Origin of the sequence: Klebsiella sp. HMSC16A12, assembly GCF_001808265.1 — a bacterium.
Taxonomy (GTDB): domain Bacteria; phylum Pseudomonadota; class Gammaproteobacteria; order Enterobacterales; family Enterobacteriaceae; genus Klebsiella; species Klebsiella pneumoniae.
In genome coordinates this window covers 53815-108705 of sequence record NZ_KV792544.1, presented here as the reverse complement: position 1 = coordinate 108705, position 54891 = coordinate 53815, and the positions used below count along the sequence as shown (strand labels likewise).

The 54891-nt window shown below is 58.9% G+C and carries 58 protein-coding genes and 1 pseudogene (2 of these 59 cut by a window edge); 34 read left to right on the top strand and 25 right to left on the bottom strand.

What is annotated here, in order from left to right; translation table 11 throughout:
- Positions 1 to 143, top strand: partial view of a CdaR family transcriptional regulator gene (locus HMPREF3140_RS04620; RefSeq protein WP_002904834.1) — the 3' end only. The gene continues 1015 nt to the left of window position 1, outside the view; the window shows 143 of its 1158 coding nt (coding positions 1016–1158); its start codon lies off the left edge, out of view; the stop codon is at positions 141 to 143.
- An 82-nt stretch (positions 144 to 225) separates the two neighbouring features.
- Here the strand turns inward: HMPREF3140_RS04620 and HMPREF3140_RS04615 are convergent, their stop codons facing one another.
- The gene (locus HMPREF3140_RS04615; protein WP_002904832.1) at positions 226 to 1101 is read right to left on the bottom strand and encodes an NAD(P)-dependent oxidoreductase; all 876 of its coding nucleotides are present in this window, start codon (positions 1099 to 1101) and stop codon (positions 226 to 228) included.
- Positions 1102 to 1212: 111 nt separating this feature from the next.
- Positions 1213 to 2097: a LysR family transcriptional regulator gene (locus HMPREF3140_RS04610; protein ID WP_032411477.1), complete on the bottom strand. Its 885-nt coding sequence runs from the start codon at positions 2095 to 2097 to the stop codon at positions 1213 to 1215.
- 111 nt (positions 2098 to 2208) lie between these two features.
- Here HMPREF3140_RS04610 and HMPREF3140_RS04605 point away from each other — a divergent pair, with 111 nt between their 5' ends.
- Complete coding sequence (locus HMPREF3140_RS04605; protein WP_002904827.1) at positions 2209 to 2952, top strand: sulfite exporter TauE/SafE family protein; 744 nt, start codon at positions 2209 to 2211, stop codon at positions 2950 to 2952.
- 5 nt (positions 2953 to 2957) lie between these two features.
- Here the strand turns inward: HMPREF3140_RS04605 and HMPREF3140_RS04600 are convergent, their stop codons facing one another.
- Positions 2958 to 3656: a GntR family transcriptional regulator gene (locus HMPREF3140_RS04600; RefSeq protein WP_002904825.1), complete on the bottom strand. Its 699-nt coding sequence runs from the start codon at positions 3654 to 3656 to the stop codon at positions 2958 to 2960.
- Between the two features lie 267 nt (positions 3657 to 3923).
- Between HMPREF3140_RS04600 and HMPREF3140_RS04595 the strand changes: the two genes are divergently transcribed.
- The 7 genes from HMPREF3140_RS04595 to iroE all read left to right on the top strand — a co-directional run bounded on the left by HMPREF3140_RS04595 (position 3924) and on the right by iroE (position 11364).
- On the top strand, positions 3924 to 5456 hold the full coding sequence (locus HMPREF3140_RS04595) for a PTS transporter subunit EIIC (RefSeq protein WP_016528926.1): 1533 nt from the start codon (positions 3924 to 3926) through the stop codon (positions 5454 to 5456).
- Between the two features lie 11 nt (positions 5457 to 5467).
- Positions 5468 to 6796, top strand: coding sequence for a 6-phospho-alpha-glucosidase (locus HMPREF3140_RS04590; protein ID WP_070552861.1), 1329 nt, complete (start codon positions 5468 to 5470; stop codon positions 6794 to 6796).
- 746 nt (positions 6797 to 7542) lie between these two features.
- Complete coding sequence (locus HMPREF3140_RS04580; protein ID WP_004143440.1) at positions 7543 to 8988, top strand: sugar porter family MFS transporter; 1446 nt, start codon at positions 7543 to 7545, stop codon at positions 8986 to 8988.
- A complete protein-coding gene (locus HMPREF3140_RS04575) occupies positions 8978 to 9421 on the top strand; it encodes a PTS sugar transporter subunit IIA (protein ID WP_002904819.1) in 444 nt (147 codons plus the stop codon). The genes HMPREF3140_RS04580 and HMPREF3140_RS04575 overlap by 11 nt, the downstream gene beginning before the upstream one ends.
- Before the next feature lie 416 nt (positions 9422 to 9837).
- A complete protein-coding gene (locus tag HMPREF3140_RS04565; protein ID WP_002904816.1) occupies positions 9838 to 10077 on the top strand; it encodes a hypothetical protein in 240 nt (79 codons plus the stop codon).
- A 24-nt stretch (positions 10078 to 10101) separates the two neighbouring features.
- Positions 10102 to 10242, top strand: a complete 141-nt coding sequence (locus HMPREF3140_RS28610) for a hypothetical protein (RefSeq protein ID WP_002904814.1) — start codon at positions 10102 to 10104, stop codon at positions 10240 to 10242.
- A 186-nt stretch (positions 10243 to 10428) separates the two neighbouring features.
- Entirely contained in the window at positions 10429 to 11364 is a 936-nt protein-coding gene (iroE, locus tag HMPREF3140_RS04555; RefSeq protein ID WP_004148380.1) for a siderophore esterase IroE, read from the top strand.
- 33 nt (positions 11365 to 11397) lie between these two features.
- Here iroE and HMPREF3140_RS04550 read toward each other — a convergent pair whose 3' ends face one another.
- Positions 11398 to 13053 carry a putative bifunctional diguanylate cyclase/phosphodiesterase gene (locus HMPREF3140_RS04550; RefSeq protein ID WP_004143447.1) on the bottom strand — a complete coding sequence of 552 codons (1656 nt, stop codon included), beginning with the start codon at positions 13051 to 13053 and terminating at the stop codon, positions 11398 to 11400.
- Between the two features lie 296 nt (positions 13054 to 13349).
- Between HMPREF3140_RS04550 and HMPREF3140_RS04545 the strand changes: the two genes are divergently transcribed.
- The 3 genes from HMPREF3140_RS04545 to map all read left to right on the top strand — a co-directional run bounded on the left by HMPREF3140_RS04545 (position 13350) and on the right by map (position 14869).
- Complete coding sequence (locus tag HMPREF3140_RS04545; protein WP_070552860.1) at positions 13350 to 13598, top strand: hypothetical protein; 249 nt, start codon at positions 13350 to 13352, stop codon at positions 13596 to 13598.
- 289 nt (positions 13599 to 13887) lie between these two features.
- Positions 13888 to 14106: a ParD-like family protein gene (locus tag HMPREF3140_RS04540; protein WP_002904808.1), complete on the top strand. Its 219-nt coding sequence runs from the start codon at positions 13888 to 13890 to the stop codon at positions 14104 to 14106.
- On the top strand, positions 14087 to 14869 hold the full coding sequence (gene map / locus HMPREF3140_RS04535) for a type I methionyl aminopeptidase (protein ID WP_004179825.1): 783 nt from the start codon (positions 14087 to 14089) through the stop codon (positions 14867 to 14869). Before HMPREF3140_RS04540 ends, map begins: the two co-directional genes overlap by 20 nt.
- A 228-nt stretch (positions 14870 to 15097) precedes the next feature.
- Here map and HMPREF3140_RS04530 read toward each other — a convergent pair whose 3' ends face one another.
- On the bottom strand, positions 15098 to 15385 hold the full coding sequence (locus HMPREF3140_RS04530) for a hypothetical protein (protein ID WP_004176193.1): 288 nt from the start codon (positions 15383 to 15385) through the stop codon (positions 15098 to 15100).
- A gap of 443 nt (positions 15386 to 15828) precedes the next feature.
- Between HMPREF3140_RS04530 and HMPREF3140_RS04525 the strand changes: the two genes are divergently transcribed.
- The 5 genes and pseudogenes from HMPREF3140_RS04525 to HMPREF3140_RS04500 all read left to right on the top strand — a co-directional run bounded on the left by HMPREF3140_RS04525 (position 15829) and on the right by HMPREF3140_RS04500 (position 22108).
- The gene (locus HMPREF3140_RS04525) at positions 15829 to 16392 is read left to right on the top strand and encodes a fimbrial protein (protein ID WP_004143457.1); all 564 of its coding nucleotides are present in this window, start codon (positions 15829 to 15831) and stop codon (positions 16390 to 16392) included.
- A gap of 77 nt (positions 16393 to 16469) precedes the next feature.
- Positions 16470 to 17165: a fimbrial biogenesis chaperone gene (locus HMPREF3140_RS04520; RefSeq protein WP_021314351.1), complete on the top strand. Its 696-nt coding sequence runs from the start codon at positions 16470 to 16472 to the stop codon at positions 17163 to 17165.
- A gap of 15 nt (positions 17166 to 17180) precedes the next feature.
- Positions 17181 to 19682: pseudogene (locus HMPREF3140_RS04510) on the top strand (fimbria/pilus outer membrane usher protein).
- Complete coding sequence (locus HMPREF3140_RS04505; RefSeq protein WP_032411471.1) at positions 19670 to 20674, top strand: fimbrial protein; 1005 nt, start codon at positions 19670 to 19672, stop codon at positions 20672 to 20674. Before HMPREF3140_RS04510 ends, HMPREF3140_RS04505 begins: the two are co-directional and overlap by 13 nt.
- A gap of 141 nt (positions 20675 to 20815) precedes the next feature.
- A complete protein-coding gene (locus tag HMPREF3140_RS04500) occupies positions 20816 to 22108 on the top strand; it encodes a glycoside hydrolase family 10-like protein (protein ID WP_002904794.1) in 1293 nt (430 codons plus the stop codon).
- A gap of 16 nt (positions 22109 to 22124) precedes the next feature.
- Here HMPREF3140_RS04500 and HMPREF3140_RS04495 read toward each other — a convergent pair whose 3' ends face one another.
- From HMPREF3140_RS04495 to HMPREF3140_RS04475, 5 genes are all read right to left on the bottom strand, one after another.
- Entirely contained in the window at positions 22125 to 23447 is a 1323-nt protein-coding gene (locus HMPREF3140_RS04495) for a type II toxin-antitoxin system HipA family toxin (RefSeq protein ID WP_023316847.1), read from the bottom strand.
- The gene (gene hipB, locus HMPREF3140_RS04490) at positions 23447 to 23713 is read right to left on the bottom strand and encodes a type II toxin-antitoxin system antitoxin HipB (protein ID WP_002904790.1); all 267 of its coding nucleotides are present in this window, start codon (positions 23711 to 23713) and stop codon (positions 23447 to 23449) included. Before hipB ends, HMPREF3140_RS04495 begins: the two co-directional genes overlap by 1 nt.
- A gap of 265 nt (positions 23714 to 23978) precedes the next feature.
- Complete coding sequence (gene uraH, locus HMPREF3140_RS04485) at positions 23979 to 24305, bottom strand: hydroxyisourate hydrolase (RefSeq protein ID WP_002904788.1); 327 nt, start codon at positions 24303 to 24305, stop codon at positions 23979 to 23981.
- Positions 24302 to 24802: a 2-oxo-4-hydroxy-4-carboxy-5-ureidoimidazoline decarboxylase gene (uraD, locus tag HMPREF3140_RS04480; protein ID WP_032411470.1), complete on the bottom strand. Its 501-nt coding sequence runs from the start codon at positions 24800 to 24802 to the stop codon at positions 24302 to 24304. The genes uraH and uraD overlap by 4 nt, the downstream gene beginning before the upstream one ends.
- A complete protein-coding gene (locus tag HMPREF3140_RS04475; protein ID WP_032411468.1) occupies positions 24780 to 26159 on the bottom strand; it encodes a nucleobase:cation symporter-2 family protein in 1380 nt (459 codons plus the stop codon). Before HMPREF3140_RS04475 ends, uraD begins: the two co-directional genes overlap by 23 nt.
- 345 nt (positions 26160 to 26504) lie before the next feature.
- Between HMPREF3140_RS04475 and hpxO the strand changes: the two genes are divergently transcribed.
- Positions 26505 to 27659, top strand: a complete 1155-nt coding sequence (hpxO, locus tag HMPREF3140_RS04470; RefSeq protein ID WP_002904783.1) for an FAD-dependent urate hydroxylase HpxO — start codon at positions 26505 to 26507, stop codon at positions 27657 to 27659.
- On the opposite strand, the gene hpxR is transcribed toward hpxO, so the two are convergent.
- Positions 27640 to 28563: a LysR family hpxDE operon transcriptional regulator HpxR gene (gene hpxR / locus HMPREF3140_RS04465; protein ID WP_032411466.1), complete on the bottom strand. Its 924-nt coding sequence runs from the start codon at positions 28561 to 28563 to the stop codon at positions 27640 to 27642. The two genes, hpxO and hpxR, sit on opposite strands and share 20 nt — an antisense overlap.
- Positions 28564 to 28688: 125 nt before the next feature.
- Here hpxR and hpxD point away from each other — a divergent pair, with 125 nt between their 5' ends.
- The gene (gene hpxD / locus HMPREF3140_RS04460) at positions 28689 to 29726 is read left to right on the top strand and encodes a molybdenum cofactor-independent xanthine hydroxylase subunit HpxD (protein ID WP_002904779.1); all 1038 of its coding nucleotides are present in this window, start codon (positions 28689 to 28691) and stop codon (positions 29724 to 29726) included.
- An 11-nt stretch (positions 29727 to 29737) separates the two neighbouring features.
- Complete coding sequence (hpxE, locus tag HMPREF3140_RS04455; RefSeq protein WP_032413006.1) at positions 29738 to 30712, top strand: molybdenum cofactor-independent xanthine hydroxylase subunit HpxE; 975 nt, start codon at positions 29738 to 29740, stop codon at positions 30710 to 30712.
- Here hpxE and HMPREF3140_RS04450 read toward each other — a convergent pair.
- Positions 30689 to 31927 carry an MFS transporter gene (locus HMPREF3140_RS04450; RefSeq protein ID WP_070552858.1) on the bottom strand — a complete coding sequence of 413 codons (1239 nt, stop codon included), beginning with the start codon at positions 31925 to 31927 and terminating at the stop codon, positions 30689 to 30691. The two genes, hpxE and HMPREF3140_RS04450, sit on opposite strands and share 24 nt — an antisense overlap.
- 105 nt (positions 31928 to 32032) lie before the next feature.
- Here HMPREF3140_RS04450 and HMPREF3140_RS04445 point away from each other — a divergent pair, with 105 nt between their 5' ends.
- A complete protein-coding gene (locus HMPREF3140_RS04445; protein ID WP_004190181.1) occupies positions 32033 to 32977 on the top strand; it encodes an AraC family transcriptional regulator in 945 nt (314 codons plus the stop codon).
- A 9-nt stretch (positions 32978 to 32986) separates the two neighbouring features.
- Here HMPREF3140_RS04445 and HMPREF3140_RS04440 read toward each other — a convergent pair whose 3' ends face one another.
- The 3 genes from HMPREF3140_RS04440 to HMPREF3140_RS04430 form a co-directional block, all read right to left on the bottom strand.
- Positions 32987 to 33742: a VOC family protein gene (locus HMPREF3140_RS04440; protein WP_032411465.1), complete on the bottom strand. Its 756-nt coding sequence runs from the start codon at positions 33740 to 33742 to the stop codon at positions 32987 to 32989.
- Positions 33743 to 33918: 176 nt separating this feature from the next.
- Positions 33919 to 34230 carry a cupin domain-containing protein gene (locus tag HMPREF3140_RS04435; protein WP_004205936.1) on the bottom strand — a complete coding sequence of 104 codons (312 nt, stop codon included), beginning with the start codon at positions 34228 to 34230 and terminating at the stop codon, positions 33919 to 33921.
- Positions 34231 to 34251: 21 nt separating this feature from the next.
- Positions 34252 to 34515, bottom strand: coding sequence for a VF530 family protein (locus tag HMPREF3140_RS04430; protein ID WP_002904643.1), 264 nt, complete (start codon positions 34513 to 34515; stop codon positions 34252 to 34254).
- 282 nt (positions 34516 to 34797) lie between these two features.
- On the opposite strand from HMPREF3140_RS04430, the gene HMPREF3140_RS04425 reads away from it, so the two are divergent.
- Genes HMPREF3140_RS04425 through HMPREF3140_RS04410 form a run of 4 tightly spaced genes read left to right on the top strand, consistent with a single transcriptional unit; the run spans position 34798 to position 38100 of the window.
- Positions 34798 to 35826, top strand: coding sequence for an isopenicillin N synthase family dioxygenase (locus tag HMPREF3140_RS04425; protein WP_004143503.1), 1029 nt, complete (start codon positions 34798 to 34800; stop codon positions 35824 to 35826).
- A 23-nt stretch (positions 35827 to 35849) separates the two neighbouring features.
- Complete coding sequence (locus tag HMPREF3140_RS04420; protein WP_009308890.1) at positions 35850 to 36656, top strand: MetQ/NlpA family ABC transporter substrate-binding protein; 807 nt, start codon at positions 35850 to 35852, stop codon at positions 36654 to 36656.
- Entirely contained in the window at positions 36653 to 37444 is a 792-nt protein-coding gene (locus HMPREF3140_RS04415; RefSeq protein WP_004224747.1) for a methionine ABC transporter ATP-binding protein, read from the top strand. The genes HMPREF3140_RS04420 and HMPREF3140_RS04415 overlap by 4 nt, the downstream gene beginning before the upstream one ends.
- Positions 37441 to 38100 (top strand): methionine ABC transporter permease, encoded by a 660-nt coding sequence (locus tag HMPREF3140_RS04410; RefSeq protein WP_021440109.1) that lies wholly within the window; start codon positions 37441 to 37443, stop codon positions 38098 to 38100. The genes HMPREF3140_RS04415 and HMPREF3140_RS04410 overlap by 4 nt, the downstream gene beginning before the upstream one ends.
- 10 nt (positions 38101 to 38110) lie before the next feature.
- Here HMPREF3140_RS04410 and HMPREF3140_RS04405 read toward each other — a convergent pair whose 3' ends face one another.
- On the bottom strand, positions 38111 to 39169 hold the full coding sequence (locus HMPREF3140_RS04405) for an NAD(P)H-dependent flavin oxidoreductase (protein WP_032413003.1): 1059 nt from the start codon (positions 39167 to 39169) through the stop codon (positions 38111 to 38113).
- A gap of 89 nt (positions 39170 to 39258) precedes the next feature.
- On the opposite strand from HMPREF3140_RS04405, the gene HMPREF3140_RS04400 reads away from it, so the two are divergent.
- Positions 39259 to 40104, top strand: a complete 846-nt coding sequence (locus HMPREF3140_RS04400) for a LysR family transcriptional regulator (protein ID WP_023283692.1) — start codon at positions 39259 to 39261, stop codon at positions 40102 to 40104.
- Here HMPREF3140_RS04400 and HMPREF3140_RS04395 read toward each other — a convergent pair.
- Positions 40101 to 41258, bottom strand: a complete 1158-nt coding sequence (locus HMPREF3140_RS04395; protein WP_032411462.1) for a YbfB/YjiJ family MFS transporter — start codon at positions 41256 to 41258, stop codon at positions 40101 to 40103. The genes HMPREF3140_RS04400 and HMPREF3140_RS04395 overlap by 4 nt on opposite strands.
- A gap of 207 nt (positions 41259 to 41465) precedes the next feature.
- Here HMPREF3140_RS04395 and HMPREF3140_RS04390 point away from each other — a divergent pair, with 207 nt between their 5' ends.
- The 6 genes from HMPREF3140_RS04390 (at position 41466) to HMPREF3140_RS04365 (ending at position 45572) form a co-directional block, all read left to right on the top strand.
- Positions 41466 to 41888 carry a VOC family protein gene (locus HMPREF3140_RS04390; RefSeq protein ID WP_021314335.1) on the top strand — a complete coding sequence of 141 codons (423 nt, stop codon included), beginning with the start codon at positions 41466 to 41468 and terminating at the stop codon, positions 41886 to 41888.
- A 155-nt stretch (positions 41889 to 42043) separates the two neighbouring features.
- Positions 42044 to 43231 (top strand): MFS transporter, encoded by a 1188-nt coding sequence (locus HMPREF3140_RS04385; RefSeq protein ID WP_004176220.1) that lies wholly within the window; start codon positions 42044 to 42046, stop codon positions 43229 to 43231.
- 228 nt (positions 43232 to 43459) lie between these two features.
- A complete protein-coding gene (locus HMPREF3140_RS04380; protein WP_002904624.1) occupies positions 43460 to 43750 on the top strand; it encodes a hypothetical protein in 291 nt (96 codons plus the stop codon).
- A 208-nt stretch (positions 43751 to 43958) separates the two neighbouring features.
- Entirely contained in the window at positions 43959 to 44720 is a 762-nt protein-coding gene (gene tam / locus HMPREF3140_RS04375; protein WP_004176221.1) for a trans-aconitate 2-methyltransferase, read from the top strand.
- A 160-nt stretch (positions 44721 to 44880) separates the two neighbouring features.
- Complete coding sequence (locus HMPREF3140_RS04370) at positions 44881 to 45201, top strand: carboxymuconolactone decarboxylase family protein (protein ID WP_002904619.1); 321 nt, start codon at positions 44881 to 44883, stop codon at positions 45199 to 45201.
- Positions 45192 to 45572: a tautomerase family protein gene (locus HMPREF3140_RS04365; protein WP_002904617.1), complete on the top strand. Its 381-nt coding sequence runs from the start codon at positions 45192 to 45194 to the stop codon at positions 45570 to 45572. Before HMPREF3140_RS04370 ends, HMPREF3140_RS04365 begins: the two co-directional genes overlap by 10 nt.
- 210 nt (positions 45573 to 45782) lie before the next feature.
- On the opposite strand, the gene HMPREF3140_RS04360 is transcribed toward HMPREF3140_RS04365, so the two are convergent.
- The 7 genes from HMPREF3140_RS04360 to sad all read right to left on the bottom strand — a co-directional run bounded on the left by HMPREF3140_RS04360 (position 45783) and on the right by sad (position 52958).
- Entirely contained in the window at positions 45783 to 46229 is a 447-nt protein-coding gene (locus HMPREF3140_RS04360; RefSeq protein ID WP_002904604.1) for a GNAT family N-acetyltransferase, read from the bottom strand.
- Positions 46230 to 46482: 253 nt separating this feature from the next.
- On the bottom strand, positions 46483 to 47934 hold the full coding sequence (locus HMPREF3140_RS04355) for a tagaturonate reductase (protein WP_032411458.1): 1452 nt from the start codon (positions 47932 to 47934) through the stop codon (positions 46483 to 46485).
- Positions 47935 to 48047: 113 nt separating this feature from the next.
- Positions 48048 to 48578: a GNAT family N-acetyltransferase gene (locus tag HMPREF3140_RS04350; protein ID WP_002904601.1), complete on the bottom strand. Its 531-nt coding sequence runs from the start codon at positions 48576 to 48578 to the stop codon at positions 48048 to 48050.
- Between the two features lie 77 nt (positions 48579 to 48655).
- On the bottom strand, positions 48656 to 50080 hold the full coding sequence (locus HMPREF3140_RS04345; RefSeq protein ID WP_032411455.1) for a GGDEF domain-containing protein: 1425 nt from the start codon (positions 50078 to 50080) through the stop codon (positions 48656 to 48658).
- 114 nt (positions 50081 to 50194) lie between these two features.
- Entirely contained in the window at positions 50195 to 50563 is a 369-nt protein-coding gene (locus HMPREF3140_RS04340) for a DUF4186 domain-containing protein (protein ID WP_002904598.1), read from the bottom strand.
- On the bottom strand, positions 50563 to 51510 hold the full coding sequence (gene glsB, locus HMPREF3140_RS04335; RefSeq protein WP_004143533.1) for a glutaminase B: 948 nt from the start codon (positions 51508 to 51510) through the stop codon (positions 50563 to 50565). The genes HMPREF3140_RS04340 and glsB overlap by 1 nt, the downstream gene beginning before the upstream one ends.
- A 59-nt stretch (positions 51511 to 51569) precedes the next feature.
- On the bottom strand, positions 51570 to 52958 hold the full coding sequence (gene sad, locus HMPREF3140_RS04330) for a succinate-semialdehyde dehydrogenase (protein ID WP_015958390.1): 1389 nt from the start codon (positions 52956 to 52958) through the stop codon (positions 51570 to 51572).
- Positions 52959 to 53059: 101 nt separating this feature from the next.
- Here sad and ptrR point away from each other — a divergent pair, with 101 nt between their 5' ends.
- Positions 53060 to 53938 (top strand): putrescine utilization regulator PtrR, encoded by an 879-nt coding sequence (gene ptrR, locus HMPREF3140_RS04325; protein ID WP_002904495.1) that lies wholly within the window; start codon positions 53060 to 53062, stop codon positions 53936 to 53938.
- On the opposite strand, the gene HMPREF3140_RS04320 is transcribed toward ptrR, so the two are convergent.
- Entirely contained in the window at positions 53892 to 54374 is a 483-nt protein-coding gene (locus HMPREF3140_RS04320) for a GNAT family N-acetyltransferase (RefSeq protein WP_002904493.1), read from the bottom strand. The two genes, ptrR and HMPREF3140_RS04320, sit on opposite strands and share 47 nt — an antisense overlap.
- 144 nt (positions 54375 to 54518) lie before the next feature.
- On the opposite strand from HMPREF3140_RS04320, the gene HMPREF3140_RS04315 reads away from it, so the two are divergent.
- Positions 54519 to 54891: the 5' portion of an L-lactate dehydrogenase gene (locus HMPREF3140_RS04315; protein ID WP_002904491.1), read on the top strand. 572 nt of this gene lie beyond the right edge of the window; 373 of the gene's 945 nt are visible here — the first part of the coding sequence; its start codon is at positions 54519 to 54521; its stop codon lies beyond the right edge, outside the window.

The following is a 54891-nucleotide window of genomic DNA, read 5'->3' as shown; positions in this document are numbered from 1 at the left end:
TCACCTATCGGCTGCAGCAAATTAAAAAGCATATACAGCTCGATCCGATGGTCTTCACCGACCTGACGCAGCTGGCGGTGTCGGTACACTGTTATCGCCGGCTGAATCCGCGCCAGAGCGAATGGATTGATAGCTTAAGCTAACGTACGATAGATTCGAATTGATGCCCCATCCGCCAGGATAAGTGGCCACCATGGCCACTTCTTTCCTGGCGTGGGTAGGAAACTACGCTTTTGACGACGGCGACAGCCACTGATATACCGCAGACAAATCCTCTCCGGCATATCCCGCGTCCGCCGCCTGCTGCCACAGTTCGGCGATGTTTTCCAGCCCCGGCATGGTGTGCGGCTCGGCCAGGGAAAGCGCCAGCCGGGCATCTTTCAGGGCATGCGCCAGCTGCATCTGCGGGGTAAACTGCTCGCTGGCGATGGCGTCCAGTTTCACTTTGACATAGGGCGCCGCCAGCGGGCCGCCTTCCAGGGCGCTCCACAGCTGGTCGGGGGTGAAGCCCAGCGTCTTCGCCAGCTGGGCGCTTTCCGCGATGCCCTGCATCATCGAAATCAGCCAGGCATTGAGGACCAGCTTCATTTTCTGGCTGTTGCCCGCCTCGCCAAACCACTGCGTCCCGCGGGAGATAGCCGCAAACACCGGTTCGGCAGCGGCGCCCTTTTCCCTATCGCCGCTGGCGAGCACCAGGATCTGTGCCTTCTCCGCTGGGGCTTTGGTCCCCGACACCGGGGCATCAATATAGGTCATCGCTGGCTGAAGTTCCCGCAACAACGCGATGGCCTGCCGGGTCTCCGGCAGGCCAATGGTGCCCATCTGGCAATAGATCGCCTGCGGCTGACAGGCGGGCGCGATTTGCGCCAGTACCTCGAGGGTGGCCTCGCCGTCGGCGAGCATACTGATGATCACCTCGGCATCGGCCACCGCCTGCTGCGGCGTGGCGTGCAGAGATAACCCATGCGCCTGTAAATCTTCGCCGCGGGCTGGCGAACGGTTCCAGCCGGCAACGGTAAAGCCGTTTTTCAGCAGGTTACTGGCAAAAGCGTGTCCCATGGCGCCGAGTCCCAGCACCGCGACCTTTGGTAATGTACTCATCTTGTCTGTCCTGATTCGCGTCTTAATAAAAGCGGACCTCTACTATCGCATCTCTGGCACGGATGTCAGTAGCAATAACGGGCATGAAAAGTGACACTGTCACTGATGTTCTCAAGGCTGACGAAGCCATTCCAGTAAGCGGCGCATCGCTGGCGACAGGCTGGCGTCATCCTGGTAGCACAGGCACAAACGGCGCTGCGCCCAGCGGTCCTGTAACCCGATGACGGCAAAAGAATAACGCTGCCGGTAACGCTCGGCAATAACGCGCGGCAGGATCGCCCCGCCGGCGCCGTGCGCCACCATCTCGCAAAGCCCTGCAAAATGGCTCATCCTGACCCGAACGTTTAGCGCCTGGCCGAGTTCAGCTGCGTGCTGTTCGATATGCTGCTGTAGCGCACTGGTCTGATAGAGGGCGACCAACGGCTCGTTGAGCACCGCCGCAAACGCCACTTCCTGTTTTTCGGCCAGAGGGCGAGCTGGCGGCACGATCAGCACCAGCGGGTCGTCAGCGACGGGCTCGAGGCGCAGCGGCCCGGGGTCGACCGCATCGGACACCACTCCGGCCTGCGCCACGCCCGCCAGGATACAGCTGACGATATCCGCGCTGGTGCGTTCTTCGGTTTCGATCTGCACCGCCGGGTGCGCTGCCATCCAGGCGGCGAGCTTCCCCGGCAGAAAGGCCGACATCGCCGAGGTGTTGGCGAACAGGCGCAGCGTCCCCCGCTGACCGCAGGCGAAGGCGTGCATCGCCTGGCGCAGACGCTGCTGCTGCGCAAGAAGCGGGCGGGCATGGCGCGCCAGTACCTCCCCGGCCTCTGTCATCGCCACCCCGCGGGCATGACGGTGCAACAGCGGCACGCCGATCTCGGCCTCCATCTTGCGCAGCCTCTCACTGGCGGACGCCAGGGCCAGATGGGCATTCGCCGCTCCGCCGGTGATACTACCGGTATCCACGATGGCGATAAATAGCCGCAGATCGGCCAGATCCAGTCGCATCAGGCCCTCCTTTACCTTCGGTTTTTCCGTAGTCTATGGCCAACATACCGCATTGTGGCCCTCACGACCAGCTGTTTCAATGCCCCTTTATACCCTGAAAAGTGAGCCATAATGTTCGATTTACACACGATCTCTTTCCTGTTGATCTTTATTGCCGCCGGGCTGGTCAAAGGGGTGACCGGCATGGGATTGCCCACCGTGGCGATGGGCCTGCTTGGCCTGCTGATGCCGCCGCAGGCCGCAGCGGCGCTGCTGGTGCTTCCCTCGCTGCTCACCAATCTCTGGCAGTTACTGGCAGGCCCGGCGCTGGCGCAGATTGTACGCCGTCTCTGGCTTATGATGACCGGGATTATTATTGGCACGTTGGCCGGGTCCTCACTGCTGATCGGCCTCAATCCTCGGTGGTCGGCGCTGGCGCTTGGCGCCGCATTGATAGTCTATGCCGGGTATGCGCTCTGCAGTCCGGTGTTTCAGGTTTCCGGCCGCGTGGAGAAGTGGCTGTCGCCGCTCATGGGCGGGCTGACCGGCGTTATCACCGGGGCGACCGGGGTATTTGTTATTCCGGCCGTTCCCTGGCTACAGGCGCTGGGCTTTCGTCGCGACGAGCTGGTGCAGGCCCTGGGGTTGTCGTTCACCCTTTCCACTCTGGCGTTGGCGGCTGGCCTCGCCCTGCACGATGGCTGGCATGATGATGCATGGCTATTGTCGGCGCTGGCGCTGTTGCCGGCGCTGCTCGGCATGTGGCTGGGACAGCGGATCCGCTCGCGTCTCAGCCCGCAGCGCTTTCGTCAGGGCTTTCTGTTGTTCCTGCTGGCGCTGGGGATAGAGCTGATCGCCCGGGGATGGCTGGTCTGAATCCTCTAGCGGCGGGTAATGTGCTTCACATTGTACTTACTGGTGTTCTGGTAGATCTCTGAGAAATCGACGATCGCCCGGTTCTGGGCGTAGCTGATCGACTGCACCCGCAGCAGGAGGCTGTTTGGCGCCACCTGCAGCAGCTCCGCCTGCTCACGGGTCGCCAGCACCGGGGTATAGCTGCGGTGGCTCTCGATGATGGTGATATGGCACTCTTTTTTGAAATAGTTGAACTTAGACTGCTCGAGGTTACCCACGCTGAGCCAGGGGAAGGTGGCGAAGGGGATATAGCTGTTTTCCACCAGGATTGGGACCTCATCGATCAGCCGCAGCCGTCTGACGTAATACACTTTCTCCCCCGGCTGGATCTTTAACTGCTGGGCAATGGCTGGCGGGGCATCAAGCAGCGTAAATTCAATAACTTTGTTACGGTAGTTGGTGACGCCCACCACCTGCATCTGGTAGTTAAAGCCCTCCAGTTCCCCGCCATGATAGTTACTTTTACGCACAATGCAGGTTCCGCTGCCGTGCCGCCGCGCGATCAACTTTTCTTCCTCCAGTAGCGCCAGCGCTTTGCGCAGCGTCATCACCGAGACCTTCAGCTCCGCGGCGAGCGCTTTTTCGCTGGGCAGCATATCGCCGACGGCATAGTCGTCGCTGTTGATGCGGGTCCTCAGTTCAGTGGCAATCTTTTTATAAATCACTTTTAGATGTCTCGATGGAGTGGCGCCAGTCAACGGTAACCATGAATAACTTCATGTAATTAGATGATTATTTTTATCTTGCAGCGAAAAAATCAACAATGACACATCTATAAATCACGCCATATTTATATATCTGTCCAGCAATAATATATATGACTTTCGTCACAGATGGCCCTTTTCCTGCTCGGGATCCCGGTGGTCTGCTCCTAGTCTGATAAGCCTATTCATCAGGTGATGACAGCGGTCTGCAAAGACGAGAGGACAACCATGATTGGAGTGAAAAAGCTTCAGGACTTTTCCAAGGCGATGATCGGGCCGGTGCTGTATCTGCCAGCTATCGGCCTGTTGATCGCCCTGTTCAGCATGACGACCAACCGGCTGTGGGTGGATGAAAGCAGCGGGCTCTACCTGATGGGGAAATTTGTCTCCAGTATGCTCTGGGCGCTGATGAACCATCTTGGGTTTCTGTTCTGCCTTGGGCTGGCCAGCGGTCTGGCGAAAACCCGCAAGGCCGAAGCGGCCTTCGTGGCGGCCATGACCTGGCTGATGTACCTGGCGGCGAATAATAGCTGGCTAACCCTCACCCATCGCCTGGCGACCGGAGCCACCAACGCGCAACTGTACGGCAGCGGACAAACCTTTATCTTCGGTTTTCAGGTTATCGATATGGGCGTATTCCTTGGGATTATCCTTGGCTGCGCTGTCGCCTTTGTCCATAATCGCGTGGTTGGGATTGAGTTTCGCGGCGCGCTGTCGATCTACGGCAACAGTAAGCTGGTGCTGATCGTGATGCTGCCGCTGGTTGGCATGTTCGCCATCGCCACCGTCTATCTCTGGCCGGTAGTGGAGCTGGGCATTTCGGCGCTGACCGGCTTTATGAAATCCTTTGGCGCCATCGGGGTCTTCCTGTACGGCTTTCTCAACCGGTTCCTGATCCCCACCGGGCTGCATCATCTGATCTGGTCGCCGTTCGTTTTTACCTCTATCGGCGGTCAGCTGCTGATCGATGGTCAGACCGTCATTGGCGCTAAGCCTATTTTCCTGGCCGAAATCGCCCGCCACCCCGTTGACGCGCTCAGTGATTCCGCCCGTTTCCTCACCTATGGGATGGTGAAGATTTTTGGCACCGCCGGCATGGCGCTCGCCTTCTACCGTACGGCGAAACCGGAGAATAAGCAGCGGTTGAAAGTCACGCTGATCCCCTTGATTGTTACCTCCGTCCTGGTGGGGATCACCGAACCTTTTGAGTTTCTCTTTATCTTCACCGCCCCATTGCTGTGGCTTATCTACTCCCTGCTGGACGGTTTTTTCCAGATGCTGGCCTGGCTGCTTCACGTCAGGGTCTGCGCCACTAACGGTCTCATCGATTTCGTCGTCTATAACCTCCCGGCGGGAGTCAGCGCGACGCGCTGGCCGGTGTTTGTCGCCCTCGGTCTGCTGGAAACCGCGACCATGTACCTGGTCGGCACCTTCTGTATTACCCGTCTGCGGCTGCTCACCCCGGGCCGCGAAACCGCAGCCGAAGATGAGCATTCGCAACAGGCTAATAGCGAGCATCCGGATAAAGGCGCGCTGGTGATTGCCGGGCTGGGAGGGAAAGAGAATGTCTGTGCGGTGGGCAACTGTTTTACCCGTCTGCGGGTTGATGTGCGGGACCCCGCCCTTATCCAGCAGACGCTGTTGAAAGAGAGCGGCGGGAGCAGCGTGCTGATTAAAGGAAACCATGTCCAGGTTATCTATGGCCTGGGAGTTAACAAAATTCGAACGGCGGTCAACGCCAGTCTGGGTGTTATTGAATAACGAGGTGGTAAATGAAAGATAATTTTGTGGACACCATTGCCGGCGGCGGCAGTACTTATACCCCTGGGATTGTGATGATGTTACTGGAAAATATGTCGCGCTTTCCCCTGCGGGAGATCCGTCTGTATGACAACCATCACCAGCGTCAGAAGACTATCGGCGACGCCTGCGCCATCCTGGTGGCTGAACGCTTCCCACAGGTGAAGTTCAGCTATACCACCGATCCGCAGGCGGCCTTTACCGACGTCGATTTCGTGATGGCGCATATTCGCGTTGGCCTGTATGAGATGCGGGAAAAGGATGAAAAGATCCCGCTGAAATATAGCGTGCCGGGCCAGGAGACCTGTGGTCCGGGTGGGATTGCCTACGGTATGCGCTCGATTGCCGGGGTGCTGGAGCTGGTCGATTATATGCAGCAGTACGCTCCAGGGGCCTGGATGCTCAACTACTCCAACCCGGCGGCTATCGTCGCGGAAGCGACCCGTCGCCTGCGGCCCGACGCGCGCATCATCAACATCTGCGATATGCCGGTGGCTATCGAGGGTCTGTTCGCCGACATCCTCGGCCTGCCGTCGCGCAAAGCGCTGAACGTTCGTTACTATGGCCTGAACCACTTCGGCTGGTGGACCAGCATCACCGATAAAGCCGGTAACGATTTGATGCCGGCGCTGAAGCGTCACGTGGCGGAGCAGGGATACAGCAGCCCAAAAGAAGACTTTCAGCATAAGGCGCCGAGTTGGATCGAGACCTTTAAAAAGGTGAAGGATGTGTTTGCCCTCGATCCGTCGACGCTGCCTAACACCTATCTGAAATACTATCTCTACCCGGACTATGAAGTGGCGCATTCCGACCCGGAGTTTACGCGGGCCAACGAGGTGATGGCCGGACGCGAAAAAGAGGTCTTTGATATGGCCCGGGAGATCACCCGTCGCGGCACGGCGGAAGGCGCGCATTTCCATGCCGGGGCCCATGCCACCTTTATCGTCGACCTCGCCTGCGCCATCGCCTTTAACACCCAGGAGCGGATGCTGTTGATCGTCGAGAACAACGGGGCCATCGCCAACTTCGATGAGACGGCGATGGTGGAAGTCCCCTGCCTGGTGGGCGTTAATGGTCCGGAACCGCTGGCGATGGGGAAAATCCCGTCATTCCAGAAAGGGTTGATGGAGCAGCAGGTGGCAGTTGAGAAACTGGTGGTTGACGCCTGGATTGAGGGCAGTTACCAGAAACTGTGGCAGGCCATCGCCCTGTCGAAAACGGTGCCCAGCGCTTCGGTGGCGAAAGCCATCCTCGATGAACTGATCGTCGCCAACGAAGGCTACTGGCCCGCACTGCACTGATCTTTTTCGTGATGGGTAAGATGCAGAGAATCCCCCCTTCTCTGCATTTTTACCCGGTGTTTCCCCCGGTGATGCATTCATCCTTAACCTCCGCCCCCGTGGGCAAAGCGAATCGCTCATTTCCCCCTTCAGACCGGAGGTAAAAGGCCTCTATCTTCATTTTGCCCCGATCGTGACAATGAAATATAAATTCTATTCTTCAATATTATGGCGTAAAAATGTGATCTGCGTAGTATTCTTCGATTTACATTAACCCACTGAAAACAACATCGTTATTACCTCACTGTAAATTTAACCTGCTTTTCATGGGGATATACTCCCTTTAGCCTTTGTGATTGGCTTCATGCATTTACCATTCTGCAACACTGATTTGAAATTAAATTTTCATAATGTGATCTTGTTGCATGTTCATTCCATTTCTTTGTGCCATATTCTTACCACGGTAAATCGCCGGAGCGACAGCAACGTGCCACACCAGAGCGCTGTTCATCGGCAAATGTCGTCGCGACTGACGCACTAAAGACCGCTAACCCGCAAAGGAGAACGGATATCGACTACATCCATGTCAACACCAAGCCGTAAACCTCTTTGACCGCCATTGCTTAGCGTACCCTGCCTTGTGCTGAGCAATTACACAAAGAAGAAAATCATTTAATTCAGTTAGATACGACAACACAGGCGTGATAAATCCTGACTGGGGAGATGTATTTTTATCTTGTGTCGTTCAACAAAATAAAGGGACTACCATGTCATTTATAACAAACCTGAACCAGCAACAGAGAAAACGACTTCATCAGATCACCTTAGTGGCCACCTTCGGCGGCCTGCTTTTCGGTTACGACACCGGCGTTATCAACGGCGCCTTTTCCTCACTGAAGCAGTACATGGCGCTGACCCCAACCACCGAAGGGCTGGTAATGAGCGTTCTGCTGGTCGGCGCCGCGCTGGGCAGCGTGTTTGGCGGCAAATTTGCCGATTACTTCGGCCGGCGTAAATATTTACTCTTTCTCTCCTTTGTTTTTCTCATCGGCGCGTTGCTTTCCGCCGCGGCCCCCGATATCACTACCCTGCTGATTGCCCGCGCCCTGCTGGGCTATGCCGTCGGCGGCGCTTCGGTCACCGCCCCCACTTTTATTTCAGAAGTGGCGCCTACCGAGATGCGCGGCAAGCTGACCGGCCTGAATGAAGTCGCCATCGTCATTGGCCAGCTGGCGGCGTTTGCCATCAACGCGATCATTGGCATCATCTGGGGCCATCTGCCGGACGTCTGGCGCTATATGCTGCTGGTACAAGCGATTCCGGCCATCTGCCTGTTCGTTGGCATGTGGCGCGCGCCGGAAAGCCCGCGCTGGCTGATCAGCAAAAATCGTCATGATGAAGCGCTGCATATCCTCAAACAAATCCGCCCGGCGGAACGCGCGCAGAAGGAGTACGATGACATCTCTACCCTGATCAAAATTGAAGCTGGTAATAAGTACAGCGCCCAGAGCACCTTTGCGACGATTGTCAAAACACCCTGGATCCTCAAAATTTTGCTGGTCGGCATTACCTGGGCCGCACTGCAGCAAACCACCGGCGTTAACGTCATTATGTATTACGGTACGGAAATCCTGAGTGCCGCCGGTTTCTCAGAGCGTACTTCGCTGATCTGCAACGTGCTGAACGGTGTTTTCTCCGTGGGCGGTATGCTGATCGGGGTACTGTTCCTTGTCGACCGCTTCAAACGTAAGACAATCATCATCTACGGTTTCGCCATTATGGCAACCCTGCATCTGATTATCGCCGCTGTCGATTACACCCTGGTGGGTGACCTGAAAGCTACCGCCATCTGGCTGCTGGGCGCGCTGTTCGTCGGCGTGATGCAGGGCTCCATGGGCTTTATTACCTGGGTGGTATTAGCCGAACTGTTCCCGCTGAAATTCCGCGGGCTGTCGATGGGGATCTCGGTATTTTTCATGTGGATCATGAACGCGGTGGTCAGCTATCTGTTCCCGCTGCTGCAGGCAAAACTGGGCCTTGGGCCAGTCTTCTTTATCTTCGCCGCCATTAACTATTTAGCCATTCTTTTCGTGGTCTTTGCCCTGCCCGAGACCTCCAATAAATCGCTTGAGCAGTTAGAAGCAGAGCTGTCAGCAAACCATGAAGATAAAAAATCCACTCGTCTCACCAGGGAGGTTGGTTATGATCGATAACATCACGCTGGATAATCTGCATATTGGCTGCAAAGCCAGTAATAAAGCGGAAGTCATCGCCATGATCGGCGCGGAGTTTAAAGCCAAAGGCTATGTCAATCAGGAATGTGTCCACTTTCTGCTGGAGCGTGAACATCAGGTCTCGACCTTTTTAGGCAATGGCATCACCCTGCCGCATTTGCCGAAATCCGCGACGGATATCATCCTTAAAACCGGGATTGAGATCTATCAGTTTCCTGATGGCGTAATCTGGGATCGGAGCAATGTAATGTTTATTGCCATCGGCGTGATCGCGAAAGAGAAAGAGCATATTGACGTACTCAAGGAAATTGCCTCGATATTTAGCGATGAGCTGATCGCTAATGCACTGTCATTAATCTCTGACAAACATGATTTCCTGAAAATTCTGCAGCATAACGCCTTGCCCCATTAAGTATGACACCGACCGGAGCTCTGGCCCCGGTCGGATTTTCACCCCTCGCCCAGCAAACATGGCGAATAATCTGATTCTCCCCGTTATAACCTCAATGGCAATAATAACCAGAGAAACCAACGTATTGCTACTTGCTTGAAGTACGCGCATTAGCGCAGGCATTTCATAACTAAAATCCCATTAAAACAATGAGTTAAATATTCTTCAGAGCTACTGACCCTCAGGTTTATTGCTCGCGCTGTTAGCACCGTACGCCAGTGATTCCTGCGGTATTCCATTAGTTTTGATTTATATCAATACCTGTTCGATCGTTAAAATGCATTTTACAGCGCGATTATTTTAGCAGGGTGAATACGACATTGGTTTTACGATTGGGATATTTATTTAGCCGACCCGCAAGTCTGTGGGGATGGCTGATGTGTAATGCGTTTAACGGTATTGCGATTGTCCTCTGCTTTCGTGGCATAAGCAGCGTCACCGGTTTCAGCGAGGCGATCTGGCAGGTCATCATCACGCTGGCTATTATCATATCGACCTGGTACAGCGCTAACTATTTTGCTGCGCTGGAAGCTCGACGCGATAAACGACGCTATCTGCTGCTGGCCTGGGTGGTCATGACCATTCTGTTGAATTTTATTCACCTTGGCGGTGGTTAACGCCATCTATTAAAGGATCATACCATGACGCTGGCGATGCTGTTGGTGCTTATCAGCCACCATAAAGGGCTGACGCTCTTGCTGATCGTAATTATTGCGCTGCTGTTTATTGCGCTCACTCCGCTGGTCAAAAAACTGTTGAGTCACCTTCACGATCGTTCCTGAATTTTCTTTTATGACCGCCTACAGGGGGCCTTCTCTTCGTCATCTCCGTTTATCCCGTCACCCGCTCCCCCAGCATACAGTTTGTGGCAACGCCAGAAAAAGTAATGAGAACCATTATCATAAAAGCTGTGCTAACGTGTCAGCCCACAATAACGCCTGAAGCAACAAAGCAGGGGGACAGACGAGGTGAAGTTGAGTTCAGGGAGCATCACAACAGGTCGTACGAGCGGGCTGCTGACGCTGGCGATTGGCGCACTCTTCTACAGCAGCGGCAGTATTGCCCGGCCGGATCTTCAGCCGCTGGGGCCGAACATTGCGGATAAAGGGTCGGCGTTTTACCACTTTACGCAACGCCAGTATGACTCTGCCGATGGCGAACGTCACTACCGGGTATGGACCGCAGTGCCGGACAAAGCCCCGCCCGCCGCCGGCTATCCGGTACTGTATATGTTGGATGGCAACGCGGTGATGGATAAACTCGACGACGCGTTTCTGCAGCAGCTCTTCGCCGGCTCCCCGCCGGTGATCGTCGCTATCGGCTACCAGACCGCGCTGCCCTTTGATACCGCAGCCCGCGCCTGGGATTACACCCCACCGCTAAAGACGCATGAGCCTCGCGCCGGGAAACCCGCGCTACCGCCGCGTAAAACCGGCGGCAATGATGTTTTTCGCCAGCTGCTGACCGAAACGATGGTTCCCCAGACGGAAGCTAACCTGAAAATAGATCCCCACCAGCGCGCTATCTGGGGCCACTCCTACGGCGGATTGTTTGTGCTCGACGCGTGGAGGAAGGCTTCGCCGTTTGGGATCTACTATTCCGCCAGCCCGTCGCTAGGTCAGGCCCTGCAATCGCCTTTGCAGGCAAGCCAAAGTCTTGATGCCGTCCGCTTTCGCGGGAAATCGCTGTACCTACTCGAGGGTGACGGTAAAGCCCGTGGAGAGCCGTCCGGGCACGAGGCCTCGCTTGAGGTGTTGCGTCAAACCCAACAGCAGCTTGCCAGTAAAGGGTTGACCGTAGCCTTCTGGCGCTACCCCGGTCTGACGCACGGTCAGATGTTCGAGGTCTCGCTGCGCTCGGCGCTGCTGCATCTTTCCGGGCAGGCAGCGCTTGCGCATCAGTAACGCCCTTACGCCCACCAGCGGAGGGTGGGCGCATCAGCGCCGGTCGGGCAGGTGTTTGATATCGACCGGCTCGCCGAACAGAAATCCCTGCATCTCATCACATCCCTCCTCTTCGAGGATCTGCAGTTGTCCAGCCGTTTCCACCCCCTCGGCGATAAGCGGCGTATTGATCGAATTGCCCAGCGAAATAATGGCTCGCACGAATGAGCGTACCTGAGGGTTGCTCTCCACATCTGTCATAAAGCTGCGGTCGAGTTTGATGACGTCGAAATGAAAATCGCGCAGCATGCTCAGGGAGGAGTAACCGGTGCCAAAGTCATCCAGCGCAATACTGATCCCCATTTTTTGCAGATGATGCAGAACGCTGAACGCCAGCTGTTTATTGATCACAAACGCCGTTTCGGTGACCTCAAACTCCAGCAGACTGACCGGGTAGGCGGTACGCATCAGGATCTCGCGGACTTTTTCGATAAAGCTACGATGACGCAACTGCACCGGAGAGATATTGACCGAAACTTTTCTGTTCAAACCATTTTCCAGCGATTCGTTACACACCTGCTCGAGCACCCAGTAACCTAAGGGCACGATAGCGCCGCTCTCTTCGGCGATGGGAATAAACACGTCCGGCGGGATCGTCCCCAGCTGCGGATGCTGCCAGCGCAGCAGCGCCTCGTAACCGGTGATGCTACGATCTTTGATGTTGCGGATAGCCTGATAGTGGAGCGAAAACTCCCCGGCGTGAATACCGCGCCGGATATCGGCGGCCATCATATTGCGCTGCCGCGTCTTGTCATCCATTTCACGTTCATACCAGCAAATCTTATGGTCGAGGCTGCTTTTTGCCCGATACATAGCCAGATCGGAATTGCTCAGTATCGTATTAATATCCGTGCCGTCCTCCGGGTAGACTGAGATGCCAATGCTGGCGGAGAGAACCACTTCCGTCGCGGCAAACGTCTGCTTACCGCTGAAGCAGTGCCACAGGCGCGCAGCAAAGGCATCCACTTCCCCCTCATCGGAAAAAGGTTTAACGGCCACAAACTCATCGCCGCCGAAGCGGGCGACCATCTCCTCCTTCTGCAGCGTTTTGAGCACGGCGCCCGCCACGCGCTGCAGCAGCTGGTCACCAATCAGATGGCCCTGCAGATCGTTAATCTCTTTAAATTTGTCTAAATCGATCGTGAAAATGGCAAAGCGGCGGGCATCATTTCCAGTGATCAGCTTCTCCACCCGTTCAAAAAACTCCACCCGATTGGGTAAACCGGTTAACGCATCGTAGCGCGCCATCCAGGCGATGCGGTCGTTAATCGCCTTCTGTTCACTAATGTCGCGGGTAATTTTGGCAAAACCCAGCAGGGTGTTCTGCTCATCGCGGATGGTATCGATCATGACATGCGCCCAGAATCGGGACCCGTCTTTGCGATACCGCCAGCCTTCCCCTTCAAACTGCCCGCTACGCAGGGCGATTTCCAGGTTTTTTGCGGGTACACCGGAGAGTTGCTCAGCTTCGCTATAGAAGAGACCGAAGTAGCGACCGATGATCTCGTCGCTCAGGTACCCTTTTGCCCGGCGGGCGCCCTCATTCCAGCTAATGACCGTGCCGTCGGCGCTCAGCATATAGATGGCATAATCTTTAACGCTTTCAATAAAGTGGCGATAGGCAATATCCGTCAGGTGATCGTTACTCATGGTACAGCGCTCTCTGTGGCTCGGTCGTGGCAAAACGCATTAGATATAGCAGAATTACGCCTATTAAGAATACAAGGAGATAGCCTTTTGTTGGCCTCTTTCTGACCCGGACACCGCAGTAGGCGCGGCGGACGCTCTCGTTAAGCGTAGTGGACCAGGCCGTCCGAAGGAGTGATATTCCCCGCGATTTTTGCACTTAGGTCGCCCACTAATAGTTACTTTTATTGATTAAAAAGTTTGATTGAAAGAATAAATAAAAGGAGTAATGTTAATAATACTTTCTATGGAGGTTAAATATGTTGCGTGATTATTTAAAAGTGGAAAAAGAAGACCAGCTTGTTGAACAACAGAGTCGGCATGACAATAGCCAGCATTATTCTTCGGTGACCGAATGGGTTATTTTAAGTAAAGATGGCCAGCGCAAAGGCCGGGTATCCCTGTTTGACCGCTTCCCCACCCGCCGCTCCTGGAGCGACAGTTTCCGCATTACGCAGTTCGATAATGCGGGTAAAGTGGTGGTGGATAAACTCACTGACGCGCTGTAAATCCTTCGGATTCCCGGCCTGACGGGAGAATATTAATACGCAAAATTAACACCTGCATAAAATATATTGATGCGTCGCCATCATGTTATTTTCTTTCTGCATACCGATAATCTAATGGGTAATTTTCGCCATGGTGCACAGCGCGAATTTTTAACCCGAAAAAATGCTGAATATAAGCCCGCTGGTCGGGCTTTTTTGCATGGTGCTCGCCATCTACGCCACAAAATGCCAAGGACATCCCGCACTGGATTGTATACGATGTATATACGAATCGTTACGGTATATATCTATGGGAATCGTCAAAATCTCCGATCTGCTGCACGATGATATTCGTGATGCCAGCAAAGCCATGTCCCGCTCCGTCAATGCCCAGGCGGAATACTGGATCCGTCTGGGCATGATGAGCGAACTCTACCCTGAGCTTAACCACCAGCAGATCAAACTGCTGATGCTGAAATCCGGCTCTGACCGTCTGCTGGAGGTGATCAATGCCATCAATAATCATTAAAACCGCCGACGAACTCGCCCGGCAGCGCCATGCCGGCCAGCTGCTGGCGTCAGTGTTTGATATGCTGGATACTTTTATCGTTCCCGGCGTAACGACGATGGCGATTAACGATCGAGTGGAAGATTTTATCGTCAACCAGCTGCACGCCCGCCCGGCCAGCAAGGGGCAATACGATTTTCCCTATGTGTTGAACACTTCCATTAACGATGTGGTGTGCCACGGGATCCCCAAAGCGACCGAACATCTGCGCTCCGGGATGATTGTTAACGTCGATATCACCCTCGAGAAAGCGGGCATGATTGCCGACTCCAGTAAGATGTACCTGATAGGCGATGTCTCCCCGCTGGCCCGCCGGCTGGTAAAGACTACCTATGAAGCGATGTGGAAAGGCATTGAGGTGGTGAAGCCTGGCGCGACGCTGGGCGATATTGGCCACGCTATTCAGCGCTGGGTGGAGGAACATGGCTATAGCGTGGTCAGAGAATATTGCGGTCACGGCGTCGGTCAGGAAATGCATGAGGAACCGCAGGTGCTGCATTACGGCCGCCCCGGAGAAGGCGCCGTGCTGCAGGAAGGCATGGTGTTCACCATTGAGCCGATGGTCAACCAGGGCGACAGCCGTATCAAAACCAAAAAAGATGGCTGGACGGTGGTTACCCGCGATAAAAAACTCTCCGCGCAATGGGAGCACACCGTGGCCGTCACCGCCAACGGTTTTGAGGTGCTGACGTTACGCGACGATGAACAGTCTCGGATCCGCTGAGTTGCTTCCCTTTCTCTATGACGGTGGGCCGCTTTCCGATCCCGGAGCTCGCTTGGGCGCCAGACGACACCTGATTCTGCCGCCGGGCGGCGGCAATAATTGTTTTCATGAATGATTTTCTGCGCGCGCGTCTGCCCGCTGGTTATGGCTGATGCGCGCATAAACCGCACAACGGTTTATCCTTTTACCTCCTTGCATCAGCTTACTCTTCATTGCCTTTATCCCGCCTTAGCGATAGCGAATAATGACATCCGCTTCGCTATGCTGCGCATTTCGCCAGTGAATACTGACCTCACCACGATTGTCCGGCATGGCGTAGCGAGGACGGTTGTTTGTCAAGGCGACCTGTTCCGGTGAATGGTGCTGGCACGAGACATCGATACGATCGTGCCGGGGGGCGATAACACAGGCCGGATTGATGACCCGTCCTGAAAAATGAACCTGGCCGGAAAGCGCAGCAGACGACGCCAGCGGCGCCAGGCACAGACATAGCAGAGCGAGACGGAATGGAGACATAGCAATCTTCCTTGATAACGGGTGACACTGCGCGGCACAGCATCGTTTCTGTGCCCTACAACCTGCGGCTTCCTGCCGTCACTCCACGCTACTGCAAAATAGCGGCAGCGTAAATGATTATTCCGGGCCACCCGGTCAACTGCCGGGAATAACAACAACTTTTCGTAAAATTTGCTCAGAACAGTTATCTCCCGGAAATAATGCATTATACGTATGGGACTCTTTTCAATATTTAATGAGATTATACTTACACCAAAAAATAAATAATGTTACAGCTTAACACATCTTATCAATGGGCCTTTACGATGTTCTCCGTATAATCCCGCTCCCGACGGTAATATACATTAGCGATGCTTACCGTTTTTTGTGAACAGAAATAAAAAACATGCTTTAAAAATGTTAAACGCTTTTGTTAACTTGTGATTATTTAATAAGGTTTGAGTATGAAAGAAAAAGGCACCCTGCTGGTTGTTGGTTCACTGCTGGCCTTAAGTCTGGCTACTGTGACCACCGCCCGCGCGGCGGGTACACTGAATTTCACCGGTAAAATTATTAACGAGTCCTGCCAGATCGCCAATAACGGTGGCGATGTTAATGTCGATTTTGGCAACGTCGATATGTCGGCGCTGAAATCCCATGAAGCGAAAACCGCAGAAACGCCGTTCACTATCAACCTCACCGGTTGCCCACTGGCGCAGAACATCAGTATCAGCCTGGAAGGTACTCCGGACACCAACGCTAACGGCACCAGCGCCGCCGTGCTGGCGCTCTCTGACGCCGCGGATACCGCCAAAGGGGTGGGCATTGAAGTCTTCTCTTCCCCTGACGGCTCAACGGAAGGCACTCAGCTGACCTTTGACAAGCAGAGCAAAACGGCGGTTTCGCAAGCCGACGAAAACGGTGATATTGCATTTAACTTTATTGCCGATCTGAAGAGCGATTCCTCACAGGATGTCACCGCCGGCAATATTAATGCCACGGCCAATATTGATATTGTGTACGAATAGAATGTCCTGATTGCCACTTTTCCAAGGGCAGCGTCCCCCTGCCCTTATTCTCATTCCTCGTGACCGGATCCTCAATTATGCAGTGTTATAAAGCGGCTTTTATCCTGAGCCTTCTCTTTTGCCCGTTCCTGGCGTCTGCCGCCGGGGTTGCCATTGCCGGCACACGTGTCATTTATAATGAACAAAGCCATGAGGCAGACATCACGGTAAAAAACACCAATCCTCACGATCCGGTGCTTATTCAGAGCTGGGTAGACGATCTGGCTGATAATAATAAATCACCGTTTATCGTCACCCCGCCATTGTTCCGTCTGGATGCCGGAGACAGCAACGATCTGCGCGTCCTATTAACCTCGGCGCAACTGCCAAACGATCGGGAAAGTTTGTTCACCCTGAATATCAAAGTGATCCCTGCCAATACCGCGCCGGCTGGCGAGAACATTCTGCAATTTGCTATAAAGAATCAACTGAAGCTCATTTATCGCCCGGCAGGGCTCCCTGGCTCGGCGCTCAACGCGGCGCAGCACCTGCGCTGGCGGGTCAGCGGCAACCACCTGCAGGCGGAGAATGCCTCCCCCTATTATGTGACTATCACCACGCTCACCTGCGCGGGCCAGAACCAGAAAACGCCGCTTGAGCGCAGCGTGATTGCTCCTCACAGCCGTGAAGATTATGCCCTCCCCGGCGAGGCCTGCGCCCGCGAGGTGAGCTGGCGCATTCTGGATGACTTTGGCGCTGTGCAGACGTTTAGCGCCCCCGTTTCGGCGCACTAAGCGTCTGATGTCGCGATGCGCCACGGCCCGGCTCATACCGTTACCGTCGTCAGCCTCTCCATCCTGCTGGGCGGACAGAGCGCGCTCTTGCACGCCCAGGCGACCTTTAATATGGATCTGCTGGAGAAAAACGACCATTTGCCGGCAGTGGATCTGCAACGCTTCAATCAGCAGGCGGGCCAGCCGCCAGGCGACTATCCGGTGAGCTGGCAGGTCAACGGCGTCACGCTGGACGCCCGTAAGACCGTCACGTTTCGCCAGAACGATCGCGGACAGCTCACGCCCTGCCTTAAGCCGGAAGATCTGCTGCAGGCCGGAGTTAACCCGGCCGTGCTGTCCCAGGCGCCCGGCGCAACGTCCCGCTCATGTCCCGAACTCAACGCACTGCTGCCGGGCAGCACGGTCAATTTCGATTTTGCTCATCAGCGGCTGGTAATGACCATTCCTCAGGCGCTGATGACGCACCGGGCGAGGGATAATGTTCCCTCTGCGCTGTGGGACGAAGGTATTAGCGCCTTTCAGAGTAACTATCGTTAATCAGGCGCCAGCCAGCGTACCCGCGAGGGCAGCACCGAGCGCGATAACTATCTGATGTTGAAAAGCGGCGTGAACGTCGGCGCCTGGCGCCTGCGCGCCAGCAATAGCCTGACCGCCAACAGCGATGATAAGCCCCAGTGGGCGACCAGCGGCGCCTGGCTTGAGCGCGACCTGACGCGCTGGCAGAGTGAACTGACCCTCGGGGATACCTTCACGTCGGGCGATGTGTTTGACGCGGTACAGTTTCAGGGAATATCCCTCGCCTCCAGCGATGCAATGCTCCCGGACTCGCAGAAAGGTTTTGCCCCGACCATCCGCGGGATTGCCAGAACCAACGCCCAGGTCACGGTTCGGCAAAATGGCTACGTGCTGTATCAAACCTACGTCACCCCCGGCGCGTTCGTGATTGACGATCTTTATCCCACCGCCAGCAGCGGCAATCTTGAGGTTGCCGTCAAAGAGTCGGATGGCGAAATCCGCCGCTTCACCCAGCCGTATGCTTCGGTGACCAGCATGCAGCGCGAAGGCAGCCTGAAATACAACCTGGTCGCCGGGCGCTACCATAGCGACGATGCCAGCCAGCGACCGTTGATGATGCAGCTGTCGCTGATGCGCGGGTTCGCCCACAACCTGACGCTGTTTGGCGGACTGCAGAGCGCGGCGCAATACCATAACCTCTCGGTCGGCGCAGGACAGGGGTTGGGAGAAGCCGGGGCGCTCTCGCTGCAGCTGTTAAACGCCCGCGACCGGCACCAGCAGGATCCGATCGATGGCCGGGCCTGGCAGCTCCAGTACAGCAAAGGTTTTGATCGTCTTGGCACGCAGTTCACCTTCACCGGCTGGCGTTATTCGCATCAGCGCTATGCCACGCTGAGCGAGGCGTTTTCCAGCCCGGGTAGCGAAGACGACCTGCAGGATAGCGACAACAAAAAAGCAACCCTGCAAATCACCGCCAGCCAGAGCCTGCCGTACGATATCACCCTCTATCTGAGCCTCGACCAGGACAGCTACTGCTCAGGGGGCGCCTCACAGCGTACCGCCAATATGGGGATCAGCAGCCAGGTTCACGGTATCGCGTGGTCGCTCAGCTACAGCGACTCCCGTAGCAGCCACGGTGACGAGGAGGATGACGAGCCGCATTCCGACAAAGTGGTGACATTGTCACTTTCCGTGCCGTTGAGCCACCTGCTGCCGGGGAGCTATGCCGGCTATACCCTGACCTCCTCCCGCCACAGCGTTGGCAGTCAGATGGTCAGCCTCAACGGCACATTGCTGGACAATCACGCGCTTAGCTACGCCGTCAGCCAAACCCGCGATCGGCAAAACGGGTCCAGCGGCAGCCTGACGGCCGGGTTCAGCAGTGGAAGAGGCGATCTGAATCTCGGCTACAGCCACGATTCGCAGGCCGCTCGTCTGAACTACGGCGCCAGCGGGGGCATTCTGATTCACCGCCACGGGGTAGTCTTTACACCGGAAATGAATGGCGCTGTCGTCCTGATTGACGCCGGTGGCGCCGGGGGTGTGACCCTCGCCAACCAGAAAACCATCGCCACCAATGGTGACGGGTACGCCGTGCTGCCCTTCGCCACCGCCTATCACCGCAACGACGTCTCTCTCGACAGCCATTCGCTGCCGGAGAATGTGGATCTGGCCAACAGCACCGTGACGCTGGTCCCTACCAAAGACGCGGTGGTTCTGGCGCGCTTTCACACCCACGTTGGCTATAAGGCGCTGTTTACGTTGCAGTCGCGAGGACAACCGCTGCCCTTTGGCAGCGAAGTACGCGCCAAAGACACCAACAGCATCGTTGCCAGCGAGGGTCAGGTGTACCTGGCCGGCCTGGCGCCAAAAGGCACCCTGTATGCGCAATGGGGGCCAGGCCCTCAGCAGCGCTGTAGCGCCCGCTACGATCTCACCCCGACGCTGGCGCAGACCCCCCATCCACTCATTTTACAGCAGACGTTATCATGTCCTTTTTAACTCTCCTGCGTCGGGTCGCCATGACGCTGTTATTTATTCTGTTACCGGCCGCCAGCGGATGGGCCTGTACGCCAGTGTTTGTCCGCGGCCAGGCCTCCACCCTTCGGCTGAACGTGGGGCAGCTCACGGTTCCGGCTGACGCCAGACCCGGCACCCCGCTGTATCATAAAAGTTTCGCCTGGAACCGCCTTAGCGACGGCGGCGAACAGTGGATCCGCTGCGCGGACGATCCGCACGGGCTGTCACCGCTGCTGCTGGACAGTCTGCTGTCCGGGGGAGTGACGCGACCGACGGTTTATCAAACTAACCTCGCCGGCATTGGCGTTCGCTTATCGCTGCGCGCTATCGGCGGCTATGGCGGCTTTCCTGACCGGCCGACGCCCTCGCCGTTTAGCCAACGGGTGGACAATCCCGCCGCCTTGCCCGATGCGGTGTGGAAACTGGGCTATTTCCGCCTGACGATTGAGCTCATTAAAACCGGCGCCGCGGCGACGCCGGGCGAGCTTGAATATCACAGCGAGCGCTTTTTAATGGCGGAGCATACCCCGCTGGCCGCGTTAGACTTAACCGGCAGGATCAGCACCGCGGGATGTTCAGTGAATGACGCCACGCCAGCCCTGATCAAGCTCCCTGCGGCGATGCTTGACCACTTCGGCGGCGTCGGCAAAACCACCGGCGACACCCCTTTCGCGCTGCAGCTGGATTGCAACAGCGCGGTCACGGTTTCCCTGCGAGTTGACGGCGCGGAGTCCCTCTCCGCCCGGGGGCATGGCGTTCTGCGCAATGACGCCACCGACGATCGGGCGCAGGGTATCGGCGTGCAACTGCTTTACCATCGCCAGCCGGTCGCCCTGAATCATGAGATGACGCTGGGCAGCGCGAGTGCGGGCCGGTTTATCCTGCAGCTCACTGCCCGCTACTACCAGACCCGTCCCCGGATCACCGCCGGTCAGGTGTCGGCCGTCGCGACCTATACCTTACATTATGACTAGGTGATGGCGAACCGACGGATGAAGCGGATGAAGGAATTGCTCTGACCGGCGAATAGTAAGAGAATAGCGCCTACACGCGACGATCTGAGTACACGGGAGTTCATCATCAGCCATTCTCGTCGATTCCCCTTAGCCAGCAAAGTGGCGCTGGCAGGCGCGGCGCTCATCGCCGCTGGCATGCTGTTCAGCTGCACCAGTAAAGCCCCTAAATCCCTTGTCACGCCGCCGAACGCTGCCGCCGTCAAAGCTGGGCAGGCGCACCGGGAGCCGGTGCGCGGCGTGTGGCTCACCACCGTTTCGCGCCTTGACTGGCCGCCGGTCGGGTCGATTATCGCCAGCACGCCGGAGAGTCGCATCACGCAGCAGAAGCTGGCGCTGATCGCTAAACTCGATAACCTGCAGCGCCTGGGGATCAACACCGTCTTTTTCCAGGTGAAACCGGACGGTACGGCGCTCTGGCGGTCGGATATTCTGCCGTGGTCCGATATGCTGACCGGCAAAATCGGCGAATACCCTGGCTACGATCCGCTGCAGTTTATGCTGGATGAAGCGCACAAGCGCGGCATGAAGGTTCACGCGTGGTTTAATCCCTACCGCGTCTCGGTCAACACCAAACCGTCGACGATTGCCGAGCTGAACAACACCCTTACTCAGGTACCGGCCAGCGTGTTCGTCCTGCACCGTAACTGGATCCGCACCGCCAGCGATCGCTTTGTTCTCGACCCGGGCATTCCCGAAGCACGGGACTGGATCACCAGCATCGTCGCTGAAGTGGTGCAGAACTACCCGATTGACGGCGTGCAGTTCGACGACTATTTCTATACCGAAACCGCCTCTTCCCCGCTTAACGACAACGAGACTTTCCGCCGTTACGGGCAGGGCTATGCCTCGAAGGGCGACTGGCGGCGGCATAACACCCAGCAGCTCATAGCCCAGGTTTCCACTACTATCAAAAAGCTCAATCCGAACGTCGAGTTTGGCGTGAGCCCGGCGGGGGTGTGGCGCAACCGCTCCCACGATCCGGCGGGGTCGGATACCCGTGGCGCGGCCGCCTATGATGAGTCCTATGCCGATACCCGCAGCTGGGTGCAGCAGGGACTGCTCGACTACATCGCGCCGCAGATCTACTGGCCGTTTGCCCGCGATGCCGCGCGCTATGATGTGCTGGCCAACTGGTGGGCCGAGGTGGTTAAACCGACGCATACCCGGCTGTATATCGGCGTGGCGCTGTACAAGGTGGGTGAACCGTCCAAAAATGAGCCTGACTGGACGGTGGACGGCGGCGTGCCGGAGCTGAAAAAGCAGCTCGATCTCAATGAGACTCTGCCGCAGATCCAGGGCACCATCCTGTTCCGCGAAAACAACCTCAATCAGCCGCAAACCCGGCAGGCGGTTAACTATTTGCGCAGCCGCTGGGGGCAGCCGCAGAGCTAGCCGCCAGCCGGCTCTGCTATAGCGCCTGCAGCCCTTGCTGCAGGCGGGCGTGCAGCTTCAGCATGTTCTCTGTAATGGCCTGCCAGACGTGGCTGGAAAAGTCCGCCGGCAGCGTCCGGCGAGCGCTTTCGATTGCCTGCGGCACATGCCCGGCAAACTCCTGGAGGATCGCCAGCATCTGCTCCCGGGGAAAGTTCACCGCTTTGGCCGTCGCCAGAAAATGACGCGGATAGATGGCGTTAATCTCTGTTTTACGCCCTTTTGTGGCATTGAGCCCCATCGACAGCTTCAGATCGCGCAGATGCAGTCCCGTGCCGCCCAGCACCGGAAACGCCGAAATAATGTCGTAGAACGGTGTTAAGCGGTAGCTGCCGCCGGGCAACAGGTAAATTGAGAAGTTTTTTGCGTGACCGTCCGTCGCCCCCGTCAGCCACTGGAAGACCATGAACTTCATAAAGTCATAGCGATCTTTCAGCGCTTCACTCGAGCCCAGCAGAAAGGTCATGATCGCGGCGATACCCGGCCCGCCGTCAGACTCATATTTCATCGCTGAAGGAAGACCAAAAGCCTGACACAGATCCTCCTGCGGCAGACGCAGCAGCACCCGTCCCTCCTGCGCCCAGCGCCGGTCGAAGCGGGTTACCGCCAGGGCGCGGATCCGCGGGGTGGCGATGATCTCCGCTTCCGGCACCGCCAGGCCCAGTTCTCTGGCCAGCGCCAGGCACAGATACTCATTATCCACGCTTTCACGCAGATCCAGCGTCGCATTGGGCTGCTTTATCTCGCCGATGGGCAGCTTAATGATATGCGTGGTCGGCGTGGCGCCCTGCGGAATACACCACTGCTCGCCCATCCGCAGCAGCGCCGTTTTCTCCTGGGCGCCGGCCACCGAGATACGGAAATCGTCCTGGCTGGTAATCATCCCGAGGGGGATATCCGACTGGTAAGCGGTCAGCAAAGCGGTGAGCTGCGCCTCGTCCAGCGTCTGCCAGCGTAATCCTTCCAGGTGCGCCTCTTCCCCCGGCGGCAGGAGGGTCACCGCCCCTACGCTATCCCGCCCGACTTCGGCCAGCAGATCGAACGGCTGCTTCGAGCGCGCCTGATAGCGCCTGACGATCCGGTCGCGGACCTGCGGGCTGTCGGGCAGCAGGTTATCAAAATAGTGATACACCGCGTCGGCAGTGATATTGCCATACTGCAGCGGCAGTGAGAGGGAGAGCGGTCTGGCGCGCGGGCTGCGCAGCCACTCTTCGTCATAGCGAAAACTGTGCGCCCCGTTAGCCTGGCGGGTTAAGGTTCCCACGCGCACATTGTTCATCCAGGTGGTAAGCGTCGCCATTACCAGTCAAGGTCCGTGTTGTTATCGGGAGCCGGCGCCGTCTCAGCAGCTTTGGCGTTCAGCGTCATCACCACCCCCAGCGACTGGAGGATCTTAAACAGCGTGGTTAAGGTGGTTTTGTCGGGGTGATTTTCAAAATTGGACAGCGTGGCCTGCTTAATGCCGATCCGCCTGGCCAGCGCATCCTGGGTCCAGTGGTTCTGCTGGCGCAGCAGCTTCAGGTAATTGGCCAGCTGCACGGGACTGTATATCTGCGGGGAATTCATCGCCTTGTTCCTCACCATCATTTATCCCCCTGTCGGGATAAACTTGGTTTTATACCCTGTAGGGGATAATGTCAAGGTTATCCCCTGTAGGGGATAGGAGAATAATTATCCTTGTGTGGGGATAAAACAGGAAGGATGATCGCCGGAGCCACCTGTACATGCCCGGTGGCGGCTGCGCCTTACCGGGCCTACGGGCTGTCTCTCACCGCTCCGTAACGATCCAGGCCGGGCAAGGGCAGCGCCGCCCGGCAGCGGGCAGCCGCGCTTAGCTGCCGCGGTAGGTCGACCACCCGCCCGGGGCGATGAGAAACGGCAGATGGAAATGGTCCTCTGCCGCCTCGCCGATAACAAAATCAATCTGCGCCCGGGTAAAGACGCTCTCGCGCCCGGCGCGGGCAAACCACGCCCCGGTTTCCGCTGTTAAGCAATAGCGCCCCGCCGGCAGCGGCGCGGCGCTAAAGGTGGCGATACGCCCCTGGGCGTTGGTCACCAGGTTCGCCAGCGTCTCGCCCTCCCGGCTCAGGCTGACCGTTACGCCTTCTGCCGGCGTACCGGTGGAAATATCCAGAATATGGGTGCTCAGGGTACTCATTCGCCAATCACTCCTTCCAGTCTTAACATCGTAATCTCTCGCAGCTGGGCAAGCGCCTCGGCCACTTCTTCGTCGGCGGTATGCTGCAGCCGGCGCGTCAACGCCTGCAACATCTCTTCGCCGCTGCGCCCTCTGGCGCGGATTAAAAACACCCGGCCAAAGCGGGCTTCGTAGCGGGCATTCCCCTCCCGCAGGGCCTGCGCGAGCCGCTCATTCTCGCTGTCCACCGACGACTGCTCCTGGCGCGACAGCGCCGCATGCGCCTGGCTGCCGGTCGGCTTCTCACCGATCCGCGGATGGGCGCTGAGCGCCGCGTTCAGCTCATCCTCTCCCCAGTTAGCCATCGCCTTACGGGCGGCCTGCAGCAGCGCATGGCGGCTGGCGAAAGGTCGTAAGCTCACCAGCATCTCGCCCCAGGCCGGGATCGCCACGCAAGGGGCCAGCAGCCCCGCCGCCTCATCTTTGCTCAGGCTGTTAAACTGACTCAGCGCGATCATCCTGACTCCTTAACGATTTCGTCGCCGCCTGCTCCTGCGGCAGAATAAGGTTCAGCGCTATCGCTACCAGCCCACCGCTGGTGGCCGCCGAACCGAACAGATCGCCGACCATCGGCGGAAAATGGCTGAGAAACGCCGGCACCGACTCCACGCCAAGACCCGCGCCAAACGCCAGCCCCACGATCAGCACATCGCGACGGCTCAGCGGGGTCTGGGTAATAATCCGGATCCCGGCCGCCACCACGCAGCCAAACATCACCATCGTGGCGCCCCCCAGCACCGGCGCCGGGATCTGCCGCAGCAGTTCGCCCACCGGGGGGAACAGCCCGAGCAGGATCAGAATCACGCCAATGTAGCGTCCGACATAGCGGCTGGCCACCCCGGTCATCTGGATCACGCCGTTGTTCTGCGCGAAGGTGGTGTTCGGAAAAGCACAGAGCATGGCCGCCACCATACAGCTGACGCCATCCGCCAGGATACCGCCCTTCAGCCGGTTACGAAAAGCGCGATCGTCAACAGACTGTTGCGAAATCAGCGAGTTGGCCGTCAGATCGCCCACCGCCTCCAGAATACAGACCAGCGACACCAGGGCGACCGGCAGAAATATCGCGCTGTTAAACTGAAAGCCGAACGGAAACAGCGTCGGCAGGCGAAACAGAGTGTCGCCCAGGCTGTGAAGATGGAACTGACCGCTCAGCCCCGCTGCGATGCAGCCCACGGCAATGCCCACCACCACCGAGGAGAGCCGCAGCCAGCGGTTTTTGGCGCAGCTCAGCAGGACGATAACCCCGAGGGTGCCCGCCCCGAGCGCGATATTGTTCATGCTGGCGAAATCCTCGGCCTTTTCCCCACCGCACCAGTTGATGACGCTGACCTTGATCAGGCTGATGCCGATCAGCGCAATCACGCTGCCGGTAATGATGGGAGTAAAGATTTTCTTCAGCGGTTCGATAAAGCGACTGACAATCACCGGCACCAGAGCGGCGACAAAGTTAACGCCAAACAGCATCGCCATCATATCCTGCGGCCCGCCGCCCTGGGCTTTTACCCACATCCCTCCGGCCACCGTCACGCCGAGGAAGGCAAAACTGGTGCCCTGCATGCAGATCATCCCGGCGCCGATGCCCCATACCCGATTGGACTGCAGAAAAGTGCCGATGCCCGAGGCCAGCAGCGACATACTGATGAGATACGGCAGCCAGTCGCCAAGCCCGAGGGTAGCGCCGATAATCAGCGGCGGCGTGATGATCCCCACCAGGCCCGCCAGCACATGCTGGAGAGCGCTGAAAAAGGCCGGAAGCGGTGGGATCCGCTGTTCAAGGCCGTAAAGCAGGCCACTGTGATGTTCGTCAGACATAGTGATATCCCGTAGCAAAGAGAAGTGCATGGGCTAGTGCACAAAGCAGGCCAGAGACGACAAAAGGGCACCAATAAATTTATTATCACTCCAAAATCATCAACTTAGATTACGCTCGTGATGCATCACCCCTCTCCGCTGCTGAACCAGGCGTCTGAAACGATAGATTCTTAATGCAACATACAGAAACTTTTGATTCATAAAAAGGCAACCAATACCTCACATTGCACCGATGCGGTGCGTCAGGAGCCATCGCTGTGCCTCAGGCAGGCGGTTTTCCTCCCTCCAGCGAACTGGTACGCAAATTGCTGTAGTCAGTCACAACATCGGGAGAAGGAGAAAAAAATGAAAGCAATCGTGATTGGCGCCGGCATCGGCGGTTTAAGCGCGGCAGTGGCGCTCAAACAGTCGGGGATCGACTGCGACGTCTATGAAGCGGTGAAAGAGATCAAACCGGTCGGCGCAGCGATTTCCGTGTGGCCCAACGGCGTGAAGTGCATGGCCCACCTCGGCATGGGCGACATCATGGAGACCTTCGGCGGGCCGCTGCGCCGGATGGCGTATCGTGATTTCCGCAGCGGCGAGAACATGACCCAGTTCAGTCTCGCCCCGCTGATCGAACGCACCGGCAGCCGCCCCTGCCCGGTCTCCCGGGCAGAACTGCAGCGGGAAATGCTGGATTACTGGGGACGGGACAGCGTGCAGTTCGGCAAACGCGTCACCCGCTGTGAAGAAGACGCCGACGGCGTGACGGTATGGTTTACCGACGGCAGCAGCGCCAGCGGCGATCTGCTGATTGCCGCCGACGGCAGCCATTCCGCACTGCGTCCGTGGGTGCTGGGCTTTACCCCGCAGCGCCGCTACGCCGGCTACGTCAACTGGAACGGTCTGGTGGAGATAGATGAAGCGCTGGCCCCCGGCGATCAGTGGACCACCTTTGTCGGCGAAGGCAAGCGCGTCTCGCTGATGCCGGTCTCCGCCGGCCGGTTCTACTTTTTCTTTGATGTGCCGCTGCCGGCGGGTCTGGCGGAAGATCGTGACACCCTGCGCGCTGACCTCAGCCGCTACTTTGCCGGCTGGGCGCCGCCGGTGCAGAAGCTGATCGCCGCCCTCGACCCGCAGACCACCAACCGCATTGAAATCCATGATATCGAACCTTTCAGCCGCCTGGTGCGCGGCCGCGTCGCGCTGCTCGGCGATGCCGGACACAGCACCACCCCGGATATTGGCCAGGGAGGCTGCGCGGCGATGGAAGATGCAGTGGTGCTGGGCGCCGTTTTCCGCCAGACCCGAGATATTGCGGCCGCCCTGCGCGAGTACGAAGCCCAGCGCTGCGACCGGGTTCGTGACCTGGTGCTGAAGGCGCGCAAACGGTGCGATATTACCCACGGGAAGGATATGCAGCTCACCGAAGCCTGGTACCAGGAGCTGCGCGAGGAGACCGGGGAGCGCATTATCAACGGCATGTGCGACACCATCCTCAGCGGGCCGCTGGGCTGATCGTCGCCATGGATTCGATCACCGCACTCAGCGTCTGAATGGCCATTTGCGCGGGCCGCGAAAGCTGACGCGAGGGTGCAGTACACAGCGCCAGGGTCAGCGGTCGCAGCAGCGTACTGCGCAGCGGGACAAAGGCCAGCTGTCCACGCTGGACCTCGTCCAGCACGTCGAGCAGGCTAAGGAGCGTCACGCCGCTGCCGCGCAGCACCAACGACTTGATAAGCCGGATATCATTGCAGCTGATGGTATTCTCCGGCGCAAAGTCATGGTGGCGATAGAGGAGCGCCACCCGCTCATGGACGATCAGCGGCGCGCCGGGCACGATATGCCGCTCCAGGCTGAGCTCGCCCAAAGACAGCGCCTTCGCCCCCGCCAGGGGATGGTCCGGACGCATCACAATCCCCACCTCCAGTTCGGCAAAGGCCAGCACGCTGAGTCCAGCCTGCCCCTGCGGATCGAGGATCAGGCCGACGTCCAGGTCCGCCTGACGCACTTTCTGGCTGACGGTGTGGCTGTCAGCCACCTGCAGATCCAGCTCCAGCCACGGCCAGCTGGCGATGATCTCCGCCAGCGCGGCGGCGAAGCCCCCTTCCGCCAGCGCCTGCACCATGCCAACGCTAACGCTTCCGCGCTTCATCCCCTGCAGCTCATCAAATTTCTGTCGGGTCTGACGAAATTCCTTCTGCCAGCGCAGCAGATTGTCATACAGCAACTCACCGGCGGTGGTCATCCGCAGTCCCTCCGGCAGGCGCTCGAACAGCGGGGTACCGAAGGCCTCCTCGGCCTGCAGGATCTGGCGGTTAATCGCCGAGGCGGAAATATGCAGCTGCTCGGCGGCCCGGCGCAGGCTGCCGCAGCGGGCCACGGCGATGAAATAGTGCGCGAAACGGGAAAATGGACTCATGGCGCCCCTGTACTCTTTTTTGCAACAGCAGAGTGAATTAATGGTGATGGATGTGAACACCCTAATATGACAACAATAATCTCACAACAATAAAACAATCACCGATGTGAGCAGGAAGAGAAATCATGAAGACAACCACCCCCACGCCCCCCGCCCATTGCACCTTTGACCCGGAAGACTGGCTGCGGCTGGCCCGCTGCTGGCACCCGGTGGCCCGCGCCTGCGATATTGCCGGCGCCCCGGTGAAAGCCACCCTGCTGGACGAACAGCTGGTTATCTATCGTATTAAAGGCCAGGTGGTGGTCGCCCGCGACGTCTGCCCGCACCGCGGGGTGCCGCTGACCCTGGGGTTTCATGAAGAGGAAGGCATCGTCTGCCCCTATCATGGCCTGCGCTTTGGCGAGGATGGCCGTTGCAACCGCATCCCCTCCAGTCCGGGGCAACCCATTCCGGCCAAACTGCATCTCACCAGCTTCGCCGTGGAGGAGCGCTACGGGCTGATCTGGACCTGCCTGGCCTGCGATCCGGACAATCCGCCGCCGTTACCGACCATGCCGCACTGGGACGACGCCGGCTTTCAGCAAATCAACTGCCCGGCCTTCGAGGTAAAGGGATTTGCCGGCCGCCAGGTCGAAGGCTTTCTCGATGTCGCCCACTTCGCGTGGATCCACACCGACACCTTCGCCGATCCGGACAACCAGCAGGTGCCGGACTATACCCCGCAGGAGACGCCGTTCGGCTTTGTTGCCGACTACTGGAGCTCGGTGGGCAATTACCCGGCCAGCTCCGATTTCCGCGCGCCGGAAGGGTTCCAGTGGCTGCGTCACTTTGAAATGCATCTGCCGTTCACCGCTACGCTGACCATCCATTTTCCCGCCGACGCCAGGCTGGTGATCATGAACGCCGCCTCGCCGGTGTCGTCCCGGGTGACGCGGATGTTTGCCCCTATTGCCCGCAACTTCGATCTGCACGTGCCGGTGGAAGACGTACATGCGTTCAACCTGCGGGTATTTGAAGAGGACCGCCTGATGGTCGAGACCCAGCGTCCGGAACGGTTGCCGCTGGATCTGACCCTGGAGGCGCATATTCCGGCGGACCGCAGCTCTATCGCCTACCGGCGCGGGCTGAAGAAGATGGGCTTTGGCGATTTCTTTCTGGTATGAGTGGAGGTCATATGCGCGACATACTCCCGGTGGTGGTCGATGGCCTGTGGCGCCAGGGCGCGAAAAATCTGGCCGTTAGTCTGGTGAGCGCCGAGGGGCAACCGCTGCCGGCGTGGACGCCCGGCGCCCATATCGATCTCCATCTTCCCTGCGGGCTGATCCGTCAGTACTCCCTGACCGGCAGCCCGGCCGAACGGGATCGCTATCTGCTCTGCATCGCCCGCGAGTCGCAGTCTCGCGGTGGCTCCCGTTATATTCATGACACCCTGCGCCCGGGACAGCCATTGATAATCTCTGCCCCGCGCAACCACTTTCCGCTGCACGAGGGCGGCCATGTGGTGCTTCTCGCCGCCGGGATCGGCATTACGCCGCTGCTGGCGATGGCCCACGCCCGGGCGGCGTCCGGCGCCAGCTTTACGCTGCACTATTACGTTAGCCGTGCGCAGGAGGCCGCCTTCGCCACCGAGATCGCCCGCCAGCTAACGGGTGGAATCTGCCAGATCCACTGCTCAGACGAGGGGCAGAGTCCGCGCCAGCGGCTGGCGCAGGATCTGGGGGCTCCGGACGCCGACACCCGGGTCTACTTCTGCGGTCCGCCCGGATTTATGGCCCGGGTTCGCGATACCGCGCGGGCGGTCGGATGGGAGGAGGCGCAATTGCACAGCGAAGCGTTCCAGCCGCCCGCCCCGACGGCGGCGTCGGCGGCGGACGGAACCTTCACCATCACCCTCACCTCCACCGGGGAGCGCTGGCCGGTGCCGGGGGACAAAACCATCGCCCAGGTGCTGCAGGAGCATGGCGTCGCGGTGCCGCTCTCCTGCGAGATGGGGATCTGCGGCGCCTGCCTGACGCCGGTACGCGAGGGAACCGTCGACCACCGGGATACCGTGCAGTCGGAGGCGGAAAAACAGGCCGCAGAACAGCATATTGCGCTGTGCTGCTCCCGCAGCCTGTCGGCCAATTTAGTTATCGATCTCGCGGGATAAGCGGCCCGTCACCGGCTGGTCGGCGCGGGCGACCGGTTTCACCCGTACGGCGGCGAAGACAATCACCATCGCGCTCAACAGCAGCAGACCGCTGCCGGTGAAGACGCCGCTGGCGCCGTGCAAATCAAACACCGCCCCGCCGCCGGCGGCCCCGGCGCTGATGGCCAGCTGAATAGAGGCGACCAGCAGACCGCCCGCGCTTTCTGCTTCATCCGGCACGGTAGTGGCAAGCCTGGTGGACCAGGCCACCGGCACCAGGCCGAAGGCAAATCCCCACAGGGCGACCAGCAGCCCGGCCAGCACGGTCAGATGGCCAAACGTCACCATCAGCAGCGCCAGAACGCTCATCATCAACGGCACCAGCGCCAGGGTGAGACGCAGGCTACGGTTCAGCAGATAGCTCGCCACCGAAGTGCCGATAAAGTTAGCGATACCGAAGCCGAGCAATATCAGCGAAACCCCTTCGACACTGGCCTGCGCGACGGTCTCAAGGAACGGCCGCAGGTAGGTAAAGAAGGCGAAATGGCCGCTGAAAATCAGGATCGTCGCCAGCATGCCGCCCAGCATACCGGGACGGCGCAGCACCCTGAACAGCGTGGAGAAGGTCCCGACGCTCTCCGGGCGCATGGAAGGCAGCACCCACAGCTGCCAGAGCAGCGCCAGCAGGCTGGGTATCGCACAGAGAATAAACACGTTGCGCCAGCCGATCAGCTCCCCGAGGTAGCTGCCGAGCGGCGCGGCCACCACCGTGGCGACAGACACCGCGGAAAAGATGATCGCCAGCGCCTTTGGCACATGGGCCGCCGGCACCAGACGCATCGCCGTGGCGGTGGACATCGCCCAGAAGCCGCCGATGGCGATCCCCAACAGCAGACGGCCCAGCAGGAGAAACGCCAGCGAATCGGCAAAAGCGACCATCAGGCTGGAGACTATCTGCAGTACGGAAAAGAACATCAGCACCCAGCGGCGATCGATATTGCGGGTGGCGGTGGCGATCAGCAGGCCGGTAACTAACGCCACCAGCGCCGTCGCGGTGACCGCCTGTCCGGCCATCCCTTCACTGACGCCGAGGCTGCTGGCCATCGGCGTTAACAGGCTGGCGGGCAGAAACTCGGCCACGATCAGGCCGAACACCCCGAGGGCCAGGGCATAGACGGCGCGCCAGGCAGGTTTGGCGGGAGACAGGCTCGCGTCAGCAGCTATGCAGGAACTCATATACAACTCTCCAGGTTTATTAACATCCTGGTCATCTTAGGGACTTACTTTCGGACGATATATGATGCATACTCTTCAGTTATTGATTATTCGTCCGGAATTACCATGAGCCAGCCTGCCATCGACCTGACCAGCGAACTGTTGCGCGGTATGCGCCTCTCCGGCGTTAACTACCGGCGCATCGAAACCGCACGCCCGTTCGGCGTCGGCTTTAGCGCCGTGGCGGGTAAAGCCCAGTTCCATTTCATCAGCCGCGGGCCGGTGCTGCTGCGCATGGCCAGCGGGGAACAGTTCACCCTCGAGAGCGGCGATGCGCTATTTATTCCCAACGGCGACGGGCACGCCCTGCTCTCAGATCCGCAGGCCACGGTGGTCAATGTGGCGCAGCTGCCCAGCGAAACGGTGTGCAGCACGGTAAGTTGTATCAACGCTGGCGACCAGCCTGACTGCCCGGAGCGCGCCGTCATTTTCAGCGGTTGTATGGACTTTGAGCTCGGCGGCATGCAGCCGCTGGTCAAGGCCATGCCCGAGGTGATGCGGGTCAGCAGCCTGCTAAACACCTGGCCGGAGATCCAGCCGCTGTTGGTAGCGATGGAGCGGGAATCGCTCACCCGCCAGGCAGGCTATGCCGGGATCCTCGCCCGGCTGGCGGACGTGGTGGCCGCGCTGATTGTCCGCGGCTGGGTAGCGTGCGGGTGCGGCAACGCCACCGGCTGGGTACAGGTCCTGCGCGATCCCCGGCTGGCGAAAGCGATCTACGCCATGCATCAGCGCCCGGGGGTCAACTGGAAAGTGGAAGATCTGGCGCGGGAGGCGGGTCTTTCACGCTCGCTGTTCGCGGAACGTTTTCTCGCCGCCACCGGCACCACCCCCGCCCGCTATCTCACAGAGCTGCGTATGCGGCTGGCGGTGCAGTACATCACCCATGAAGGCCAGGCGCTGGAAAAAGTCGCCTTCAGCCTCGGGTATCAGTCGCTGGCCGCCTTCAGCCGGGCTTTCAAACGCATCACCGGCCAGCCGCCGGGGGCCTTGCGCGCCACGGCACGCTAGAGTCAGCCTTTATGTAAAGCGATACACGCCGTTGCCGACACGAAAGCGCTGCCCCTTAAGCGCCGGGTTGGCGACGCGGAACACCAGTTCGGTCAGCTGGTTGGCAGCCCCTTCACGGAAGATAAATTGCTGGCCGCCAACGTCCAGTCCCTGCTCCCCCAGTGGCGGAAAGCCCAGCAGCGCCTGCCAGCGATCGCGCACCGCCTGCGGATTGACCACCTCGAACACCGCCTGCTCAAGCGTAATGTCGCCCAGCGGATGCGGCGCGTCCAGCCTCTGGGCGCGCAGCCGCGTCAGCCGGGTGGCGTCGTCTTCTTCCCACTGCAGCACAAAGGGATAGACCAGCCCGTCAGTGTCGCCATCGATGGTGAAGATCCGCCAGCGGATGATATTGCCCTGCGGATCGTTGCGCTGGCCATCGACAATCGGTGACACTGTCACCCCTGTGCGACGCAACTGGTCATGGGTGGCGTCGATGTCGTCGCTGCGCAGCGCCACCCGAAACAGCGCCTCATTCTCCGGCAGCAGCCGTGCGGCGTCGCGCGAAAGGAGGAATTTGTCCGTCGCAGCGCGCAGTTCATCCGGGTCGGAAATGGCGAGAAATTCGATATAGGTCAGGCCAAAATAGCTCAGCGCATTGCGGGTTCCCCACCCCGGATGCCGCCCACCGGCCACCGCCCGCAGCTGCTGGTCGGCAAAGGTCTGAATGGCCGCTTCCGGCTGATTCACAAACTGTACTGCGTGGTCCCACTGTAAGGTTGCCATGATCTCTCCCGCGGTTGTGCCTGGTCAGGCGTCTGCGGCAAAAGATAGTGCTGGGGTGAAGGGATTGGCAAACAAGAATTAAATATATCGAAAGCAGGATAGGTAATTTATATCAACGCGGTATGTCGCATCTGACGGGCGATGAAACGGCGGGCAAAGAACCGCCCGCCGCGGGGTCAGACCGACCCTTCTTTCTCAATCACCAGAATACGCGCCGCCCCCTGCGGGTGGGCGACATGCTCGCATCCCACCTCAGCGTAGAAGATATCGCCGGCGTTCAGCATGATCACCTGCTCCTCGCCGTCGACCTTCACATGCATCGCCACCTGACCATCCATCACGGCAAACACCTCCTGACCATCATTGATGTGCCAGATATAGGGTTGGTCGGTCCAGTGCAGACGCACGGTGGTGCCGGAAAAATTGGCAATATCCAGCGCGCCCCACGCGCGGTCGGCGGTGAAATCTTTACTGCTCCAGCTCTGCATGATGGTGTCCTGTGGTAAGGGTTATTTTTTCTGCCAGTTTGCCCAGGGATCCGCTTTCTCCACCGGCGCGTCATCATCAAGGGAGGCGAGATACATAGCCTCCACCTCTTTGCGCGCCCACGGCGTCCGGCGGAGAAATTTGAGGCTGGACTTAATGCTGGGATCGCTTTTAAAGCAGTTAATGTTGACCTGGCGGGCCATTTCCGCCCAACCATAGCGCGCCACCAGGGCATTAAGCAGCGCTTCCAGCGTCACGCCGTGCAGGGGATCTTTCGAGCTGTGCATTACGATACGTCCGTTCCGCATTAAAAAGTGCGCCTACCTTACTGGCTCTCACCGACGGGCGCAACAGGCTTCATTACGCGCTTCGCGCCTATATCTATTTAACGCAAAAGCACTGAACCCCGCGCGGTCATAAATTAGAAAATAACGTTATTGGTTGCTTATTTGGCCTTGAGGCAAGCTGTGTTCAGCCCCGGACAGAGGAAATCACCATGCGCTGCTGTTGTGCCCGAACCCAGAACCTGAATCTACCCATAACTTATTACCCCGTTTTCGGAGAACACAATGAACGCGACCACCCTGCCGATTCTCGACCTGGCCCGCTACGCGGACCCCGCGGATAAAGCGGCCTTCCTGGCCGACCTGCGTCATGCCGCCCGCGACATCGGCTTCTTCTATTTGATCAACCACGGTGTCGACGACGCGCTTCAATATGAAGTTCAGCGCCAGTCCCAGCGCTTTTTTGCTCTCGATGAGGCGCAAAAACAGCAGGTGGCGATGATCCACTCCCCCCATTTTCGCGGCTATAACCGCGCGGCCTCTGAGCTGACGCGCGGCCAGCCTGACTGGCGAGAACAGTTTGATATCGGCGCCGAACGTCCGGCGCTAACCCTCAGCGACGACGCCCCGCGCTGGCAGCGCCTGCAGGGTCCGAATCTGTGGCCTGCCGCCCTGCCGTCGCTTAAACCGGTATTACTTCACTGGCAACAGCAAATGACCCAGGTGGGCATCCGCCTGCTGCGCGCCTTTGCCGAAGCCCTGCAGCTCCCGGAGAATGCTTTCGATCAGCTCTACGGCGACAAACCCAACGAGCATATCAAACTGATCCGCTACCCTGGCCAGCAGGAGACCCAAAGCAGCCAGGGCGTCGGCGCCCATAAAGATTCGGGGTTTCTCAGCTTCCTGCTGCAGGACGAGCAGAAAGGACTGCAGGTAGAGGTCGCGCCTGGGGAATGGATCGACGCCGTGCCGCTGGCCGGCAGCTTTGTGGTCAATATTGGCGAACTGCTGGAGCTGGCGACCAACGGGTATTTGCGCGCTACCGTCCATCGCGTGGTGTCGCCGCCGGCGCAGCAGCAGCGCCTCTCCATCGCCTTCTTCCTCGGCGCCCAGCTTGACGCGGTGGTGCCGGTTTACACCCTGCCGCCCGAGCTGGCGCGTGAAGCGCGAGGGCCGGACAGCGACCCGCACAATCCGCTGCTGCGCGATGTCGGCTGGAATTATCTCAAGGGCCGTCTGCGTTCCCATCCGGACGTGGCGGAACGCTACTATCAGGACGTGTTTCGCGAACGCGCCGAGCAATTGATCGTTTAACCATAACTAAAAAGGAACACACCATGAAATATGCCGCTTTTAAACTGGCAGGGGTCGCACTGTCTCTTTCTCTGGTATGGACGTCTGCCCAGGCTGCCGCGCTGCGCGTCGCCGCGGACCCGGTTCCCCACGCGGAGATCCTCAACTACATCAAAAAAATCGATCCCAGCCTCGATCTGAAGGTGGTGGAGCTGACCAGCGGGGTCAACGCCAATGAACTGCTGGCCAGTGGCGATGTGGATGCCAACTACTTCCAGCATGTTCCCTATCTGAAGGATCAGGAAAAAGCGCTGGGTAAAACCTTTGCCGTCGCGGCCACCGTGCATATTGAGCCGCTGGGAATTTACTCGCATAAGCATAAAGATTTCTCATCACTGCCGGAAAACGCCACCGTGGCGGTGCCGAATAACACCACCAACCTGAGCCGGGCGCTGTTCCTGCTGCAGGCGCAGAAGCTTATTAAGCTGGATCCCAAATTTACCGATCCGGCCACCACCCTGGCGACGCCGAAGGATATTGTCGAGAACCCGAAACACCTGAAGATTCTGGAGATTGAATCGCCGCAGATCCCGCGCTCCCTCGATGATGTCGACCTGGCGGTGATTAACGGCAACTACGCGCTGGAAGCCGGCCTGGTGCCAGCGAAGGATGCCCTGGGGCTGGAAAGCGCCGAGCATAACCCGTACGCCAATATTCTGGTGACCACCCCAGCCCTGGCGAATGACCCGCGCATTAAGGCGCTGGCGAAAGATCTGACCTCGCCGCAGGTGGCGGAGTTTATCCGTAAAACCTACAACGGCTCGGTGATCCCGGTGGCCCCTCAGTCATGATAACCATCGAAGGGCTGAGCAAAACCTACGCCGGAACCGGCCGACCGGCGCTGAACGATATCGCGTTGCAGATACCGAAAGGGGCAATATACGGCATTCTCGGGCGCAGTGGCGCCGGCAAAAGTACGCTCATCCGCTGTCTCAATTTACTGGAGCGGCCCACCTCGGGCCGCATTCTGGTGAACGGACAGGATATTACCCAGTTGAACAAGGCGGCGCTGCGGGATTATCGCCTGCGCACCGGGATGATTTTCCAGCACTTCAATCTGCTGCATGCCCGCACCGTCGCTGGCAACGTCGCGGTGCCGCTGGAGATTGCCGGAGTGCCGAGGGCCGCTCGCGAGGCTCGGGTGCGCGAACTGCTGGAGCTGGTGGATCTCAGCGAAAAGGCCGCTGCTTTCCCGTCACAGCTTTCCGGCGGGCAAAAGCAGCGCGTCGGCATCGCCCGGGCGCTGGCCGCCCGGCCGGAAGTGCTGCTGTGCGATGAGGCGACCAGTGCGCTGGATCCCGAGACCACCGCCTCGGTGCTGGCCCTGCTGGCGGATATTAACCAGCGCCTCAATCTGACCATTGTGCTGATTACGCACCAGCTGGAGGTGGTGAAAACCATCTGTGACCACGCGGCGCTGCTGGAACAGGGCGAGATTGTCGAAAGCGGTAAACTTGCCGACCTGCTGGTGACCCCATGGTCGCGGCTGCGCCAGTCGCTGCTGCACGACCCGCAGGCTGAACAGGAATTTCTTACCCGCCACGGCGTTCAGGGGAGGCCATTATGCGGAGTAGCATGAGCTGGGAAGATTTGTGGCCGTTATTACTCGACGGCACGCTGGATACGCTCTATATGGTGGGCCTGGCGGCCCTGTTTACCGTGCTGATCGGGCTGCCCACCGGCGTGCTGTTGTTTATTTCCCGCGCCAACGGGCTGGCGCCGATGCCGAAACTGAACGCGCTGTTAGGCGCGGTGATCAACATCGGCAGGTCGCTGCCGTTTATCGTACTGCTGATCGCCCTGATCCCCTTTACCCGGCTGATCGTCGGCACCACGCTGGGCAGCACCGCCGCCATCGTGCCGGTAACCATCGGCGCCTTTCCATTCTTTGCCCGTCTGACGGAAAACGCGCTCGACGAGGTGGACTACGGGAGAATTGAAGCCATTCTGTCGATGGGCGGCAACGTCTGGCACGTCATTTTTAAATCCCTGCTGCCGGAAGCCCTGCCAACGCTGCTGGCCGGGATCACGCTGACCATCGTGATGCTGATTGGTTTCTCCTCCATGGCCGGTGTGATCGGCGGCGGTGGACTCGGCGACCTCGCCATCCGCTACGGCTATCAGCGGTTTAATAATGAAGTCATGTTTGGCACAGTGCTGATCCTGGTGGCGATGGTCCAGGGGGTGCAAATGGCCGGCGATCGGCTGGTGCGCCGCCTGGCCCACCGCCGCTAGCCGTCAGTCATTAGTTCCAGCCGCTCTCTGCCGCCAGCTGGCGGACCAGACTGGCGGCGTCACACTCGCGGATCAACCCCACCCCCTGCCCGGCCCAGTGGGCGCCATACTCATGGACGCCCTGGGCTTTCGCGGCGGCGGCCAGCGCTTTGCCGATATCATACGCCAGCGGATAATCCGGTACGGCGCTCGCCGGATAGCCTTCCCCCAGCGCACAGAAGGCATTCGCCAGACAGCGTGCCGGACGCCCGGATATCGCGGAGGTCAGCACCGTACGCCCGTCAAGGCTGTTGTGGATCGCCGCGCGGTAGCCGGCGTCGGCGGCCGATTCCGGACACAGTAAAAACGCCGTACCGAGCTGTACGCCCTGCGCCCCCAACTGCATCACGCTGGCGATCCCCGCTCCGTCCATGATGCCCCCGGCGGCCACCACCGGGATGGTTAGTCGACGCCGCAGAAGTTGCACCAGGGTGAAGGTGCTCAGCTGCGCGTCAGGCGCCTGCGGAGCAAAGATCCCCCGGTGCCCGCCCGCCTCATAGCCCTGAGCGACCACCACGTCGATCCCCTGCTGTTCAATCAGCAGCGCCTCCTGCAGCGAAGTCGCTGTCGCCAGGGTAACGATCCCCTGCCGCCGCAGACGCTGGATCGTCTCACCTTCAGGAAGACCAAAATGAAAGCTCACCACCGCCGGCGACAGGTCGAGAAGCAGCTCCAGCATCGGCGCATGACCGATAAATGTCTGGTAGATCTCGCTTAACGAATCCGGTGGCGTACTGCCATAGCGGGCAAAATGGGGACGTAATGTTGTTGCCCAGTCGGCTTCCCGCCGGGCGTCGCGCCGGGGCGGCGCATGGCAGAACAGATTGACATTGAACGGACGGTCCGTCAGCTGGCGGGTGGCGACTATCACCGCTTCCGCCTGGGCAACGGTTGAAGCGCCCAGCCCCAGCGAGCCCAGCGCACCGGCATTACTTACCGCGGCAGCCAGCGCGGGGGTGGAGACGCCCGCCATCGGGGCCTGAATCAGGGGATAATCAATATCAAGAAGCGAAAGCAGCGGGTTGCTCATGGTTTCCTCATGCATTAACGATGCTGGAGGCTTACCATCTCCTTTAAAGATGGTAAGATCAACATTATTATCGTATTGAGAAGAAAAATATGAACCACAGCACACTCGAGATCTTCATTCAGGTGGCAGAAACGCAGAGCGTCACCCAGGCAGCAAAACGGCTGGGCCGCGCACAGTCCAATATCACGACCCGCATTCAGCAGTTGGAAGAGGAGCTTGCCGTTGAGCTCTTCGTTCGCGGCAACAAAAAAATGGTGTTGTCCCCGGCAGGCGTGCAGTTTCTCAGCTATGCCCGGCGGATCCTGAGCCTGGCGGAAGAGGCAAAGCAGGCTCTGCATCCGACAACCCCAGGCGGCAGTCTGCGTCTGGGCGCGATGGAGGCGACCGCCGCCAGCCGGCTGCCGCCGCTGCTTACCCGCTTCCAACAGCAGTGCCCACAGGTGGATATCACCCTCATCACCCAACCGACCCGCCAGTTAACCGAGGGGGTGTTAACCGCCGCTCTTGATGCCGCGCTGGTCTGCCTGCCGCCAGGGGCCGATGGGCAACCTGCCTGTCCCGACGAGCTGGCATTCACCCCGGTGTTTTATGAAACCCTGATGCTGGTCCGTCCGCAGACCCCGGGTCCGCTGCGGTTCGCGGCATTTGCCAGCGGCTGCAGCTACCGCGCGCTGGGAGAACGCTGGCTGGCGGAACAGCAGGCGGCCGTCGAGGTGCATGAGGTCAATTCCTATCACAGCATGCTTGCCTGCGTGGCGTCCGGGCGCTACGCCTGCCTGCTGCCGCAGAGCGTGCTGTCGCTGATGACGCTTCCCGAAAACTGCCTTAGCGAACCGCTGTGCGAGGCGACCACCCAGCTTATCTGGCGCAGCGGCTTGAGCGCCCCCGCCCTGAGCGAGTGGCGTAAGCTGCTGCAAAGCGTGGCGATTGGCTAAGCCTGGCGTTCGGTAAAGACCAGCCCTGCGGCAATCAGCAGCGCCAGCGCCGCGGCATAGAGCGCCGGGTTAAATGAAGCCGCGATCTGATACAGCGCGCCGGCGATAAGCGGCCCGGCAATCTGTCCCACACCGTACAGTGCAGTCATCGCGGCAATCATATTGAAGCTCACCTGATGGCTGAGACTTTTCGCCTTCGGTAGCGCAATGGTTACGGTGCCCATAAAGGTAAAGCCCACCAAAAGCGCGCTTAGCACGCAAAACAGCAATGAAGCGCTGCAGGCTGGAAGGATCACGCCAAGCGCCTGGACGAGCAGGTTGCGGGTCAGCGCTTGCCGGTATCCCCACTTTAGCACCAGCTTATGCCAGATGAGGCAGGACGGCGCGGCCGCCAGACCAAACAGCGCCCACAGATGGACCGGGTCAACGCTCTGCAGCGAACCGGACAGAAACAACGGCAGATAAGTGGCGGTGATGATATAGCCGAAGCCCGCCAGACCGTAAACCATCAAGAGTCGCCACGCCGCGCGACGGGTATCGCTCCCGGACGCAGGCAGGGAGGTCTCAACATGGGAAACCCGCACCAGTGCAGTCGGCGAAGTCAGTAGCCAACGGATCGCCAGCGCCAGCAGCAGACCGGCGCATAATGCGCAGAGCAGCCAGATCTGCTGGCTGGTGAAGCTCAGGGCATGTCCAAGGGCGATCCCCTCCGCGGAGATAAATATCCCCAGCCCCACCCCGGCATACAGCAACGGCGCCCCGTGATGATGCCCCATATGTTCCAGCAGCCACAGCGAACCTGCAATCAGCGTTATCGCGCTCAGCGCGCCGGCGACGGCGCGCTGCGTAATAATGATCCACGGCGAGCTCACCCAGGCCAGCAGCGCCAGGCTAGCGATGGTCAACCCGGCGGAGATAATGCTCAGTCGGGTGGCGGCCCCAGGCTGCACCCGCGCCAGCAGCAACGCACCGACCAGATAGCCAGCGTAATTGGCCGACGCGGCGAGATTGCCCTCGTGCAGGGTTAACAGACCTTCATTAAGCATAAGCGGCAGCACGCCGGTGAAGGCAAAGCGCCCATAGCCCATGCCGATCATCAGTACTATCGATCCAGCCAGTGCCAGCCATAAGGCCTGGCGCGATTGGTTATTCATCCACCACCCCACAATGATTCTCAATTTAAGAACAATAATATTGTATAATTCTTTTTTTATTATGATTAAGAGGTAATGTTGGCGCAAGGCGGATGTTAGTCCGCTATGGTATTTACAGAGAGAAGGTGGCGCCTGGGCACGGCTTAACACACGCCGGGCCGATTTACCGGTACAGTATCAACTCAACTTATGCTCACGGGAGTCATTATGTCGTTCTGTCATATGCGCATTGCCAGGCCGGTCAGCGAACTGGACACCACCGCCAGCATGTATTGCGCCGGGCTGGGACTCGAGCTGCTCGGCAGCTTTACCGAACATGAAGGATTCAGCGGGATAATGCTCGGCGCGCCCGAAGCGGGCTGGCATCTGGAATTCACCCACTGCCGCCACCATCCCGTCACCCCCTCGCCAGGCGATGAAGATCTGCTGGTGCTGTACTATCCGCAGCAGGCGGCATGGGAGGCACAGTGCGCAGCCATGGACGCCGCCGGATTTCTGCGCGTTACGGCGTTTAACCCTTACTGGGAGGTCAATGGCGTCACTTTCGTCGACCGGGACGGCTACCGCACGGTATTGCAAAACCGCGCCTGGGGCATGGTGTGTGATTCGTCGGGTATGGCGGCGAGCTGACGCTGAGCGAGGCGGGCGTTAAGCGCTGTAAAAGCAGTTATTTACATTCGTACAAATATCGTTCCCGTCGGTTACCGATAAAACGCTGTCGCGCCTCGCCAGCGCCCTCACGGCGCGCTATGCTACACATCCCGTTGTATTAACCTCTTATCCCTATGAGCACTTCCGTCAGCACTACACAACTCAATTTGCGCATTATTTCGATCGTTGTTTTTACCTGTATCTGCTATCTCTCCATTGGTCTGCCGCTGGCCGTACTGCCGGGCTATATTCACTATCAGCTGGGCTACAGCACCTTTGTGGCCGGAATTGTGATCAGTCTGCAGTACATATCGACGCTGGTAAGCCGGCCGCACGCCGGGCGCTATACCGATATCTGGGGGCCGAAAAAAGTGGTCAGCCTTGGGATCGTCTGCTGCCTGCTCAGTGGCGCCTTCACGCTACTGGCGGTAGTCCTGCAGGCAACGCCGATGCTGGCCATTGCCGCGCTGCTGGCGGGCCGGGTGTTTCTCGGCGTCGGCGAGAGCTTTACCGCCACCGGCGCCACCCTGTGGGGGATCAAAACCGTCGGCGCGATCCACACGTCGCGGGTTATCTCCTGGAACGGCGTGGCGACCTATGTGGCGATGGCTGTCGGGGCGCCGCTGGGAGTTACCCTCAATCACTATTTTGGCATCAGCGGCTTTGCTACGGTGGTAGTGCTGGTCGCGGCCATCGGTCTGCTGTTCGCTCGTACCCGCCAGGACGTCAAGGTGACCGCCGGCGCCAGAGCGCCCTTTCACGCGGTGGTGCGAAAAATCTGGCCTTACGGCCTGGGGCTGGCCTTTGGCACCGTCGGTTTCGGCGTTATCGCCACCTTTATCACCCTCTACTTCGCCGCGCACAGCTGGCAGGGCGCCGCGTTTACCCTTTCGCTGTTCAGCGTCGGCTTTATCTGCGTTCGCCTGGTGCTGGGAAATACCATTACCCGCTTTGGCGGAGTCCCGGTCTCCCTGGCCTGCTTCATCATCGAAAGTCTCGGCCTGCTGCTTATCTGGCTGGCGCCATCAGCATGGATGGCCGGCGTCGGCGCCTTTCTCACCGGTTCGGGTTTCTCGCTGGTCTTTCCGGCTTTAGGAGTTGAGGCGGTAAAACAGGTGGAAGAGCAAAATCAGGGAACCGCCCTCGGCACCTACTCGGCGTTTCTTGATCTGGCGCTGGGCCTGACCGGGCCGCTGGCCGGCTGGGTCGCCGGGTTCTACGATCTCGCCACGCTGTATCTGCTGGCGGCGATCGTGGTGGCGCTCGCATTCCTGCTGATTTTCCGCGTACATCGGCAACAGCGGCTTGTCGCCAGAGAGTAGTGTGGCCCGGCTCGCGGGCCGCCGCGGTCCGATGACGCCGGCAAAAAATGAATCGGCAATTGACGACGATTCGGCTTCCGTGCCAACATCCCGTCAGCGTCTGGCAACAGATGCATGGACGGTACTGGTAGACAACAGAGTTCGCGCAACGATCCAGCCCGGTACCGTAGTCCAATCCGAATCACTGCCCCACACGGTGAATTCCTGATTCTGGCGGGAAACACAGACATGCACCAAAGTTTTAATCAGCGCGTTCATTTCTATTACTGCGTCCTGGTCGCGCTGAAGATGCACGGAAAATCGAAAAAAGCGGGTGGTATCAGGGGAAAGAATAACTTTCTGCTGAAATGGCTGCGCCGGGCGCAGGATAACAACATTTTTCCTCCCGATATCACCAGTGAAATCGAATGGCTGCGAGGAAAAATTATTCAGGCTGGCTATGACACCGATCTCGAGCCGATGCTGGATTTTGTCTACGCCACCGCCAGCCGCGCCGAGGCGCTCAAAAACGCCGAATAGGCTCCTGCGCCCGCCACGGGCGCAGAGACGTTCCCTGCCATATCTCAATCCCAGGTTCGGCCAACAGCGCAGGCGCAATCCAGCCACGTTCTATTTTGTGACACTGTCACGCATAAAGGTGACCGCTGAGGTTCATTAACCGCTGACATGCCGCCTGACGCGTTCTATGCTTTACCCTGTCTCCCTCCTCACACAGGAACTGCACCCGATGGCCGACTGGAATCCTTCGTTGTATCTGCAATTTGACGCTGAACGTACCCGCCCCGCGGCCGACCTGCTCTCACGTATTGCCCATCTGCAGGTCGAGCACGCCGTCGACCTCGGCTGCGGGCCGGGAAACAGCACCCGCCTGCTACGCGCCGCCTGGCCGTTGGCGACGATCGTCGGTATCGATAACTCCCCGGCCATGCTGGTCCAGGCGGCGCAGGCCTTACCCGACTGCGAATTCATTGATGCCGATATTGCCCGCTGGCGGCCTGCGCAACCGCCAGATGTGATCTATGCCAACGCCTCTCTGCAGTGGCTGACGGATCATGAGACGCTTTTCCCCCACCTGGTAAACCAGCTGGCGGACAACGGAACGCTGGCAGTGCAGATGCCGGATAACTGGCAGGAACCTTCCCATACCCTGATGCGTCAGGTTGCCAGCGAGATGGGGTTGCCGGACCGTGGACGCCAGCCGTTACTCCCGCCCGCCGCCTGGTACGATCTGCTCAGCCGCCAGGGTTGCGAAGTTGATATCTGGCGCACCACCTATTTTCATCCCCTTGCTTCTCATCAGGCGATTGTCGACTGGCTGCAGGGCACCGGGTTACGCCCCTATCTGGCAGGCCTGGACGAGCAGGCCGGAAGCGCGTTTCTCACACGCTATCTCGCATTGCTGGCCGCACACTATCCGTTACAGTGTAACGGGAAGGTGCTCCTGCGTTTCCCACGGCTGTTTATCGTGGCGCGAAAGATCGCCGCCTGACCGTTGGGATAGGTGGGCAGAAAAGCGGAGTGATGAAAGATGTAAAGGATCGGCTATACCATCCTGATTTTCAGGATTGATAATCCCGAACGTTGCGATATTCAATATCTTAGTCAGCGTGCGACAGTGATGACTCCTTTAACCTGCAAAGAGAATCACTATGAGTACTCCTCCTGTCGATCGCCGAACGCTGGCTGCTATCGCCCCAAAGCTAGCCGAGCTGACCGAAACGGTGCTGTTTGGCGATATCTGGGCGCGGAGCGAGCTGTCGCCCCGCGAACGCAGCCTGATCACCCTTTCCGCCCTGACGGCGCAGGGCAAAACTGAACAGCTGCCGTGGCACATCGCGTTCGGCTATCAGAATGGCCTGAGCCGGGAAGAAATTGTCGAATTGTTTACCCATCTGGCGTTCTATGCCGGTTGGCCGGCGGCGGCCAGCGCCCTGACCTGCCTGAACGCGCAGGAGGCGTCATGCCCCTGACCCGAATTTCGCTTGGCACCGCCTGGCGTCCCGCGGAGTTTGCTCAATTGTCGGCGCTCTTTCATGAGTGTCTGGTGGCGGAGTTCGACGTTCCGTCAGCAGATAGATTTCAGTTTATCGAACGGGCCGCCGATGAGCAGCGCATTTACGACCCGCACTACCTCAGCGAAGGACGCAGCGCCCGCTTCGTGCTGTTTCATATTTTCGCCGGAAAACCGCGCAGCCGGGCGCAGAAACAGGGACTCTATCGCCGGCTCTGCGCGCGGTTAGACGACGAGATGGCGGTCAGCCCGCAGGACGTGATGGTGGTTATCCAGTTTAACCAACTGGAGGACTGGAGTTTTAGCGCAGGGAAGATGGCGGATGAATGAGACAGGCGGCGCCGCAAGAGGCGCCGCGTTTCAGATGATATAATTTACTACCACGCGAGATGATGCACCAGCGAGAGATCCCAGGCCGTTGCCAATAGCGAAAGAAACATAATCACATTGACCACTGTTTCAAGACGTTTTTCCATCGTTGCTTCTCCTGAGCCTGTTTCCCCTGTTATAGCGGGAAAAGCTTAACAACCTCTTACCGCTTCAGGACTCAAGCGTGATCCTGTAGCGTACGTAATCGTCAGCCGGGGTAAACTCATCATACAGATGACGGGCGGGATTATCACGGCGCGTATGCCAGTACAGCCGCGACCAGCCTTTGTCCGCCCCTTCGCTTTGCAGCGACTTAATCATGGTTCTGGCAATACCCTGTCCACGGAAGGCGGGATCGACAAACAGATCCTCCAGATAGCAGATCGGCGTGGTAACCCAGGTTCCCTCATGAAGAACACAGATAGCGAAGCCGACCACCGCATCATCCACCACCGCGACTCTACCCAATACAGACGAGTTTACATCCAGCATCCGCTGCCAGGTGCATTCGGTCACCTCTTCCGGCTGCGGGCTACCGTAAAAACGAGTGTAGCCTTGCCAAAGCTGAAGCCATTCGGCTTTGTCGTGGGGCCGTACTTCCCGGATATCGATGACCATGAGAGTTTCCTTACAGATGAATGCATTAGCCTGCGAATATTGGCAGGAGATATGAGTTGAGGTCATTATTTTCCTGCGCAGATATTTGTTCAAGCGCTTCGGCCATAATTCTCCTGCTGTTCGGAACGATTTGGCACTAAAAAGCCGTATGCAGAGGAGCCACTAACCGGCTGTTACAGGTTAGTATAATAGTATGTTGTAACTAATAAAAATCCTGCACAACCCGGCCGCAGCCGGGTGTATAGATGGACTATCAGCAAAGAGGTTTGACGGCGTCGCGCATACCGCAGGTCAGGATAGCGTCAAGGTCGGCAGTCACCAGCTCCACCAGCCCCGGGATCTGGTTCAGATCCTGCTGCCAGTGATCCGCCACGCTGAGCACGGCGGTGACCAGCTCGCGAGTGCTCATCTGGCCATCGCGATGGCGGGCCCACAGCGTTTGATAGCGCGATATCCAGTCGGCGTCATCCTGTACTGGATAGCTCTCACCATCCCGCTCTCCCCGGTAAAAGGCGATCAGCGCCGCCAGGGCAAAGGTCAGACGCGGCGGCAGCGCGCCATGCGCTTTCTGCCCCGCCAGCAGCTGCGGCAGAATACGGGTGCGGTACTTGGTCATGCCGTTGAGCGCAATCGAGAGCAGCTGATGTTTAATATAGGGATTACGGAAGCGCCCTGTCACGGCGCTGGCGAATGACACCAGCTCATCGCGCGGCAGATCCAGCACCGGAATAATCTCGTCATAAATCGCTTTTTCGACAAACGCGCAAATCTCCGCATCGTTCATCGCCTCACCCACGGTGTCGATCCCGGCCTGGAAGGCCACCGGCACCAGCGCGGTGTGCGCCCCGTTGAGGATCGCCACTTTGCGCTCTTTATACGGCTTGATATCGTCCACAATGCGCACATTCAGCGGCAGTTTATCGAGACGCAGCTCGGCCGCCAGCGAGGCAGGCCCCTGGATAACGAACAGGTAGAAATGCTCAGCGGTATCAAGGAAAGCATCTTTATAGCCGGTCTGCGCCTCGAGAGCCGCCACTTCATCACGCGGATAGCCGGTCACAATGCGATCCACCAGCGTCGAACAGAAGGTATTCGCTGAGGTCAGCCAGGTGATAAATGCCTGCGGCAGTTCCCATTCGCTAGCATAGCGCAGCACCAGCGCCTGCAGCGCCTCGCCGTTATAATCGATCAGCTCGCAGGGAATAATCACCCATCCCTTGTCGGCCGCACCGGCGAAATGCTGGTAACGCTCAAACAACAGACGGGTCAGTTTCGCCGGATAACTGACCGGCGGCGCGTCGTCAAACCGATCCCCGGCATGGTAGCTGATGCCCGCCTCGGTGGTGTTGGAGAAGACAAACCGCATCTCCGGGTTATGCGCCAGGCGTAAAAAAGCGTCGAAGTCTGCGTAAGCGCTGATCTCCCGGTTGACCGAGCGGATAAGACGCGCATCGCTGACCGCTTCGCCCTGCTCGTTCAGGCCGCGAATAATAGTCGTGTACAGGCCATCCTGGGTGTTCAGCGAAGGCGGAAAATCTGTGGCGATAGGCCGCACGACCACGATGCCCGCATTCAGGTCGGTATGCTCGTTGAGCAGATCGATCTGCCAGTCAACGAATGCGCGCAGGAAGTTACCTTCCCCAAACTGGATGATACGGTCAGGGTACTGCGCGCCGGGGAAATCACGACGGTTTAAAGTTTTCACAATGGGTTCCCTCTAATAGTAGTCATACAACCTGAGTAATTGGTCCAATAAGTTATCAGGTTTTGCTACCAGTGAAACCCTGTTTTGATCAAAGCAATCTGCAATAGCGGCCGTCAGGGCAGAAACTTATAGAATAGTGAGGTGGCAGTCATTTCGCCGTCGGGCATCAGCGCATAGCGCGGAATTTCCCCCACTTTTTCCCAGCCGCAGCGGGCATAGAACTGTTCCGCCCCGCTGCCGGTCGCCGTGTCCAGCACCAGCACCGTCTTCCTTTCCCGCCGGGCAATGCGCTCCAGCTCGCTCATCAATGCCTGGGCGATCCCCTGGCGGCGGACATTTTGGTGAACCAATAATTTGGCGACATCCGCTCGATGGGGCTGGTTTTCCGGTTGACTGGTGATAAGTTGCACGGTGCCAACGGGACGTTCCTCCGCGTCGAAGGCGGCCAGCACAATGCGCTCCCCGGCCGCCACGCTGTCGGCAGTGCGTTGCCAGAACGTTATCGCCGTTTGCGGCGCGAAAGGCAGCATAAAGCTCACCGAGGCGCCGCCGTTGACGCAGCTTGCCAGGATCTCGCTTAATGCCGGGAGGTGATGGAGAATATCGTCACGCGAGAGCGTGCGCAGTGAAAAGGATGTGGTCATAAAAGCTCCCTGTTATCGACCACATCACTATGTTTTTAACCAAAAATTAGCACAAGTAGGATCCCGATAGGATTTTCTTATGGCGCGCTTTCGGTCAGCGTCGGCATACAAATTTGGTTACGACCGCTCTGTTTGGCTTTCACCATCTCATCGTCCGCCGCCAACAGCAGCTGGTTAAACAGCTCGGTGATGCGGGCGTGGCCTACCTCGCGCGTCTCCAGTCCCAGACTGATGGTCAGGTGGATCGGGTTCTGGCCCAGGCCGAAAGGCTGCGACTCCACCCCGTGACGGATCTTTTCCGCCAGCAAATAGCCCTGCTGGGCGCTGTCGACGACGGCGGCCACCGCAAACTCTTCGCCGCCGATACGGGCCACCATCCCCTGCTCACCCACCAGCTGTCGAACCTGCTGGGCAAACTGGGTCAGCACGCAATCGCCGCCTTCATGGCCCAGAGCATCATTCACCCGTTTGAAGCCATCAATATCCAGCACCATCACCGTCAGCAGCTTATCCGCCGGCAGCGTCTGACGCTTCAACGCTTCGCTCAGTCCGGAACGGGAATAGACGCGGGTCTGAAAGTCAAAATCGGCGCGCAGGGCCAGCTGCTTCACCAGCGTGTTAATCGCTTCGACACTGGATGCGACAATCACCGGGCTAATCAGCATGGCGGCAATTCCGAGGCGGGTGGAGAACAGCTGCCACGGCTGCATTCGCGCATCTGGCGAAAAGTGAATTAACGAATTAGCGACCAGCAGTATTTCGCCGATGCCAGTGAGAAAAGTCAGCAGACAGGTCAGCGGCAGCGGATAGCGTACAGCGCACCAGATCAAAGCCGGTAACGGGAAGGTAATGCTGCCCGCGCCGCCTACCGCCACGCCAAGCGCAATTGACAGGACCAGCGCCAGCACCGGCAGCAGCTGGCGAAAGCGAAAACCGCTTAATGCCGAAGGCAGCGTCAGGGTCAGAATAAAGGGCAGGATTAATACCGCCGTCGAGAACTGTTCGCTAAACCAGTCCGCCAGCTGGGGAACGAAGGTGGCGCGTTCAACATCCACCGACCCCAGCGCGCCGACCGCTGCGCACAGTAAGGCGGCTAACAGGCAGAAACAGAATAAATTAAGCGCGTTTATCGGGCCCGGCATGGAGTCGGCGCGACGTTTATCCCACAGCACCAGCTGCGCCAGCGTCACAATAAAGACAATATTGGAAAAGTTAATCAGCAATGAGGCAAAGCCCATTCCCCAGCGCGAGGTTAATCCGTCATAGACCAGCATTGCCGCAAAACAGACGGCATAAAAATAGCTGCGGTTAAGCCATACATAGCGTGCAAAAATCCCGGCCATCACTGCATTGAGCGGCCAGAAGAAAGAGAGCTCCTGCACCAGACGCAGCATAGCGCCAAGAAAATGCAGCAGTAGCGTTAACGTAAATAAGACCAATGCATCGCGCAAGGGTTGTTCTTCACGAAACAGCGTAAATGACCGAATCGACAGTGAAGACATTCAGTAATTATCCGTCTAATTGTTTCAGGAAATTATTATGTTAATAGTTAGTTAGCGGATTATCATAACATGAGAATATTTATCAGGCATACTCCGGCGCCGATCAAATGCAAATTAGCGCACAGACGGCGCATTCATTTGTAGCACCAGCCAGCGGTGGATGACCTGCACGATATAGTCCTGTTCCGGCTCGCTCAGCGCGCGGCCGTGGGGAATGGCATGCCATTTTTCCAGGCAGCCGCGACAGCAGGTAGCGGTCGCGTGCTGGGCGATAAACACCGGGTGACCGCGCATCGGCGTCTGCTTGCCATCATTGATCGGCGCAGCGGGCGCCAGCCGCTGGCGAATAAAGTCTGCGGCATGCCGATCAATGACCTCCGGTCCCTTATCGAGACAATATTGCCGCTCTTTCCCCCCCAGACGGAAGCGTGAGCGAAACGTCGAGCGCGCCAGGCGCGCAAACAAGCGATCCTGATCGACCATCAGAACACCGACCTCCCCATCCGCTGAGTCAGTTTTTCCAGCATCGCCACGCCGGCCAGCGAGTTCCCGGCGTCGTCAAGCTCCGGGCTCCACACGGCGATCGCCATCTCCTGCGGGACAATCGCCACGATCCCGCCGCCGACGCCCGATTTCGCCGGCAGGCCAACGCGCCAGGCGAATTCACCGGCGTTCTGGTACATGCCGCTGGTCATCATCAGGGCATTCACCTGGCGGGACTGGATGGGCGCAATAACCGGCGCGTCGAGATGCGGGGCAATGCCGCGGTCGGCGAGAAACAGAAAGGTTCGCGCCAGCTCAACGCAGCTCATCTCCAGAGAACAATAGTGGAAATAGTTCTGCAGCACGGTGGCGACGTCGTTATGGAAGTTACCAAAGGATTTCATCAGCCAGGCGATGGCGGCGTTGCGCGCCGAATGCTCAAACTCTGAGCGAGCCACCACCGGATCGTAGGCGATATCGGCCACGCCGCTCAGACGGCGGACAATCTCCAGCATCCGCTGACGCGGGGCGCTGAGCCGGCTCTGCAGCATGTCGCAGACCACCAGTGCCCCGGCGTTGATAAACGGGTTGCGCGGTTTGCCCTGCTCGATCTCCAGCTGCAGAAGCGAGTTAAAGGGCTGGCCGGAAGGATCTTTCCCCACCCGCTGCCAGATCTCCTCCTCCTGATAGTGGTTCATGGCCACCACCAGGCTCAATACCTTGGAGATTGACTGGATGGAAAAACGTTCATGGGCATCGCCAGCGGCAAAGTGCTGACCGTCCACCGTACTGATCGCGATACCAAGCTTGTCGCCGCTGACGCTGGCCAGCGCCGGAATATAATCCGCCACTTTTCCGCGGCCAATCAGCGGCCTGATTTCTGCCAGAATGGCTTCCAGCATTGCATTATTGATAACCGTCGCCACACGCGGCTCCTTGCCCACCATCAAAATTCGGTGGGCGAGTATAGCAGACGTGGACGACGGTCGTCAGGGGCTAACGTTGATTAGCGACGGTCTTTCCAGACGGTCTGCGCATTACAGAACTCGTGCAGGCCAAAATGCGACAGCTCGCGGCCAAAACCGCTCTTCTTCACGCCGCCGAAGGCCACGCGGGCGTCGCTGGCGCAGTAGCCATTGAGGAAGACGCCGCCGCACTCCAGCTCGCGGGCAAAGCGCTGGGCCTGCGCCTCGTCGGTGGTATAGACCGTGGCGGACAGGCCAAACTCGCTGTCGTTGGCGAGGGCCAGTGCATGGTCAGCGTCGCGAGCGGTGGTCAGGGTTGCTACCGGACCAAACAGCTCCTGACGAAAGCCGGTCATCCCGGCGGTGACGTTGCCCAGCACCGTTGGCGCATAGTAGTTGCCCGCCCCTTCGATTTTTTCCGCGCCCAGCAGCAGAGTCGCTCCTTCATCAAGGGTCGCCGTTACCTGCTGGTGCAGTTCATCGCGTAAATCGAACCGCGCCATCGGTCCGACGTAGTTTTGCTCATCGCGCGGGTCGCCCATCTTCAGCGCTGCCACGGCGTCGACAAATTTGCGGGTGAAGGCCTCGGCAATGCCGGCTTCGAGAATAAAGCGTTTCGACGCCGCACACACCTGGCCGCTGTTCTGATAGCGGCCGGTGACGGCGGCTTTTACCGCTTCATCGAGATCGGCATCGTTGAGCACGATAAAGGGATCGGATCCCCCCAGCTCAAGCACGCATTTCTTCAGCGCCGCGCCCGCCTGGGCGCCAATCGCCTTCCCGGCGCGGACGCTGCCGGTGACGGTCACCGCCGCGATGCGGTCGTCATTGATAATCTGCGAAACGCCGTCATTAGTGGCGTTCACCCAACCAAATACACCATCCGGCAGGCCGGCGGCGGCAAAAATCTCGCCCAGCAGACGGGCGCTGCCCATCACGTTCGGGGCATGCTTCAGCAGATAGCTGTTGCCGGCCAGCAGGATCGGCACCGCGCCGCGCATCACCTGCCAGACCGGGAAGTTCCACGGCATGACCGCCAGTATGGCGCCCAGTGGACGATACTCTATTACCGCCTGGTTATTTTCCACCAGGGTAGCTTCCGTCGCCAGCATCGCCGGGCCGTGTTCAGCGTACCAGTCGCAGAGGTTGGCCGATTTCGCCACCTCGCCGCGCGCCTGAGCGATCGGCTTGCCCATCTCAAGGGTGATCATCTGGGCCACCTCTTCGCCACGGGCGCGCAGCGCGGCCCCGATGCGGCGCAGGGCATCGGCGCGGTCGGCAAGCGGCGTCTGACGCCACTGGCGATAGCCCGCCGCGGCGAGCGTGATCGCCGCGTCGACCTCGCGTTCGCTGGCCCACGGCAGCGAGGAGACCACCTCACCGGTAGTCGGATTGACGGAGACGGCGTGCGTTGCAGATAAATTCATCATTATTCTCTCTCATTGCTTGCGAAGTGTCCGTATTCTGGCTTACCTTTCCATTCATTAAAAATGAATAATATTAAGCAATGCATTCACAAAAGAAGAATATCATGGACCTGACTCAGCTAGAGATGTTTAACGCTGTCGCCAGCACCGGCAGCATTACCCAGGCGGCGCAGAAAGTGCATCGCGTGCCGTCCAACCTCACCACCCGCATCCGCCAGCTGGAGGCCGACCTCGGCGTTGAGCTGTTTATCCGCGAGAACCAGCGCCTGCGCCTGTCGCCTGCGGGACACAGCTTTTTGCGCTATAGCCAGCAGATCCTCGCCCTGGTGGACGAGGCGCGAATGGTGGTGGCGGGCGACGAACCCCAGGGGCTGTTTTCTCTTGGTTCGCTGGAGAGCACCGCGGCGGTACGGATCCCCAGCACTCTGGCCCACTTTAATCAGCGCTACCCGAAAATTCATCTGGCGCTCTCAACCGGCCCTTCCGGGACGATGATCGACGGCGTACTGGAGGGCGCCCTGAGCGCCGCGTTTGTCGACGGCCCGCTGGTGCATCCGGGCCTGGAGGGGCTGCCGGTGTTCCCTGAAGAGATGATGATCGTCGCCCCCTACGGCCACGCACCCATCACCCGCGCCAGCGAAGTGAACGGGGCCAACGTCTACGCCTTTCGCGCCAACTGTTCCTATCGCCGGCATTTTGAGAGCTGGTTTCATGCCGACAGAGCGACCCCGGGCAGGATCCACGAGATGGAGTCTTACCACGGGATGCTGGCCTGCGTCATCGCCGGCGCCGGCCTGGCGTTGATCCCGCGCAGCATGCTGGAGAGTATGCCCGGCCATCAGCAGGTTTCCGCCTGGCCGCTGGCCGAAGAATGGCGCTGGCTCACCACCTGGCTGGTGTGGCGCCGGGGCGCCAAAACCCGCCAGCTGGAGGCGTTTATAGCGCTGCTGAACGAAGATCGGCAAACAGTGGTTTCTCCATAAACACGCTGAGCGGATCGGGTTGATACGGCGCAAACGCGCAGCGGGTCTGGTAGCCGTTGCGCGTGTAGAGGGCGATGGCCGCATGCTGATGGATACCGGTCTCCAGGCGCAGGGTATGGCAGTCGCGCTGACGCGCTTTCGCTTCCAGCGCCGCCAGCAGCTTTTCTCCCAGCTGCTGGCCGCGGTGCTGGGGATCGATATAGACCCGCTTCATCTCGCCAAAGCCTTCCTCACTGAGGACAATAGCCCCGCAGCCAACGGCCTCGCCCTGCGGGCTGCGGATCGCCAGGGCGATGACCGTCTGCGGCGGCAGCTGGCTAAGGTCCAGCAGGTGGTTGCTCTCCGCCGGGTAGAGGGTCTCCTGCCAGGCGTCGAGGGCGGCAATCAGGGCGATAAATTCGGCGTCGGTAGGGGCGATGTCGGTGATGGTGTACATAGGTGAGCTCCTTTTTTACCCCACTGTAGCGCGGCCGGCGGCTTTTCCCGACATAGCATTAACTTATATTGCCGCCCGCCTATTGCGCTAACCCACTGAAACACAGTAATTTTATCCCCTGCCGTTCGTACTTGAGATCTGAATATGCACACCAAAGCCCGTAAAGTGATGATTATTGGCGCCGGCAATGTCGGCGCGTCGGCGGCCTACGCCCTGCTCAACCAGAGCATTTGCGAGGAGCTGATCCTCGTCGACCTTAACCAACAGCGCGCTGAGGCCCACGCTCAGGACCTGAGCGACGCCGCGGCCTACCTGCCGGGGATGATGACCATCTCCACCCGCGAGGCCAGCGACTGCGCCGATGTCGATATCGCGGTGATCACCGTCTCCGGCGGCGCGCTGCGCCCCGGCCAGAGCCGGCTGGATGAACTGACCTCCACCGCGAAGATTGTGAAGAGCATTGTGCCGACGATGATGGCCAACGGATTTAACGGCATCTTTCTGGTGGCCACCAACC

Bases quoted from the DNA above. Each gene is read 5' to 3' on its own strand.
- HMPREF3140_RS04615 (WP_002904832.1), bottom strand. From the start codon at position 1,101: ATGAGTACATTACCAAAGGTCGCGGTGCTGGGACTCGGCGCCATGGGA.
- HMPREF3140_RS04610 (WP_032411477.1), bottom strand. From the start codon at position 2,097: ATGCGACTGGATCTGGCCGATCTGCGGCTATTTATCGCCATCGTGGAT.
- HMPREF3140_RS04605 (WP_002904827.1), top strand. From the start codon at position 2,209: ATGTTCGATTTACACACGATCTCTTTCCTGTTGATCTTTATTGCCGCC.
- HMPREF3140_RS04595 (WP_016528926.1), top strand. From the start codon at position 3,924: ATGATTGGAGTGAAAAAGCTTCAGGACTTTTCCAAGGCGATGATCGGG.
- HMPREF3140_RS04590 (WP_070552861.1), top strand. From the start codon at position 5,468: ATGAAAGATAATTTTGTGGACACCATTGCCGGCGGCGGCAGTACTTAT.
- HMPREF3140_RS04580 (WP_004143440.1), top strand. From the start codon at position 7,543: ATGTCATTTATAACAAACCTGAACCAGCAACAGAGAAAACGACTTCAT.
- HMPREF3140_RS04575 (WP_002904819.1), top strand. From the start codon at position 8,978: ATGATCGATAACATCACGCTGGATAATCTGCATATTGGCTGCAAAGCC.
- HMPREF3140_RS04565 (WP_002904816.1), top strand. From the start codon at position 9,838: ATGTGTAATGCGTTTAACGGTATTGCGATTGTCCTCTGCTTTCGTGGC.
- HMPREF3140_RS28610 (WP_002904814.1), top strand. From the start codon at position 10,102: ATGACGCTGGCGATGCTGTTGGTGCTTATCAGCCACCATAAAGGGCTG.
- HMPREF3140_RS04550 (WP_004143447.1), bottom strand. From the start codon at position 13,053: ATGAGTAACGATCACCTGACGGATATTGCCTATCGCCACTTTATTGAA.
- HMPREF3140_RS04545 (WP_070552860.1), top strand. From the start codon at position 13,350: ATGTTGCGTGATTATTTAAAAGTGGAAAAAGAAGACCAGCTTGTTGAA.
- HMPREF3140_RS04540 (WP_002904808.1), top strand. From the start codon at position 13,888: ATGGGAATCGTCAAAATCTCCGATCTGCTGCACGATGATATTCGTGAT.
- map (WP_004179825.1), top strand. From the start codon at position 14,087: ATGCCATCAATAATCATTAAAACCGCCGACGAACTCGCCCGGCAGCGC.
- HMPREF3140_RS04530 (WP_004176193.1), bottom strand. From the start codon at position 15,385: ATGTCTCCATTCCGTCTCGCTCTGCTATGTCTGTGCCTGGCGCCGCTG.
- HMPREF3140_RS04525 (WP_004143457.1), top strand. From the start codon at position 15,829: ATGAAAGAAAAAGGCACCCTGCTGGTTGTTGGTTCACTGCTGGCCTTA.
- HMPREF3140_RS04520 (WP_021314351.1), top strand. From the start codon at position 16,470: ATGCAGTGTTATAAAGCGGCTTTTATCCTGAGCCTTCTCTTTTGCCCG.
- HMPREF3140_RS04505 (WP_032411471.1), top strand. From the start codon at position 19,670: ATGTCCTTTTTAACTCTCCTGCGTCGGGTCGCCATGACGCTGTTATTT.
- HMPREF3140_RS04495 (WP_023316847.1), bottom strand. From the start codon at position 23,447: ATGGCGACGCTTACCACCTGGATGAACAATGTGCGCGTGGGAACCTTA.
- hipB (WP_002904790.1), bottom strand. From the start codon at position 23,713: ATGAATTCCCCGCAGATATACAGTCCCGTGCAGCTGGCCAATTACCTG.
- uraH (WP_002904788.1), bottom strand. From the start codon at position 24,305: ATGAGTACCCTGAGCACCCATATTCTGGATATTTCCACCGGTACGCCG.
- uraD (WP_032411470.1), bottom strand. From the start codon at position 24,802: ATGATCGCGCTGAGTCAGTTTAACAGCCTGAGCAAAGATGAGGCGGCG.
- HMPREF3140_RS04475 (WP_032411468.1), bottom strand. From the start codon at position 26,159: ATGTCTGACGAACATCACAGTGGCCTGCTTTACGGCCTTGAACAGCGG.
- hpxO (WP_002904783.1), top strand. From the start codon at position 26,505: ATGAAAGCAATCGTGATTGGCGCCGGCATCGGCGGTTTAAGCGCGGCA.
- hpxR (WP_032411466.1), bottom strand. From the start codon at position 28,563: ATGAGTCCATTTTCCCGTTTCGCGCACTATTTCATCGCCGTGGCCCGC.
- hpxD (WP_002904779.1), top strand. From the start codon at position 28,689: ATGAAGACAACCACCCCCACGCCCCCCGCCCATTGCACCTTTGACCCG.
- hpxE (WP_032413006.1), top strand. From the start codon at position 29,738: ATGCGCGACATACTCCCGGTGGTGGTCGATGGCCTGTGGCGCCAGGGC.
- HMPREF3140_RS04450 (WP_070552858.1), bottom strand. From the start codon at position 31,927: ATGAGTTCCTGCATAGCTGCTGACGCGAGCCTGTCTCCCGCCAAACCT.
- HMPREF3140_RS04445 (WP_004190181.1), top strand. From the start codon at position 32,033: ATGAGCCAGCCTGCCATCGACCTGACCAGCGAACTGTTGCGCGGTATG.
- HMPREF3140_RS04440 (WP_032411465.1), bottom strand. From the start codon at position 33,742: ATGGCAACCTTACAGTGGGACCACGCAGTACAGTTTGTGAATCAGCCG.
- HMPREF3140_RS04435 (WP_004205936.1), bottom strand. From the start codon at position 34,230: ATGCAGAGCTGGAGCAGTAAAGATTTCACCGCCGACCGCGCGTGGGGC.
- HMPREF3140_RS04430 (WP_002904643.1), bottom strand. From the start codon at position 34,515: ATGCACAGCTCGAAAGATCCCCTGCACGGCGTGACGCTGGAAGCGCTG.
- HMPREF3140_RS04425 (WP_004143503.1), top strand. From the start codon at position 34,798: ATGAACGCGACCACCCTGCCGATTCTCGACCTGGCCCGCTACGCGGAC.
- HMPREF3140_RS04420 (WP_009308890.1), top strand. From the start codon at position 35,850: ATGAAATATGCCGCTTTTAAACTGGCAGGGGTCGCACTGTCTCTTTCT.
- HMPREF3140_RS04415 (WP_004224747.1), top strand. From the start codon at position 36,653: ATGATAACCATCGAAGGGCTGAGCAAAACCTACGCCGGAACCGGCCGA.
- HMPREF3140_RS04410 (WP_021440109.1), top strand. From the start codon at position 37,441: ATGAGCTGGGAAGATTTGTGGCCGTTATTACTCGACGGCACGCTGGAT.
- HMPREF3140_RS04405 (WP_032413003.1), bottom strand. From the start codon at position 39,169: ATGAGCAACCCGCTGCTTTCGCTTCTTGATATTGATTATCCCCTGATT.
- HMPREF3140_RS04400 (WP_023283692.1), top strand. From the start codon at position 39,259: ATGAACCACAGCACACTCGAGATCTTCATTCAGGTGGCAGAAACGCAG.
- HMPREF3140_RS04395 (WP_032411462.1), bottom strand. From the start codon at position 41,258: ATGAATAACCAATCGCGCCAGGCCTTATGGCTGGCACTGGCTGGATCG.
- HMPREF3140_RS04390 (WP_021314335.1), top strand. From the start codon at position 41,466: ATGTCGTTCTGTCATATGCGCATTGCCAGGCCGGTCAGCGAACTGGAC.
- HMPREF3140_RS04385 (WP_004176220.1), top strand. From the start codon at position 42,044: ATGAGCACTTCCGTCAGCACTACACAACTCAATTTGCGCATTATTTCG.
- HMPREF3140_RS04380 (WP_002904624.1), top strand. From the start codon at position 43,460: ATGCACCAAAGTTTTAATCAGCGCGTTCATTTCTATTACTGCGTCCTG.
- tam (WP_004176221.1), top strand. From the start codon at position 43,959: ATGGCCGACTGGAATCCTTCGTTGTATCTGCAATTTGACGCTGAACGT.
- HMPREF3140_RS04370 (WP_002904619.1), top strand. From the start codon at position 44,881: ATGAGTACTCCTCCTGTCGATCGCCGAACGCTGGCTGCTATCGCCCCA.
- HMPREF3140_RS04365 (WP_002904617.1), top strand. From the start codon at position 45,192: ATGCCCCTGACCCGAATTTCGCTTGGCACCGCCTGGCGTCCCGCGGAG.
- HMPREF3140_RS04360 (WP_002904604.1), bottom strand. From the start codon at position 46,229: ATGGTCATCGATATCCGGGAAGTACGGCCCCACGACAAAGCCGAATGG.
- HMPREF3140_RS04350 (WP_002904601.1), bottom strand. From the start codon at position 48,578: ATGACCACATCCTTTTCACTGCGCACGCTCTCGCGTGACGATATTCTC.
- HMPREF3140_RS04345 (WP_032411455.1), bottom strand. From the start codon at position 50,080: ATGTCTTCACTGTCGATTCGGTCATTTACGCTGTTTCGTGAAGAACAA.
- HMPREF3140_RS04340 (WP_002904598.1), bottom strand. From the start codon at position 50,563: ATGGTCGATCAGGATCGCTTGTTTGCGCGCCTGGCGCGCTCGACGTTT.
- glsB (WP_004143533.1), bottom strand. From the start codon at position 51,510: ATGGTGGGCAAGGAGCCGCGTGTGGCGACGGTTATCAATAATGCAATG.
- sad (WP_015958390.1), bottom strand. From the start codon at position 52,958: ATGATGAATTTATCTGCAACGCACGCCGTCTCCGTCAATCCGACTACC.
- ptrR (WP_002904495.1), top strand. From the start codon at position 53,060: ATGGACCTGACTCAGCTAGAGATGTTTAACGCTGTCGCCAGCACCGGC.
- HMPREF3140_RS04320 (WP_002904493.1), bottom strand. From the start codon at position 54,374: ATGTACACCATCACCGACATCGCCCCTACCGACGCCGAATTTATCGCC.